Raw genomic sequence first — 57,671 nt, forward strand, 5'->3', positions numbered from 1 at the left:
GGCAGCTTTAAAAAAGCAATTTCAACGATAAGGGAATTAAGGAAAATAAAAAACAAGAATTTCAATCTTGGCGTTGAGACAACAATTTCAAAGCTCAATCTTGGCAAATTAATGGAATCCTATCTTTATCTTAAAAAGCTTGTTCCTTATGTGGGCCACACAATTGCCCTTCCCTCAGCAGGCTATTTCGGGAATTTAAATTCAAATGTTTTCGTAACTAAAGATGATTACCCAAAAATTATAAAATTTCTGAAAGCAATAATAAAATACGGGCCAGAGCATGCCTTCTATTACAATCTGCTGATTGATATAATGAACGGCAAGAGCAGAAAAATGCTCTGCCTTGCCGGTTTTAAAAGCGTTTTTATGGATCAAAACGGGAACTTGTATCCCTGCGCAATATTATCGGGAAATAAAAAATATTTCATAGGAACTGCCCTTGATAAAGATATTTTAAAGAAATGGTTTGAAAACAATGAATTGAGAAAAGGCCTTAAAAAAGAGATGATCTGCAGAAGATGCTCGTTTTCATGCGATCTGATAAACAACATTAAAGAGGAGTTTCTGCAGTTTTCCATGTTTTTGCTGAAAAACCCAAAAGTGGCATTTGGCTTGGCAGGAAAACTGAATAAGTTCAAGGGAAGTTATTTTTAAGTTTATAAAATCATAGGCAGAATGCACACAAATTTATTTGTAGGATGGATGTTGTCTTTCTTCTAGTGTTTCTGGAAGGGAAAGAAGTAGTGATTGCTAATCACTTAAAGCATTTTTTCCCTATCAATTTAGAGTCTTTATCAAAAATGAATTGAACACCTGTAATTTGTTCTTCAACTATATCTCCAGCATCATTGGTTATAAGTTTTTGTATCATTAATTGGTCACAATATAGATTATTAACATTTTCGCCTGCTTTTTTACCTAAATGACAAGAAACACTGTTCTGAAAAAAAGGATTCCCTTGTTTCTCAACAGGCGCTATCGTATACCCTTCTCCTGCCGTAATACCTTTAGTATCTAAAGTAATCATATCATTGCTTTTTACCGGAAAGAATTTTTCAGGTGTATTTACTGTTGGGCACGTTACAGGAGTTGCTTTTTCACAACCAACTAAAACTAAAATGGATATGATGAATAAAGGAAAAATTATCTTTCTCATTTTTTATCGCCTTTTCTTATCACTGCCATAAGACCAGCGATTATTAACAGTATAAATGAGAGTGCATATGCAAAACTTACAGAAATCACTCCACCAATTGCGCTAATAATCATCATCCAACCACCCAATTTAGTTTTGCTTTTTACTAATGCCGCACCAACAATTCCTATTATCGAAAAGAGTATAGCTAGCCAGCCAAGTCCAATAACAGTTGAAGCTCCTTTTCCACCTAACGCATAGCCAATTCCACCGAACATTAATGCAATTAAAGCTCCAAAGAAACCAAATATTCCTCCAATAAGACCAAGTACAAATTCAACTGTTCGTTTTCCCATTTTTTACCCCTCCAAAACATAACATCCTTTTTATAACTACGTCCATATATAAAGTTTTCTATTTTGTTTGATATTTGCTAATAGATTGTTGAATTTGTTTTTTATAGGATATTTGTTTATAAATCGCTATGACTTTGTTTAATTTAGTTTCTTTTGTGAAAAGAGGAAAGAACAGAAAAAAGATTTTTTATGTATTAGATAAACCTATGATGCCCTCAGAATTAATGATGAAGATTTATAACAAAAACAGCAACACCTATTTTAACCTTGTATCGAGAGCTTTATCTGAGTTAAAAGATAAAAATCTCGTTGAAGTTGTAAATCCTACAGATAAAATGGGGAGGATATATCAAAAAACTAAATTAGGCAACAATGTGGCAAAGAAGCTTAAAGAACTCGAATAAGAAACTATCCCCTATTTTTGGAATATGTTGTTTAAAAATAAAAAAAAGAAATAAAAAATTAATCCACAACGTCCTTTAACCCGCCTTCTTCAACAAAGAAGTTGCATTCTGCTTCTGGCAGATTCGGGCTGTCAACAAGCTTTGCCACTCTGCTTCCTTTCTTGCCTTTTCTGAGGTAAACTCTGAAAGTCGAGGCATGGGCAACAATATGCCCGCCGATTGCCTGTGTTGGATCGCCGAAGAACATATCCGGCTTTGCCATCACCTGGTTTGTTACATAGACGCAGATATTGTTTGTATCTGCAATCCTCATCAGGGTATGCATGTGCTTGTTCAGCTTCTGCTGCCTGTCCGCCAGTGTTCCCCTTCCTACGAATTCTGCCCTGAAATGGGCTGTAAGGGAATCAATAACAACAAGCTTTACTTTCAGGCCCTGCTTTTTTATCAGATCTTCAGTTTTTTCAGCAAGAAGCATCTGGTGATCGGAGTTGCAAGCCCGCGCAACTTTTATGTTGTTAAGCACCTGCTCTGGCTCCAATCCCGCGCCTCTTGCAAGCTGAATTATACGTTCAGGCCTGAATGTATTTTCAGTGTCAATAGTTTTTTTACACCCTGCCTTTTCTGCAGCAATTCAGCCCCGGTCTCAAATCCCATGTCCAAAGATGAGCGGGCTGCCTGTATCATCTTCCTTGCTGTTGCTTCTGTAACACCAGCAATTTCAACTAACTCTGCCGGCGATGCAACCGCCACTGACATGAGGTCATTATAGCCGCATGCCTGCAGCTTTTCTGCTGTTGCTGCCCCTACTCCTGGCAGGTCCATTAACGCAATCTCTTTTTTTTCCTTTTTCATTATGATCACCTTTACATTATGTCTTCCAGCTCTACTTCGCTGTAATCCTCAGCTTCAGAATCGCCTTGTTCTTTCAGAACAAGGTATTCGTATGCTTTCTGCGAAACCAGCGCTAACTTTGGCAAATCGCCAACTCTGAAAGAAGACGTGTTCTTCCATGCATTGGTTTTTTTGTCCTTATAGCTTCGCTCTACCTGCACTGTGCGGTACTGGACACTTTCGCCAGTCTTGCCTTTGCCGGTATTTTGCCATATTGTGGCAGAAATAGCTCCTGCTCTTATCTTTTTTTCCGGCTTATTGCCAGAACTTTCTGTACTTGTTTTCATTTTTTCACCCTTTTGCTTTTCGCATTTTATTTCAAACTTCCCTTGATTATGAAGCCAGTTACAGCTTCCAGGAAGCGGGTGTTGCTTTCTCAGCAACAATATAAGAAAAGAACGCTTATTTAAATACCTTTTGACCGCAGGTGTCCACTGTGTCCAGTGGCTAATAGTTGTATGACTGCTATTAAGTCCTAGCGAATGCTTTAAGTGGCAAGGTTTCGTAAGAAGCTAAAGGGTCAATTTCAGGTACTAAATCGGTAATTTAATAAGCATTAGATAATTACTTCATACTGTGACAACTAATCGTGAAATATTTTCAAGAAAATTTGCCAATCTAAACAGAAATCGTGGGTTATTCTTATTTATGTTTGCAATTTTTTCTTCAGCTATCGGATTGATTTCAGATTTTCCTACTGCACTATATGGGTTATTTTCAGGTTTAATATTATTGATCATATCTTTAGTTTATTTCCGCAAATATTTGACATGGAATTTAGGCGCGAAAGGGGAAGAAACCGTTATAGATGAATTAAAAAAGCTAGGTAAAAATTTCCACATAGTTCATGATGTTAGATTACCAAATATAAAAGGTAACATAGACCACATAGTTATAGGTGAAAACGGCATTTTTGTGATTGAAACAAAACATCATAGAGGAGACATAAAATATGAAAATGGTATGTGGACTCAGGAAAAGATAAGTCTGAAAGGTAAATCGTATTTAGGAGATTTTACTGATCCAATAAAACAAGCTAATAGAAATGCCGTTAAACTGAGGCAATTCATTTCTGAACAAGAAATATTCTCTGAAAAATTTAGGCCTTGGATTAATACAATTATAGTTTTTACGAATTCAGAGGTAAATTTGCAAATCGAGAAAGCACCAACAGATATAATTAGAGTAGGAGATTTATGTAGAACTATTCAAAATAAGAAAACTAAAATTAAACTTAGTAAAAATGAGGTTGATGAACTTTTTGATATTTTACAAAAAATTGTGATATCTGAAAGAAAAACATCATCATTCGAGGGTGTTGGAGAGAGTTACTGGCTTAAAAATTATTTAAGTTATGCAAGGTTTGGATTCATCTGGGGCATATTTTACGCAATTATTGTTACATTAGTCGCTCAACAATTCAACTTCATAGATTACTGGATGTTTGGTATTTTATTTAATGGTATCATTCTTTTTATTCTAGGTAAATCATTGATTGATCTATTTATGATAAAAGTAAAAAATGATATCTTAAGATTATCTTTAGTCCATTTTATTAGTTATCTGCCCATATTTTTATTCACTGGCTTTTTCTTTACAACTGTTCCTATTAGTGAATATCCTATAGAAAATATTGCCGAATTGGCAATAAGACTCGGGATAGTTGTCTTGACCGTAGTAATTTATAAGATGCTTGGGTGGAAAATGCCCAGTTAGACATTCCGAACTGATTGCGCATAATGGCGTTAGTTCTCCTTACCTCGAAAGTCCCTTCCAACAACTGAAAGGAGTTGAGAGCTGGGACTTTTAGGAATGCAAGGTTCGAGCCGAAGGCGAGAAAGTCGCCGAGTTAGAATTGAGAAAGATTGTGTTATGATCCTCTAATTTTGCCGTTTCAGGGTGCGTAATGCTGGTTTGCCTCTCACTAACGTTCGAGGGAATATAACCTCAATTATGTGTAATCAATGCTCGACATGACAAACTTATTCTTCTTTGATTTCTAACTTAAATCTATCCTGTGATAAAAACCACAGGAATTCAAAATATAATGCAAGGAAATAGATTACAAAAACAACACCCGAACCAGCGTTAAAAGCCGCTTTTAGCCCATAATCCCACATCATATTCAAATTAACAGCACCAATAGTGGAAATGTATAATAAGAAGTATCTTAACAGAGAGTCTTTCAAAAATAGCTTAACTTCTGCTTTCTTTAGCTCAACATTATTAATGGACACACACTCATCAATTTTGCAAGGATAGATTGGAGGCAAGAATCTTGATAATACCTTTGTGATAACGGTTGAATTTCGCAATACTTTCAAAACATCAAAATGATCTCTCATGATGTATTTTGGTTCGTTAAAAAGACTAATAACAACTTCATCACCATTAACTTTTTCAAGTATTATGATTGGTCTGTTGTCTCTTAAACCAAAGAAACCAATTTCAATATCTGTTCCTACGACATCTACTCTAAAACTATTGATAACGTATGCTTTCTCTGATTCATCGCCGATGTCAGCAATCTTTAGTTTATTGAGAAAATTATTAAAAGCACCTTTAGCAAATATATTAGATTTAAAATTTACGATAATTTTTGACTTAACAGAATATTTTAGTAAATCATACTTCTGAATATTTTTGTAGGAGATTTCCGTCATTTTTTCACAAAGAGGGATTCAACAATCTTATCTCTCTCCTCCTCTTTTAGTTGTGGATTAAGACTATTTTTTAGAATTTTTTTTGCTTCATCAACTGTAATCAGATCGTTTTCTAGTAAAGCGTTAATTATTTCGAACTGCATCTTCAGTGGATCAAAATTATCAATATACACCATAATTGCTCTGAATAATACCCTTTATTTTGGTTTTATAGTATCAACCTTCTTATATCCTTTCTTAATCAAATAATCACCATAATCTTTTCTCGCTGTGTAAGCACATATGCCAAACAATAACCATTGGAGATAAAATAATGGTGAACCAAGCGAGAATATAACCCAAGCCGAAATCAAAACTGCAAAGAAATATACCCACATTCCCTTTGATAAATACCATAAATACCCAAAAAAGAGACAAGGCCAACAGAATCCTTTTTTTATTTGTTTGACCTTTCCAGTATATTTGTTCTTGTATACTGCAATCTCTTTGGGTGTAAAAGGATTAAAGTGGTCCCATCCATGCCATTCCCATTTGTATCTTTCCAAATTAGTGCCTCTTATAAAACTATTTCACTTCTATCTCTTTCTTCAGCCTTTCGATCTCTTCAGAAGGATCAGCATTCGGGAATACAAGCTGCGAGATCAATTCAAGCCTTTCAAACATTGTATTCTTGACAACCCTCCCGACAACCTTGATCTGCTTTCCCTTCAGCTCTGTTTTTACTGCTTCAAACTCAGGGATGTTTTCCCTGTATTTCGCGATCTCTTCCTCATTTTTGCTTAAAAGATTGTTTGCCTGCTTTTTGAAAAACACAACCCTCATGTTGTCCGATCCGTCATCTAAGACTGTATTCAGAACATAGGAGTAAGAAGGCTCAACAATGCCATGCTCCTCGCATACAAAATTATTGGACAGCATCCTTGCCCTTTTCTCGCATTTCGGGCAGACTTCAAAGAACTTCGGGTCAGAAACATCAACTATTGTGCCGAACAGCTCAACATTCGGCTCGCTTTCTTTTAATTCATTTATCTTTTTTCTTTTCGCCTGTATCTTGGCTTCAGTTTCCTTTATTTCGCCTATTGCTTCGCCAGGCGGGCTTATGATAAGCCTGCTCTTGTCATTGATGTGCACTTCCAGCCTGCCAAAATTCTCCCTTACATAGCCGCCCACAATCTTAATTACATCACCCTGCTTTATCTTTTCAAGGTTATTCGCCTGGTCATTCCAGAGCACAATCCTTACGCTGCCTGTTTCATCCCCAATTACAAGCGAAGCAACCTTTCCGCTTCTTTCTCTGGATACGAATTCCCTCAATTCATACACATTTGTAATTTTTCCCACTGTTTCAACATTCCTCATGCCTGCAAGAATATTCTTTATTTTCAATTTTCCGGAAACCTGCTCAAATATCTTGACGCCAAGGTCATTCGCCACAATGTGGGCTGCCCCTTCTCTCGATATAAGGCCAGAAAGATGCTTTAATTTTTCCTTGATCTTGTCTTCAATCTCGTTATCGCTTAAATTTGTCTTTTCCTTTATCTTCTCGATTATAGTCTCTACTGGTATTTTAATCAATTAAGCCACCAGGATTCAGGTTAATCGCATTATTTATAAAGTTTTGTATAATCTGAAATAACTATGGAATTGTTATTGTTTTTGAGTTTTTATCATTTAAATCTGTGATTTTATTCTGTGTTTCATCTTTCGCTATGGCTGCAAAATAATATGTTCCAGCAGCCAGATTTTCAAATGAATAGCTCAACTCTTTTAAAAGTGCAATTGGCGCGTCAGAATTGCCTATTGCAGTTTTAGATGTTGTAAATTTATAAATATAATATCCTTCTAAGTCATTGACAGGAACTGTTCCATCATAATTCTTGTCAACAGCCAGCCAGGATAAAGTTAGTTTTTTAGCTGAATCATCATATGCAGGCGCATTCATCGTTACCCTTCCAGGCGCCAGATCATCTATAACATTTCCCTTAACGACATTTAATTTTTGATTTTCAGAAACCCCGTCGATCTCATTGTCACTGAAATCAACTGCTGTAATTGCAAGATTGTATGTTGCACCATCATCAAGACCGGACAAAATATAAATAAACTTTTCTTCCCATAAGTATAATTTTCTCTTTTCTAATGCTTTGTTATATTTGCCATAGACGCAGGGTTCGCCTTCTTTTGCATAATTGCAGTTTTCTAAATCAATATCGCTGATTTTTTCATATTTGGTTGCATCTATTGGAATTGATTTTACATCATCATTGCTCTCATCCTTTAAAAGATGATTTTTAATTTCAGTCGGAATATTAAATTCTTTTTTAGTGTAATAAACATAATAATTTGCTATATCATTCGCTTTATTTTCATCAATTTTGTCCCATATCAATATCAAAGAATTCTGGGCTTTTGGCTGATCCTGCGCTTTTAAATTTTCAATTGGAGGCGGCGGTGTTGTATCGCCGAAGTCAATGGCAAAATTATAAACGATGTTTTTCTCTTCAGTTTTGTCATTCAATTTGTCATAAACCAGAAATCTCTTCTCATTGTTTGTTACGCAGAAATTTGCCTGCCTTTCTGAAACAGAGCATGAGCTGCCAATCTTGTTTTCTGAAAAGCTTACTAATTTTGATTTTTTATACATTTTTAACATGTCCAAATCAAAGTCATATTTTTTATTCAAAAAAACAACCCCAAGGAATCCTAACTCTCCGCTATACGCTTCGCTCTTTAGCCTTATTGCGGCTTTCCCATCGCCATCATACTTTATTGTGAAATCAATGTATTTTTGCAAATCAAAAACTAATTGTTTATTTGAATCTTCTATTGCAATTGTTGGCCCGATTGCATCTATAGTTTCACTAAGCTTATTCAAGGTAGCTATAATTTTATTGCCGTCATTCGCCATTCTTATTTTAAACTCCTTGTTCTTAGGCCCGTCTTTCATTGTGAATTCGCAGCTGCATCCAGCCATCTCTGATGCAAGGCATCTTTGGTAATAGCTTAAAAACTCAGAGAAAACTCTCTCTTCATCTGTTCCGCAGTCCGCTGACCAGCTCAATGTCTTCGAATTGAACTTTTTAATTTCATTATTCGCGCACGAGTTCAGGTCTTCTTTTGAGCATTTAGCAATCATCTCTTTTGCTTTCTCTTTTATCAGCGCATAATCACTCAGACTATAATCTATAGTCAAATCAAAAGAAGGCTTTACAGCATAGGTTATCTTGTTTTCCATTGCTTTGCACGTTGGCGAATCTTTATTGTAGGTTATTTCTCCATATTTTCCATTCTTCAATGAAGGATATGAAAAATAGTTCAGCGGATTTACATAGTTACCTATCTTCATGCTTTGGGTTGCTGCATCATCAATAACTGCCAGTTGTAAAACTCGGTTATCTGCCTGGCCTATCAGATCATGCGTCTTTATTTCATCGCCTTCTTTCACATTTATTGTTTTAAGATTTCTATATTCGACCTTTATGCTCCATGATGCGCTATTTACAAGAACACTGTCAGCTGTAACCTTCTCAACTTTTCCGGTAAAAACAGCAAAAACATCTGAATCTTTTCTTGAAATTATTTCAACATGATCTACATTTTCCTTTCTTTCTGAATCATAGCCAAAGCATTCGCCAACATACGGCTTATCGTCATTTGTCGGCCATGCAAATCCTTTTGGCTTTCCAGTTGATTCAAGATAGGATCTTGATGTATAAATATTCTGCAATGCAATGCCAATGATTTTCAGTTTTTCATTTTTAAACGCAAACGCATAATTGTTTTCTGGGATAAATACGCCCTTATACTTTGACAAATAAGGGTTTAAATTTTCATTCAGGGATAAAGAAAGATTTGACTTCAGCGATTCCTCATCCGGATAGCATGCTTTGTCCTTGGTTGTCCATAAGTTATAGATGCCATATTCCCCGCAATCAGGCTTATTGCTGTAGCCGCCATTGGCTGCAAGATCGTAAATTGATTGGTACGCTGAAAATTTTGCAGCCATATCAATATACATCAGCGCCTTCTCGCCTTTTTGGTATTCATTGAGCAATGCAAGCTGCCTTTCGCCTATTTCTTGTTTGTCAAGTTTGCTTACTTTTTCCAATATCGCAATAATTGACATCACCAAGATTGCTGTTGCTATGAATACAAGGAACATGTTGAAGAACATTATTGATTTTTTATTTAATCTTTTCATTAGCATCCTCTGGCTCCACTCTCCGTATTTGTTGAAATTTGGTCGCTGAACATAAAATTCACATAGATAGTTTTACCTTCTGGCAAAGGCAGCGCTTGGTTTGGCAGGTTCATTACTTTGGCCACATTGTCTTCAAAATGCTTTGACCTGAATTTCTTATTTTGATTCAGCAAGTTGCCTCCGTAATTCTGCCTGATCTCTGCTTCAGAGTAATCTTTATCAAAAATATAAAGCGCATAGCCTCTTATCTGCTTGCTAACAGCTCTATGGCAGAATTCAAGCGAATTGAATGTTCTTTGCGCGCTATCCAAAAGCAGATCATAATATTCTTTCTTTTTGACATTGTCTTCTTCTATATAATACAACACTATCAAGTCTGCAATGCTTATCTCTTTTCCGTTGAAATCAATTGATGTTCTGAGATATGAATATAATATTGAAGATTCTGAATTGGTATTAATGCCTGCCAGGGTTTTTGCTGCGGTTTTTGCTGCGGCAGTAAACAGCGCAATAAATATTATGAGAATTATAAAATAAGCGATCCACGAGAAAAAGTCAACCAGAGCGCCTGCATACCCTTTTTTGTTTAATTTTTTTATTTTTTTGAACATTGTTTTCATCTTAGCCTTTATGCGTTACAACATCCATTTCAAGTTTTGCAGGTGTAAATTTGCCATTGTCATGCATTAAAACGTACATTGTCTTAAAAGTCCGTGCATAACCGGATGCAAAAGAAATTGGCTGGATGTTATTGTAAGTTTTCTCGTTGTATATCAGAGACTTTATTTCTTTGCCTTTTTCATCGAGCAGCCTGAGTTTCGCTGCTATTACTGCATCGCCTTTTTCGTCATTGTAAAAGATCGCTTTTTCAAGGGCTGCAGAATCAAATTTTTGCAAGTCTATGATGCCCGGATAAGAACGGTCTGTTTCAGGGCTGTTATAAGTTATACCGTCAGGCGAATAAAGAATCCTATTGGCGAATAAAGCAATCCTGAGGTCAGTTGTTTCATTCTTGAGATTGAAGAAAAATGTTATAAGAAACAGGATCGAGAATACAATTGTAACTATGAAAAGTATTCTTTGTATCCAAATCACTGTATTAAAGCTTATTTCAACCATTTTTGTAGTAATTGCTTAATGCTGTTGATATTGCATCGCCAATATAGGCTGCTTTGTCTAATAATCTTGCCTGTGTTTCTTGGTCATTTTCAAACTCTACCAAAACCGAAAGCTTATTTTGGTTAAGTATTGCGTTATTTGATGTTGGAATTATTGACAAGCCATTCGAAGCAGGAAGATTTTTGCTTTTTAAAAGGTGATTTAAAACATAGCACGCCAGTTTTCTTGTTTTTGCATCGTTTTCATTTGGTATAAATGCCTTTATTATGTTTTTTGAATCTTTTTTGGATATTGAATTAAGAATTATTACGGCTTCGGGCTTTGCAGCTGCTATTTGAGCTTCAACTGTATCGCCATAGGCAGGATTTACTGCTTCCTTTATGTCCTTGAATGGGCCCCCTATATTTTTTGCAGCATTTTTCAGCTTATTTGTTATATCTTGGCTTTGATCTGTGCTGTAACCAGGGTCTGTAATAATGATTTTATCATTAACAGCGTCGTTTGTATCAATAGTGGGGCATTTTAAGGCCTCCTGAAATGTTTCCTGCACATTTGATACTCTGACTTCATCATCTGTTTTCGAAAACAAAGCCTGCTGCGAGGGATCAATGTCTGAAAGCGAATGCCCAATATAGTTATCAAGTCCAAAAGGGAATTGCTTGTATTCCTGCCTGTCTTTCTTGCTGGCAACTCTTACAAATGGCCTGTCTGTTGCTATAAACGTCATCACAAAAGGCTCTGGTGTCGCAACCTTGTAAAGTGTATAAGCATTTCCTGGAGCAGATTGTATTGTATCCAGCAATAATGCAGCATCTGTTGCTGTCGCCCTCTTTTCAAATGATGTGTCTTTTGCAAGAACATTTACCTCCCACCTGAGGAAGAGAAGAACAGCAGCAAGGATCACCAACTCTATTATTACGTAGAGCATCAACTGAATAGCCCCTTTTTTGTTCATATCTTAACTTATGATGTGGTTATTTATTAAGTTTTTTGTTAAATCAGGAAAAAAACAAAATTTATAAAGAGAAGCGCTTAATTGCCTTTTATGGCGCACAGAAGATCTTTGACCGCAATTGTAACTGTTCTGGCCGCTGTTCTTTTTTATGGCTGTGGTCAAAATAAATCCGCTAGCACTAATAACCAAGAAGGATCTGTAGAAAATGCTAAACCTAAAAGTAGCATCTTAAATAAATTCGAAATCAACCTTGGCAATTTATCGACGCCAGAAAAAACATTTGGGTCAATGATCAAGGCATCAAGGGGAAAAGATTATGATGTGTTTAAAAAATGTTTTGAACATGACTATTTCAATGGCAATGAAAGTCTGTTCAAAGAAGAAGCTCAACCTATAACAATCGACTCCTATCGTATTGGTTTGCCAATGCCATTATCATCTGGTTCTGAAGAAAAAAAGCCCACCATTATGAATTCTCCTTCTGGTTTTAATTTAAAATTACAGATGGCCCCAGTTTATGCAAGAATCATTGTTACTGAAGATGGAAAAGACTATATGCAAGGGGCTACGTTTAGATTATTCAAGGTAAGCAAAGAATGCTTAGATGCCGCTGCCGAATTAGGAAACAAATACATACTGCTAAAATACAATAAAGTTGGCGACTGGGTGATATATGATGAAACAGAGTCCGTAGATAAGTGGGAATATTCTGCAGAATTAATTAATGAAAAATCTGCCAAATCAGTATCGATACATGACTTGGTAGAGGGGAGAGATCTATCAGGGTTGGAGAGGTTAATAAAAACTAACCCTAAGCTGGTCAATGCGAGAGATAATGGTGGCAAAACGCCATTACATTGGGCAGTATTATATACTCGTGAAGAAATGGTGAAAATGTTGATCGCCAGGGGTGCTGATGTTAATGTAGGTATAGAAGGTATCGGATATACGCCTCTCCTTCTTGCTACAGAGCACGGTAATTCTAATGTAACTAAATTCTTGCTTTCTGTAGGCAGTAACGTTAACGTAAAAAATGAAGAAGGTTGCACACCATTGCATAATGCAGCCAAGAAATGCGACGTAGATGATGTGATACTGTTGTTGAATAGTGGTGCTGTGGTTAACGCTATAGACAAAAAAGGATATACTCCATTACATTATGCTGCTGGTAATGATTATACTTTAAACTCACTAGATGCTGCAAAAGCACTGCTTGCTAAAGGCGCTAATGTCAATGCGAGAGCCAACGATGGCAAAACACCATTAGATCTGTCAAAGAACAATGTAACGATTAGGGGAATGTCGGCATTACTAGAAGAATATAACAAGGAATAATGTGCTGAATATACTACGTTGCCAACCCTTGTAGGCTTTCATCCCTGCAGCCTATCGCAAGACAGCTTTTCAATGTTCTCATAAGGCACAACATAAATATCATATAGGCTCTCAGGCGGCCATTTAAAAAAAGTTCTCACAAAAGAACGTACTTTTTTAGTAGCCACAGCATAAATAACAACGCCGTAATCTCTATTTTGGGATAAGATTGCACCGCCTCGGAAATAATCAAGATGTTGTCCAATACTGAATTCTGTTGTAATGCCAAGTATGCTTTGGAAATTTATTGATTCTATAAAAAACGCATCCCTATCTGTTTCTGGGAGTGAACCTTTCAAGTATGAATGATAAGAAGTATTCGTTAGTTCATTGTTTTTTAAAAAGTCAACAAATTCTCTTTCTGAAATGCCGTCTTCTGTTTCAAAGCTGAATTTAGAGCAAACAAAACACACAGTTGTGAGGTCAACCCAAGCCCCCTTGAACGGATCCATTTTCCCCTCTCCAAATTGGTGCCAGCAGTCGCGCATAAGCTCAGCAATCTGCTTCATTGCATCTTTTTTCTCGGCGTCCTTTGTTGTTCCCTGCAGTTTAAGTTTTCCTGCCTGGTACATATTGCAATCTATGCCTAAGATCTTATCTGATTTGTCAGCAGCAACAACAGAAATCAGGCAAATGTCCTGATCGCCTTGGCGCATGGCAAATCTAACTATCCCGATTGCCAATGCGATGAGTATAACAAATACCACTAGCGCGATGATGATTTTATTTAAATTTTCCATTGCCTTTTTATTCAGTTTTTTCATTTCAAGTGTCTTTTATATGGACTGTGTTGCCTTCTTTCCATACAGCAACATTCTTCACATTGCCGCCATTTGGCCCTTTATCTTTGCGCAAATATCCTGAAATTACAGAGACATTTTGCACAGGTTGCATATTCATATCATATCCTTCTACAACTATGTTGAATTTAAATCGTTTTTTTGTATAAAATAATCCGGGATCATCGCCCTCCTTCAGTATACAGAGGCATTTATCGCAGCAACTTGGAGCTGCAACTCTGGATACCAATTCAAATTTAGCTTCTATATAATAAGGCACATACCTTTTATCTGGCGTTGCCTTTTCAACTGCAGGAGCAAGAATTTGCTCAAATGTGTTTAATGTTGCTAAATCGAGTTTTGGTATAAATGCAGAGTATATGGTAACTATTAGCCAGAATAATAACGCAAGAAAGATTGCTGCAAGAACAAGGCTGATTATTGTTTTTAAACTAAGATCAATGCCTGCTTTTTTGTTTTTAAACATTTTACGAGCTGCAGCAGCAGAGCTTTGTATTTTCAGAGTTAAGCGTGGCTGCTGCTCTTATTGGTTTTTCTGAAGGGCAGCTGTATTTGCCCTTTTCAGCGCTAGATGCATCACCGCAGCCTTCATGACCATCTTTGTCATTTACTCCGCCGCAATCGCTTATTTTGTCATAATTGCATGGCTTACCTTGGGTTATTGCGCCAAGGCACCATGATGCTGCATTCGCCTGCCCTCCTGCTGTGTCTGTCTGTCCCTTAAAGATTGCAGCTATTCTCCCAGTTCCTCCCATAAAGATGAAGATCAGAACAGCAAGAACAACTAATGCAAGAACAGCCCATATAATAGGCCCAAACATAAACTCTGCAGCTTTTTTGTTTTTTATGAGCATTTTTGCACCTTTTTTATCGAGTAAGGATATTCTTAGAAATGCTTGTATTTAAAGTTTTGTAAAAAATAAGTTAAAGAAAAAATTATGATTTAATTATAGGCATGCAGCAATAACCATCTGCTTTTTTATCATTATTGTTGTCTTTTTCACAATCTGTGCCTTTTAGAACAGTAGAGTCTGCGCCGCAATTTGCCGTTTTTCCAGTTGAATCTGGGTTCGTGCATGTTCCGCCTTTATCTGCGCAGCTCTGCACAGCAAGGCTGAATCCGCCCAATCTGCCTGTGAATATTGCAAACAAAACTACCAGAACGATCAACGCCAATGCAGCTACAATTATAACATTAACAGAAATGTCCACTCCTTTTTTGTTCTTCATCATCAACACCTCTTATTTAATATACCTTGATATTTGTGGCAGTAATATTTAAAGGTTTCTATGAGTTTAAGGGTTTTGAAGCTCTGTCATGACACAAGTGATTCCCGGATCAGACCTGGTCTTTGTAAGCAAATAATTGCCATTTGGCAGGTCTTTGTCAGTTGAGCATAATGATGTGGCTGATTTCGTAAGCTCATATTTTGACCAATACAACGAAACTTCAATTCCCGTTAGTTTTATTTTATAACTCTCTGGAAGCCCCAATTTTATGTTTTTAGTTGTTTCTGATCCGCTGTTAAACTCATCGATTTCTTTGATAAACGCTTCGAATTTCTGATCTGCTTCCTCTGCATTTTTGGGGGCTTTGCATTCAACTAATTTTTCCCATTTAGACCGGATATAATCGAGCTGATCCTTTGAAAAAAATTGCGTTCTTGATTCGAATCTGGCTATATGATTGCTAAAACCGCCTGCAGGCAAGACATCCTCCTGATTGCCCGTCGAATAATCTTTAATTAACGTACCTTCTAACGGGCAGCCACTAGATTTGGTTATTGCAAATATTGTTAATTTGTTTTTTTCAGCAACTTTGAAGTCTAATGTAAATAATGCGTCATTTTTTATTATCGCAGGTTCAGCTGCAGCATCTTTTTCTTTAGCGCTAAATCGGCATTTGTCATTCTCATACTTCAACGTAAACTCTACAAGCGATATTTCCACATTTCCGCCATTTTCAGTCAGCTCTATTGCATTTCCTGCAGGCAGCCTGTTTTCCAGAGAAGTCATCTTGCATCTGCATTCTTTAAAAGGGCTGAGCTTGCATTCCCTGTATTCTTTAACAAACGTATTGTAAAAATCATAGTTTGTCAATGGCTCTATCTGCTGGTCTTGGCCCGGAATCTTAAACCCAAGGAATGCTTTGATGCCTGCAAATGCTGTGCTGTTCCATAAGAAAATGACAACAATCACAACTAAAATAACGATGATTGCTCTTATAATCGGGCTGAATTGAAAATCGCCCTTTTTGTTTATCCGCCAAATATCTTTTTTATTCCTTCCCATAGCTCCCATCCTTTTCCCGAAAGCAGGCTGACTATTATCAGCAATGCAAGAAGAATTGCCAACGTAATCAGCAAGCCGCCAAAAGCATTCCATTCAAGCGCTTTCTTGTTTTTCATCTGAATAAGCTGAATCTTGTTTTATTTAAACTTAACTGAAATAGCTTTCAAACGGATCAACTCCTAAGTCAACACACTTTATTGATAACGGCATATAATCATAAGGAACTAGCATGACCATTGGCGTATATCCTGCCAAATGCCCTGCGGCAATTATGCCGCCAATCCCTGCGCCGATGGCAGCAGAACCGCCAACAGTAATCAAAATGACATTCAAACCAGGCACAAACATCGCAAGGGTAGCCGCTGTTACCAGTCCGCCTGCTCCTGCTCCCGCGCCAACTCCTCCGCCAATTCCAAGACCTTTCCAAATCCCCTGCCAGTTAGTTTCTTTAGTGGCGTAAAGCACTGTAGCATATCTGACTTTTGTTGAAATCTTGGTTTTATCTTCCCTGTAATACTTAATGACCTCGTCTGTTGCCGGAGCTCCATAAAAATATTCATAGTATTTTTCGTCTTTGCCAAGAACATTGTGCTCTGTAAGGTAAAGCGCAAATCCATCAATGTCCTCGGAAAACCCTTCAAACGTGTTTATTGAGCAGATAGCGCAGAACTCATATTTATCTACAAAAGGGTTTAATGGCGGCTTTTCATTTGCTCCAAACTTGTCCCAGCATCTTTTCATTGTCTGGGCAAGCTGCTCCCTCACAGCATCTTTGTTCTTGGAGTCTTTTATTGTGATTGGAACTGCTTTGCATTCTTTTAAATCCTTTCCCATGCCTGTTTCTGCAGCGATCTTAACTGCAGTCCTGCATTTCTCGTCTTCGCCAACTCCGCGGGCGCTATTTGCCCATGCAGTAAGCCAGGGAATTCCAAAGAAAGCAAGAACAGCAATGCCAAGTATTAGGCTTACAAGCACAGCATTCCATATATCGCTGGTTTTTCCAATCGCCTTTTTATTTCGCATTAAAGACTCCTCCTAATTTCATGCCAACAATCACAAGAAGCAGTATAAAGAAAATTACCGCAAGTATTATCACAATCAGCTCCTGAGTCATTGATTTTTTTGATTTCATGCTGGTCTTTTTATTATATTGGCTTTCAAAACAAATAAATATTTAAATCTTTGTTAAAATTTAAGTAAATAGGTTTTAAACATGCAATAGTTAAACCAAAATGCTCGAAAAGCTCGTTAGTTCAAAATGGGGGAAACGATTTATTAGTCTAGCTGGCGGCTTATTCATAGGCGCTTCTATTCTATCCAGCCCAATAACTGCATCTGCTGAAGAAGCTGTATTGACAGTACTCTGCCATGGAATTAAAGGCAGCTCTGGTGATATGAATAGGATAGAAGATGTTGTCAAAGACCAATCTTATGTGCTGAATGTTGATTACCCGAGCACAGAAAAAAGAATAAAATTTTTTTCATATGACTTGGATATTGTGATAAGAGATAGGATAAAGCTGCTTGAAAATAAAAATGTCAATGTAAACCGCATTGTTTTTGTTGGCCACAGCATGGGCGGCCTTGTTGGAAGACACTATATAGAATGCGGCAATGCTAGCTTTGCGGATGTTGTTTCGAAAGTCAAGGCAATTGTCATGATTGGAACGCCAAATCATGGGAGCCCATTAGCTGATATTGTGTGCTATCATGCTGCCTTGGCAGGAGAAAGGTATGATGCAATTCCTCCTTCAATAATCGAACAGACAAAAGGCCCGAAATCTGACCTCTTAAAGATGCCTTCATTAACAGAGCCTCTTCACGCCAAGGGCATCAAAGGTTTCTTGGATGTGCTTACAAAACCTACAACGCTAATCAACTTCGTCGATTCTAGCTGGGGAAGAAGAGCAGTTTATGATTTAAACTCAGCTCCAGACGGCTTTATTGAAAGTGAACTGAATAAATTTGGTTTAAAGCCGGGCGTTTATTATTGCGTTGTTAGAGGAAGTGATAATAATTTTGCAACAGGCTTTTTGATTAAAGGCCCTAGTGATGGCGTTGTCCCTGCTGAAAGTGCAGATTTGATTGATAAAGTGAGCAATAAAGAAAATTACAGATTAGAAACTGTGAATGCAAATCATTTGAATATTACTGAAAACAAGGAAGTCATAAGAGTAGTTAAAGAAATTGTTGAGAGGGGAGGATCTAAAACTATTGTACTGCCTCCTTATGCAAAAATACCCCCTATCCCCAGGGGTTGGAGTTCAGAGGCACGTAAAGTTGAAATAATCCATAGCGAAAGAAAAGAGACTATTGATTCATTTGTGCATACGCTTTATAAAAACACAGTCGGGATGGAGTTTGTCCTTATTCCACCTGGACAATTTATCATGAGCAAACTGGATAACAAAGCTGATCGGAGTAGTGTGCAAATAACAAAACCATTTTATGTCGGTAATGTGTATGTAACGAAAGGTCAATACGATGCTGTAACGAATAACAAAAACATTATTGACATCTATGGTGAAAATCCTTTTACCGCAAGCGGACCCGTTGAAGCCACTATAGATGATGCTCTAAATTTTTGCAGCATACTCTCGAAGAAAGAAAAAATAACATATCGTTTACCAATGGAAGCAGAATGGGAATATGTATTTTTCCCAGGACCTGCTACGAAATACTATTTTGAAGTCAATAATAATTATTTTAAAAACAAGGTCAAGACCAGCATCATAACAACGGCTTTATTTGACGAGTCACTAGCCAAAAGGTTAGGCGTAGATATAAATTGGATAAAATCTATACCTGTAGTGGGGTGTGGTAATAATGTGCAAGAGCTATGCCAAGACTCTGCAAAAGGAGGATATGTCACACGATATTTTATCCAGCCAAGCAATACTGACAAACAATCAACAGGGCGCAATGAAATTGATATTAAAAACGCCGCCAATATATTTTTTCGCGTGGTAGTAGAATCAAAGTAGAGTCTGTAAGATTACGCAAAGAAAGATGTCACTGGATTAAGTACAAATAAACTAGTCATCCCCCGCAAATATCCAATCTAAAATATAATAATCCGGATGCCGACTGCAGGGGCTGGCTTGCACTGTACCATGTTGTGCATTCGCCTTCAGTTATATTCAGCATTGTTTCTGTGCATTTTATTTCATTTGACATTCTGTTTGCTGTGCATGCTGTGAACTTAAATGCATTGCGTTTAAATGTTTGTTTTAAGGTTTCATCAAGGATGTCTGTGACAATAAAATTAACATGCTGGCATGAATCTTCTGTTGCTGCTCCTCTCAAACAGCTTATATGCGCGCTTGATTTTGCGCAGTCTGCATAAAGCTCCCAGATCTCATAATTATTGCAGTCTGTTGTTGTTCCAAGCAATGTCGACAGCGTATTTGAAGCAAGCTCTGACTTTATGTATCTTTCCCTTGTTGTTGAAGCCGGCTTTGAAATGATATAAACCAGCGCAAAAAGCAGCACAAACGATATGAGTACAACTACAATGACCAGGCCAAGAACTTCAGTCTGTGATTTTTTATTCAGTCTGGCTGCCATGATTGTATTGTCAAGACTCCGAAATTTTTTCTGTCGTTTACAGCATCATAAATAATGATAGGGATATACGTGAGATAATATGTTGAGTAGTTGGCTGTTTTGTTGTAAAGAACCCACTCGCCATCTGGCAGAGTAAGTGCTGGATAAATCTGGTTGATTTTTATTACGCTAAACCTGAAAAGGTCATAATAGTAGCTGTTATTCAAGTCTGGAGGATTAGGCGCTATTATTTTATTGAATGCCCCGATCTTATACAAATCAAAGCTTATGTAAGTGATATTTTTGTAAGTTTGCTGCAATTCAGGAAGGAACTGTATCAGGTTTGCTATTTCAACTGACTGCTGCCTGAATGCCTCTTTTGTGCTTTCTTTTACTTCGCCAGTATAGAATTTCGCATAAAACACCATGCCGATAAAGACCATTATGATAAATATGAAGATCACCATTATCGTTTCCCCCATTTTCATCAGCTGGGCTTTTGTTTTTTTCATTTTAGTAGATCAGAGGGCAGGAATTTGATTCTGCGTCTAAACTTTGTCGAATTAATGCAGTTGCATCGGCATTTATTGCATTCATTACACTTGTATCTGCTGAACCAAAACCGCCATCTAATTTTGATATCATATCATCCAACGCGGTTGTTGTATAATATGAGCAATGTGTTGCATCTGCACCAATAAGCTCATTTCTGTTCTTGTACAGTTCAGCCATTATCTTGTATTTCCTGAATGCTTTTTCCATGTTGCATTTGTAATTCTCGGCATCTTCAGCGAATACTGCTCCAATCAAAGAAGGCACTTCAAGAAAAGGAAGTGCATTACCCGGTTGTACTCGAAAATATTTTGAATTTGCATCATACTCATAAAATTTTACTTCGTCATCATTTATACTTACTGCAGTAATCTGATTTTTCATTTTATCAAAAAAAGAAGGTGCGTTTGTTATGTCGATCGTGCCTGTAGCAGCATTAAAAAATATAAATTTTATTTCATAATTATTTTTATCCTCCAGTTTATCGTCACTTTCAACTGTGAGCTTGCTGATATCAATTATCTCTTTTGATATTTTTTCAGGCAGCATATCATAAAACTCTTTTGCCTTGTCCTCTGTTGTTGCATCCTTGACTAAAATATACCTCACTTCCGGGCTCGTAATATACAGAAAATTCATAATAAAAAATGGCGATTTCCATTTCATTGTGTAAGTAACCATCTCTCTCCCCTTTATGTAATCCGGCGAAAACAATACTGTTGTTGCCAATGACTCTGAAACTCCTGTTTTTTCTATGTTAAAAGAGGATGTTGCTTCTTCACAGACAAAATTGATTCTTTTATTTGGGGTTCTTATCAGATTTTCCCTGCTTTCCTCTGTGCCGAGCTTTGAGTGCATTATTATTGTCCTCAAATTGTTCCTTACATCTTTCGCCAAGTTAGTTTCTGCAAGCCCTCTCTGCCAGTTGACAATTGCAATAAAGAATAGAAGTATAAGCGAGCCTGCAATTAGCACAAAGATCCAGTTGAACTGAACCTCGATAACAGCTTTTCTGTTAAGATTCCGAGATTTCAACATAGTTGCCCCTGCCTGTTATTCTGAATGTGGCTCTGCCAGAAGAGGCATCTGCGCATAAAAACAAAGGGTTTGCAGAATCTGTAAGATCTGGGTCCGGAATATTGATTTTTCCCGCATAAAATGATTCAACTGATGCCTTGCTTTTAACCAGAAATATATTTTTCTTAACGCCTGAGCTGATGCTGTTTTTTATTATGGAGTTCAAGCTAGCAGAAGGTGATGAACTGCCTATCAGGCCATCATCAACAAAGCATATCTGATTATAACCCGCAGGAAGCTTTAAATCCAGAAGCTCGGAACTGCCTGCCTCTGTTGTTATTGCGCTTATATCCCTCTCCAAGGATGTCTTAAACCTTATAAAGTCCGCCTCTGTCGACTTCACCATTAAATCGCGTATCGCCTTGAATCCAAAAATCATAACTAACGCTATAACTAGCAATGCAAGTATGAAAACAAACACAAGATTTTGAACTTCTGCTTTTGCCATGTTTTTATTCCGCATCAAGATTTGACAGGATTTTCTTTGCTTGGGCTGCTGTTATTAATTTCTGGTCTGCAAGATTCAACAAAAGAGACCTTGCGTCTGATTTTGCGATTTTATCCAGCTTTATCAGCTGCGATAATATTTCTTCTGCAAGTCCTCTTGTGATTTTCTTGGTTTTAAGAAGATTGGAGAATGTTCTGCTGAGGTCTTGCTTGGCTATTTTCCTTGATTCTGCCAATGCAATCAATTTCTTTGCATAATCCCCTTTCAAATTATTCTTTATAACCCCTTTCAATCTTTTAAATGCCTCATCCTTATCTGTTTCTTTCTTTAATGCAGCTGGTTTTTCTTTTGTTTTAATCTCTTTTTTCGGTTTTTCAGCCAATATTCTTAATTTAGCAAAAATATCTCCCTTTACTTCAGGCTTTATTTTTGTTATTCCCGGATTTTCTTCTGCAACGTCTATTTGTTCAACCTGCTTTTCTTCAGTTTTTGCTTCGGTTGGCTTTTCAGCTATTTTTTCAGGAGTATTTTCTTCTTCAAAGGCATTGAAAACCTTTTCCCTTTCTTTTTTCTCTGCTGCCCGCTTTATTTCCATGGATCGATGCGCAGGCCTTTGCATAAATCCCGGTTTTGCTTCCGGTCTTGACAGTGTTATTGGCTGCTGCATTCTTGGCGAATAGTGGGGCTTTTTCTTCTGCAGATAAGGCTTGTAGTAATATTCATAGAATGCATAGCCTCCTCCGCCGAGTGCTGCAATTATCAGAACAGCCAATAATATCGGGAACCAATTGAAGCCCCCTGATTTTTCAGGATTTGGTTCAGTTGTTGAGCCGGTTGTTTTTTCAGTGCACTGGCTATTAAGGCAGTAGTTTGTTGCGCAATCTCTTGAAATTAAGCATGTTTTTCCAACATGGCATTTGGGGCAGTTTGATCCGCCGCAGTCCTTGTCAGTTTCATCATTGTTTTTTACATTGTCGCTGCATGTCTGGTTTATGCATTTTTTATTCGGGCTGCAATAATTTGTTTTGCAGTCACTGTTGGACAGGCAATTTTTATCCGGGCTGCATGGGTCGCACCCTCCGCCGCAGTCTATGTCTGTTTCATCTCCGCTTAATTTAGCATCCTTACAGCTGTCGATGTTTTTTTTGCATATTCCTGACTTGCACTTTAAATTAGTTGCGCAATCGTTGTCTTGTATGCATTTCTTGCCTTCTGGGCAGTCTGAGCAGCTTCCGCCGCAGTCTATGTCTGTTTCATCTCCATTCCTGATATCATCGTTGCATGAAGGATTGGCGCATTTCTTAGTTGAATTTGGGCAATAGCCGCTCAGGCAGTCTGAATTTATCAGGCAATTCTTGCCGCTAATGCAACCCGCGCATTGTTTGCCGCAGTCCACATCTGTTTCTGTGTCGCTTTCAAATAAAAGATCTATGCAATGGCCTGGTAGCTTTGATATATCGACTGTCACGCCATCGCTGGACATAACGTCGCTTGTCCAGTTCGCATAATCAACTGCCTTTACTTTAAATTTGTATGTTCTTAGGTTTGTTAAGTTCAGCTTTGTTCCATTGCTCTGCATCCAGTTTGGCTCATTGTCTTTCGTTAACCAATACCATTGGTCATCTATTGAGCTTGTTGTCCAATTCACAACCACATTCAAATAGCTGTCTTCCAGTAAATATTGATAGTACCATATCCCCGATCCTGCATCAGTGCCGTGCCATTTTGCCTGCAGTCTGTCAGAGAAATATGAGTATTGCGTATTATTAGCTAAATTGCTGGAATCATCAACATAGCTCATATTCGGCTTCTTTGTGTCAACTAAGAAAGTGATTGTTACTGGATCAGACCATAATCCTGCAGCGATGCACTTCGCATAATATGTGTTTGAGCCTTCCTGCTGACCGGGGGTGTGCTTGTGGCGGTAGCCTGTTGTTTCTGAGAATAAATAGATCATTGAAGAGCTGCTAATTCCCCAAAAACATTCTGCATTTTTATTAGTGCCTATATCTATCTTTGTTTGGTTCATATTGCTGTATGCAAGTGTATAAACTGCTATTGTGATTGGAGCGCTAAGGTTGACTGCAAAGTTTATGGCGGATGTTGCTGATGCCCAACCGGCGAGATTCTCGCATGCAACGTAATATGTATAGCTTCTCTCTTCCAGCGGAAGGTAAAATATCTGGCGGTGTATTGTATTGAATTGCTTTTGTGCATAGCTTGAGAAGTTCCCTTCCATCAGGGCATAGTTCTGTGTTGTATTGCTGTATTTGCAGAGTGTTGCCTCGTTTGTCTGAACATTCAATGTGACATTTGGAGGGAATTCCACCACGGGCGATGGGTTTGCATATGCTGTTATTATTTGCGGAGGCGATGAATCAACTCTTATGATGAAGGTCACATTCACCAGGCCTCTGATGGTATCATTGCATCTTACGTAAAAGTTATGGTTGTTTTCGTCTGCTAAGTAGATGTTGTATAATTGATGCGCTGTTGAATTTGAACTATCAAAGCCGGCCATGTTGCTGAATGACTGAACCGATATATCAAGGGTTTGCCTGCATTGCACAGCCTTGTCTGTTAGCAGCGTTATATTGAACCTTTGTGTCGATGAAACATTGTAAGGTGGCTGTATCATTGTTATCACTAATGGAATTGCATCGATTTCGAACAAGGTGCGCGAGGATACTGTGTTGCCAGCATAATCGTGTGCTGTTATTACCAGCGTTTTACTGCCATCTAAAAATTGCTGAGACTTTGTAAAAAGCTTGTTAGATGATGATGAAAATGTTGAAATGTTTAATGACGCCCCATTGACAGTTACGTCATCCAAGAAAACTTTTTCACTGAAGTTGAATATTATTGCCATTGTTGCTTCTAAAGAATAATTGCCATCTTTCGGGCTCTGCAAAGTCACTGTTGGCGGAGTTGTATCAACAACAAATGCTTTTGCAAATACTGTTGGCATTAAAGTTTCAAGATCATCTTTTGCCCTCACTGAAAAAGTATAGCTGCCCTGGCCTAATGCTGCCGTTGGAATAAATGTATATGTTTTACGATCGCCTGATGAATTGGTGCTGAATGTTATGTCTGCTGTTGAGCTGTTTATCTTCGATAATATTATCGTTGCAGGCTCATCAAATATCACAGTTATTGTTGGCAAGGCATTTTTTGTGTAAATAACATCATTTACTTCGGTGCCTTCTGTTATGATTATGTTAAGTATGTGTGGCGGAGTTGGAACTGGTGTAATAAGTACGCTTTGCACGATTCCAAGATTATGGCTAGGATCTTCTGTGTAATATTTTATTATATTGTTGTCTGACGTTGCCGGGTCATTGTCGCTTGTAAGATTGAATAAAAATGTCTGGATTGCGCCATCATAGATAGAAACAGTATAATCATTTACATAAAGCTTTAATTGTGTTGTTGAATTGCTGTAAGGATGGCCTGCCGCGCCGCATTCCGCCTCTCCAGGGCCATAATGGCAAAGATATGTTCTGTAGCTGCCTGGCGCCAAAACACTCCTGCCATAGTCTGATTTGGATGTTTTATCGTAAATCTGAATGTCCAGATATTCGTATGAGTTGTCTGTTGCCTTTACCGGCACAATTGTTGTTGTTGGATTGAAGTAGTCTGCTTCACAGCTGTTGTTGCCATCTGCGCAGTCCTGCGCATTATTGTTGTCTGTGTTTTTATGGCACTTGCCATTTATATATTCGCATACCCCTATCTTGCACGAATCTGCGCCTGATGTTGTAATTCTATTATTTGAATCCAGGGTTATGTGTTGGGTTCCGCATTCTGTTTGCGTATAATTCACGCAGGTCATTGCATTGCAGCTAATAGCTGCTGTGCCATTGACATAACAGGGATAATTTGCTGTTGATAGTGCTGTAGCTTTTCCCAAAGTGCATATGTCAAATATCTCATTGTATGACTGAAGATTTGAGGCTGAGCTTGTTCCCTTAAGATTGCATAACTCGCAATTGCTTCTGTCAAGATCAGCGCATACTCCTATTCCGAGTTCTGCAATTGTCGGTATCCATTTGCAGTTTCCAACGTTGCAGTTGTTGCTGCTGCATGCTGATTCTGACCTGTAATCATAGCAGAGCATGCTTGGGCTGCACTCATAGCAATAGTTTGTAATTGAAGGCGACCTGTCATAGAAGCAGTATTTTGGAGAAACTGCCCCTTCACAAAGGCTTTTACTAAAGAAAATCCCATATGGATTTGCGCTTGCATTTGAGCATGCCCCTGCTTTAAGGCATTGCGCTGTTGCTCCTTCTGCCGCGCATATATCTGCATAAGTTGATGAACAGGATGGATCCGGGCCGACTAGCTTGTTGTTATCATTGCAAGTATATGCTTTGTTGAAGCGGCTGCCATAACTTGTTTTTGCATTTAATAAAAAGGCATTTTCATCTGCGCTGAATCCTTTTTTATCAGTCAAATAAGTTTTAAATTCCAGATAGCTTGAATTATGAAGGCAGAATTTGTCGCTGCTAAGCTTATTCCAGCATTCTACATTGCCTGTTGTAGTGTTTAAGTAGCGCGGATCTGAAGCTCCAGATAAGGAATATTCTGCAACTATCTTGTAAGTGTAGTTTGTGTCCCATAGCACATCGCCGTCAATGTAGAAATTGTTTAGCGTTGTTGCAATCTGCGTGTATGAAGCGCAGTTGCCCGTAATGCATTTTGAAATGATGTATTGGCTGACAGTGCATGATGCGTAAAAGTTCAGCTGCACTCCAAGTTCGCCTTTGGGATATGTTGTTGTTGCATTAGGCGGCTGCTTATATGTTACATCATTGCATGCTCCTGTTGGCGGAGGCGGTGGCGGAGTAGTGGCGCATACATCTGTGCACGTTCTTCCGTTATAGGCTGTGAATGTTGAGGTTGATGTTGTTGGGCATTCTGATTCTATCACATAGCTTGTTCCGCCAGGGCAGCAACATCCCACGTTTGTGCATTTTGATATCGCAGAACAACCTTGTGTGCCGCTGTAATAATTGGCATTGCAGTTTGCATAATCTTGCGGGCCATAGCCAGTTGCAGCAGAATAATAATCAGAGTATGATGCTTCCGGTGTCGGGCAGCAGTTTGCTAATGCTGAGTCTGTGCAGATCCTTGACCCCGCATTTGGATTGTAGCAGCATTGCTGCGCCTGTGGAAATGTGAATGTAGCCAGTAATGTGATGAATGCTGCTGCGAAAATTACGAACACCGCTAGTTTTATTTTTTTATTTTTCATTTTTATGATATCGGGGTCTTTACTTCTTGATAATCTGACAGTTCGCCATCTGTTGCATTAACAATTATTTTTAGGCCATTTATTTTGTCATCATTGGTTATATTGTAAGGGAACGTCAAGGTTGCGTGTAAATTATTTTTATTATAAACAAAATCAACTGCATCTTCATCCGGGTCATCTGCAACGGGCTTAAATAACAACACATCATTTATTTTGATTTCATTGCTTGTATTTGTGATTAAATCGCCCGCATTAAATGATCCCGCAGGATTGCTAATTTTTTGCAATGCAGGCATTCTGTTTTTCCTTGCAAACCTCATAATATAAGGCTCATTCCATATTTTTGACTGTGTATCCATGATATTTATCAGGTCATCTTTGTTGTAATACTCTGCTGTGACAATAACCTGCATTTCGCTGCTGCTCAATGTTCTTGGGTCAAAGCCAATATCTGTCACATCCTTGTTTATTATGTTTTTAACAAAGTCATATATTGTTTTAAGCCTTACTTTCTGATTTGAATTGAATTTGCTGATCTTTACTTTCTGGCCCGCTGCTGTTTTTGTTATTTCTAATGGAAATACAAGATTAACTGAAACATCTTTTTTTCCGATAATAGTTGATGTATTCGGCGCTTCTGCAATAACGCTGAATCCCTGCGGCTGAAAAACGCTGAAATCTGTGCAGTTTCGGATATGGTCATTCACATATGACTCAAGCTGCCTTTGCAATGAATGAGAGCCTTGGCTCTTATACAGTGGCGGGAATCTGTCTTCCCCATAAACTCTGAATAATGGCGGGTTGTTCGGGTAATCCTGCCATGGATAAGCTGGCAGCTCAGCTGATAAAGAAAGTATTGAGATGCTTAACGGCATTATTGCATAAGGCACAATATAACTGCCGTCTTTCAAATAAAATTTGCCTAATTCCGAAGCATCATATTCTTTTATTGTTCCTCCCTGTGATTTGAAAATCACGCCTCCCTGCTTTCCCAATAATTGCAAAGCATCTGCTGAGACTTTATCAAGGCAGAATGTTACATAATTCTGTATCGGCTTTATTTCCTGCAGCTGCTCTTCTGTCAATTCTGTTTCCCCTCCGGATTCTTTTTTTGCAGCATAGCTTATAACATAAAAAACCAACCCGAAGATGATTAAGATGACTATTCCGATTATCATGAAAACCGTTATCTGCGATTTTTTGCTTTTAATGTTATTTAGTCTCATTTTTATTTTTTATATTTTCAATGATTTCATCAACCAAATGCTCTGGCCAGCCTAGTTTTATAAGGCCTTTTTCAATGTGCTCTGCAGTATAGCCTTTTCTGATTGCATCTTCTATGTAATTTTTCAGCTCTTCGTTTTTACCGAGCTGCTTTTTCTCTTCCAGCTTTTTGAAAAACTTGTTTCTCATTCTTTCAATGAAAAATATGATCAATGCTATCGCCATTATTACAGCGGCTATTATGATCGAATAAAGGCCTATTCCTGCAAATTGCTTTTCTTTTGAAGGGCAGTCTTGAGGGCATGATAATGGACTTTCATCCTGTCCGCATATGTTGTTGCCGCACTTCTTTGCATACCTGCCAACATCAATATCAAGCGCCCTTATGCCGGTTTGATCAAATATTTCAATTCTCTTTCCATTCTCAAAGTATGGTGTTCTAACAGTTGTTTTATTGCCGAACATTGAAAACTTGAATGAATCCAGTATTTGGTTGTCAAAAGATGTTATTTCCAGCCTATAGCCATTTTCAGGCTCTACCCTTGCAGGAGCCTTGCCGCCTATTACATAGACGTGATCCAGAACAAGCGCATTGCCTTTCAGCTCAAGCGATATTTCATAATGCTTGACTTGGCTCTGAGGCATTGCAGCTTGGACTAGGAATGTGTTTAATAGAAAAAATACAAAAACCGAGTAAAGTGTTTTATTTCTGGTCATTTTTTTATTTCATGGTTTGTTTTGCAAATATTATTAATGCATGAGCAATTATTTACAATAAACAATTGCTCTTCTTTCAAAGGTCCAGCCATTAATGTCAGGACAACACCCGCAATTTCCACTATAGCGCCAAACAGTGTATAGATTAGCAGGGTCATCCTTGGCTAGCCCATCTGGGCTAGGAGAACCATAATACCACGTGTCATCATCACAAAACCTAGGTCCTACGTAATACCAGTCCTTATAAAAATACCCGCCACGGCCTCCACCTAAGTGCGTATAATGGGCTACTGCATCTACTGCGCCATCATAAGTTCTTCCAACCACGTCACATAATCTTGCATAATTGCCATTAATTATCACATCCGCCTCCCATTCAACTGATGTTGGTAGAGTGCCTGAGAAAAAAAGCGGTATTCGGCCGCCTCCCAGCTCTTTAGCATCTATCGCCTTTTGTAATGTTTTCTGCATGCCGCTGATATTAACCATCACTTCCCCTGAGCTGTGTCCGAATGTTTCCGGTGATTCTGTATTAAACGCTATGACTAGCCCAAGGCCAACTACAGCCAAAACAAAAGCCATTAAAATATACAAATGTTTCTTTGCTATGTTCAGTTTTATTTCCATTTTAGCTCACCCTTTTTAGTTTTTAGTTTATCTTATGTTTATTCATTATTTTAATTTTGATTTAATTTCTTGCTCACTTGGAAGCTTGATTTTATATTCGGCAACAAAAATTTCCTTTTTTAAACCACCCAATGCATAATGCACTGTTTCATCATCTTTAGTTTTGCAGATTATTAAGCCAATCGGCAAACGCTGGCCATTCTTCAATTTATTCTCCTTATACCAGTTAAGATAAGAGTACATCTGGCTCACATGAGAATGCTTAAACTCCTCAGTTTTTATTTCTACCAAAATATAGCACAATAATCCGGCATGGAACAACTCTAAATCAATTTTATCATAATTGCCTGCGATCAGTATTGGAACCTCTCTTCTGCCAATAAAGAAATCTGAGCCTAGTTCTTGGAGTAATTTTTCAAATTTATTCAATAGGGCATCTTTAAACTCCGTTTCTTTAGAATTTTCATCTAAGCTTAAAAAATTAAAATGATAGACCTCTTTGAAAATTTGTTCGGGTTCAATGGTTTTTAGAGGAAGCCTCTTTTTAATGGCTAATGTGCCTTTTTGGGAGGCCTTTTGGTATAGCTTCTTTTTGATTTCCTGATGAACAATTCTGACACTCCAGCCATTTTGAATTATTTGTTGCCCATAAAAATCTCTTTCCTCTTTTTTTGCAAGCTTAATTAATTCAACAATGTGGGACCAGCTTAATTGTGCAGACACTGTCTGCACAATTGGATATGTTCTGTAGAATTGGACTATCTCAAACATTAATCTCCTAGAAAAGCCTAAATCGTGCGCTAAGTTATCTAAGAGGTATTGCCCATAATCTGCCCTTTCTTTATGCTGCAATTCTTCCCTTACTATTCTCTCTCCTATCTGCCAGTATGTTTGCACCCTTACATTATCTACTGCCTTATAGGCCTGTGCTTTGGCCTTGTCAAGCAAAAATCGTATATCTTTAAGTACCTGATCATATTCTTCAATTTTTGATAAATCGGTTTTTTTCATGTTTTATTTATTGCTTGGTTTCGCTTAATTGCTCATTTGTCCTTAAACAAGCTACATCTATGAAATTAAATGTCTGGTTTCCAGCAAACAAGCTTACGGGCTGGCAGTTTCTGGATTGCTGAATTATTGAAATAATGCTGTTCTGCAACCCTATATTATAGCCGCTTTGCTGTGCAGCAAAAATCTGTCTGTTATACCACGAATTCCATAACAATCCTGCAATTATAACTATTAAGATTGCTATAATGATGTAAAGGATTTTTGTTTTTTCCATCTTTTTCGCCCCTTTGGTTTCAATTTTGTTTTTCATTTTATTTGCAGCATATCTTCAGGCTGTAATAATCGCATTTTGCAACATGAGTGTTGTAAACAGGCGATGCTGTTGCCTGCGCTAAGGAGGCGATGCATGTCTCGTCAGCGTTGCATGCGCCGTCCCTATTCGCGCATTGTGTTGTGCTTGGCGAAACGCAGATATTTGTTGAATATCCTGCTATTGTTGTTGAAGGCTCTGCTGCATGCGCATTTGAAGCTGCATTAAGCTTCAATATGGTTGTTCCGCAGCTGTTGCTTGTGAACTTGCTGCTTGGGCAGCAGACTTTGTATGCTGCATCGCATGACTGCGATGCATGTGAATTAGTTTCTGCATTCATTGAAAATATGCAAGTCTGCTCTGCTGTGCATGATGCTGAAACTGCGCATTCTGCTGCACCTTCTTCTATTGAAAAGGGAGTAGATGCTGTATCTGTCAAAACAGGCGTGTTTGAAGTTGCTGTTATTTCTGCTGTATGATCGCCTGAAGGTGCATTTGCCGAATCCCACTCCGTCATATATTCGTTTCTGCCTTGGCTTGTAAGCACAAGGTCATCTGCCAATCCTGGGCTGTGTATGTCTGCAGCCACGTTCACGCCGGATTGTGTATTATCAACAACTGTTGCTGTAATTTCGAACATTGTTCCTGATGATGATGTGATTGGAGTAATGCTGATATCTGAAATTTCAAGCTGGTTATTTGAAGGAGTTATTGTGATTATAACTTTATCTGGCTGGCTGTGAAGCTCGCCATCATAGACTGTTAATTGAAACTCATAAGTTCCTTGTTGCGTTGCTGTGAATGATGGCTTTTGAGCAGTTGTTGATGATAAGGTTACAGATGTGCCTGAGATTTGCGCCCAACCATAAGTTAGTTGAGCTCCTTCTGGATCAGAACTGCCAGAGCCATCTAATTGTGTTATTGTGCTAACAGCAGATGTTCTATCTAGCCCGGCATTTGCTATTGGAGGGGCATTTGCTGTAGAAACTACTACTGTAACAACATCTATCGCGGTTTTTCCACTACTATCAGTTATAGTCAAAACTGAGTTGTAAGTTCCTGCTGAAGCATATATGTGAGTTGGATTTTGCTCATTGCTCTTTGTTCCATCGCCAAAGTCCCAGGAATAAGAAGCCACTGGGTTCGCCGATATTGCAAATCCCTTGAAGTCAACTGTGAATGGCTCTTGTCCATTAACTGTTTTTGTCGGGATTGTTATTTTGATTAAAAGCAGCAGCATGATTACTGCAAAAACAATTTTCAGGCTGTTTATTATCTTTTTATTTTCCATTTCAACCAGTATCCGCTATTGCGTATAGCATGTCAATTGATCCGCCTGTTCCGGCAATCCTTAATTTTGAAGTGAAGTCCCGCCATAGGTTGAATACTGCATCAGTTACTTTGTCTGCAAATGGCTTTGCTGCAATGTAAAATTTGTTATTATCTTTATAGCATATGTACTTATTTGTTTTGTTAACATAATCATCGCATATATTTGTGCCAAATCCGGTGTAATTTATCACAAGGTATTTTGTTGAAACTCCGGTAGCATCGAGGATGTTTTCTTCTATTAATGCGAAAATTGACTTGTCAGTTGTTTTTAGCATATACAAATGGCTGAAATCTTTTGTTTGGTTGATAAATGAGTAGTCAAATGATACCAGATTGCCTCCAAAGTCAAATGACGGCAATATAATGCTATTAATGAGTTGATGCAGCGCCAGTATTGGGTTTCCTAATAAGATAAGCGATAATGTTTTAAGATATGCCTGAGTAAGTGTTGTCGGCATTGAAAACGCCGCATTGCTGTAAATTAATGTTTTTGATGCATTATTGTACCATATTTTATTGCTGGCGTCGCATGAATGGAATTGGCCGTCATTTGTGGCTGTACAGCCTGATAAACTCAGCACATCAAGGAATTTATAATTTGGAGCATTCAGTTCCTGATTCACTGTTAAGCCAAATAATATGTTATTGTTGTAATTCAAAATACAAACCTGATTTGCGCATGGCTGGTTTACCTGGCTGCCAAAAGTGCATTTATTTGAAATATAATCCTGCGCATTCTTTGTTCCAGATATTATGTAATTGTAATAATTCAGGACATTTGCGTAATTATCGCAGAATAAAGCATATTCGGAGCTTCCCGCTAAATTAATCATTGTTAATGCCAGCTGCTTTGTTCTTGTTGTCCAGTTTCCATTTTCGCAGTAATGATCCAAGACATATTGTGTATTGTTTATGCACTGCGGCTGTGTGGATGTGAAATAAGCGTCTGGGTTGTTGTTGCTTGCATAACTCCCAGATGGGTTTACAAGGCATTGCTGCTTCTCGGGGCAGTATCCTGCTTCATTGTTCCATGTCTTTTTCTGATAATCATCCTTCCATTCTCCGCTTAAGCATCGTTTGTTTTCATATGCCTGAGCAAGAGGATTTCCTGCTTGGTCATCAACACATGATGTTCCGTTCCAGCACTGTGAATCCTGGCAGCAACCTGCTGAACTGTATGATGTTGCAAGCGCGGATAGTCCTGAAGGCGATGCTGAAGTGTGATTTTTCATTTGGCCATTATTGTCCAGCCATTCGCTTGAGTAATCGCAGTAAAATCTTCCCCTGTTTGTGCAGTAACCGTCATTAATTATTAAGTTGCCGGTATGCTGCGTATCTTGCTTTGTTTGCAAACCAGCAGGAATATTGCAGCCATAGAACTGGCCGTTGAGTGTCATTATGTTCTCGCCGCCTTTTAGAGAGACATCATCAAAGTATGCTGTCTGGCCTGATGCTGCTGAAAGGAATAGCTTAATGTAATAGGTTTGTTGTGTCGGTGTATAGGTTGAATTGTACAACGCCCATCCTGTGGCTTGCGTGACAGAATTTTGCAGAGCATCGCTTACAAAATTTTTAGAGGCATCATATTGCTTTATTTTTGCGTTTATATTGCCGCTGTAGTAATATATCGATCTATATTCCACGTCTCCACTTACAGGTATGAAGTCGCTTTCTATTGATGCCCCGCTTATTAGTTTGGCTGCTGTTGAGCGAGTTGCGCCGCCATTGAAGGCTTCGATTTCTCCTGTTCTTAACCAATATTTCAGGTTATCAGCATCTACCCACTCTGTGAGGCCGCTGTTTTTAAACAACTCGTTTGAGGACAGAATCGTATTGTTTGTTATCTCTCTTTCATCCCAGCAATTTGTGTTCGGGTTAGGATTCATCACATCGTTATAATCTTCATGGGGATCTTCTCCGCAGCATAAGCTTCCCGTGTAGCTGAATCCTGCTGATTCGCAGCTTCCAGAAGAGTCATCAAGATTATTTGACCATATTTTTTTATCTCCTGTATCTATGCAATAATAAGTTGTTTGATCTATCCTTACAGAATCTCCTGTTTTGTTTCTTACTCCTTCAGAAGTGCCTCTGCAGATTGGTGCTCCGGTTCCATCAGAGTATGCTTGATCATTTCCTTTGCATTCATAAATGTTATAAGCGCCAGAAGCATTGTTAGAGCATATAAACCCATGCGACTGTGTGGTTGTAGATGGTGTTTTGGATACATCAATGTTAGTAAACCCAGGGCAAGCTGTCCAAACTCCATCTTTTGAAACATACATTGTATTTGAAACGTTAATAACATCGCCCCTGCAGTCATCTGCCTTGAGCCATTGCCATGTGCTGTTTGCGCATATTATGCTGTTGTCTGATGTTCTATAACCCATATCGCCAGAATCATCGCCGCAGCATGCTGATGCTGTGCTGGACCAAGCTCTGAGTGATGGGTTAGCAGCTTCTCCGCCAATTGGACAATTTAAACAAGAGCCTTCATTCAAATCGGGATTGTCTGTTGCATCATCGCCGCAGCATTGATTTTTTGTTGTGTCCCAATAAAAGCCCTGAGATGCGCAACTGGCTGAGCAATTACCCGCCTCTTGCGGGCATTCTGACCAATCACTCCATGTATAGTTTCCTAGGCAATTTCTAGTTTGATTCCCGCAGGAAGTTGATGGGCATGCTTTGGTATCTATTACATCTGGCGTGGTGCACCCTATATTAGCGCACGTTATTCTACATGCCTCTTCGCCATAATTTGCAGCTGGACCTTCAAAAGGATGACAACCATTGGGGTCTATTTCATCGCAGCCATGATTTGATCCAGAACCAATATCTTCACAGGATAACCTTGTATCGTCTGCATCATTGCAAAATACATCAGAGCCAGAATCTATCGTGTAAGTCACGTACTCCGCAGAAACAAACTTATTAATGATTAATAAAAACATTACGATTATCACCACCCTTATTATTGTTTTATTTTTCATTTCATTGGTCCACTAATAATTAAAATTTTTCAACAAACACGCGTCTCCTTTTTTAATCAAAAAAATATCAGCACGATCAATCAAGTTGTCTGGCTTTGCTTCTTTTCTGACTGCATTTTCATAATTCTTGCCTAATTTTGTAAAATCGACTGCCCCATTGCAATACATGTTGATTTTTGCATTAAATTCATCTTTGGCAATAACAGTTACATTGATTATTCTAAAACTTATGTTGCCTTCGCAAACCGTTCTTAAAATGCCGAATGCTAACTCTTTAAAATCTTTGATCTTATTAGAATCATCGGGGTTAAAATAGATCTCTCTGAAGCCATCATCGCTCCAAACATCGGCAATATTCTCCAATTTGTTTATGCAGTCTGAAAAATCCTTTTCATCAGCCATAATTGAGCTTTCGGGTTTTTTTTGTATGTTTTGGCTGCTGATTATTAAAATAATGGCAAGCAGGATTGTTGTCACAGCAATCGCGCCTACGAAAGGGATTTTTTTAATGTTTGAAGGTCTTCCTGCTATTTTACCAGATCCTGTTTTATTTAGTGCTTCTTTAACATCTTCCATCTTGTACCCTGTTTTCAATAAAGCAGTTTTAATTTGGTCCAAAGAGAATCCTCTGGTCAGCTGCTTTTTTATGTAATTCGCAAGTTTGTCATCAGCCATTTTATACTTTTTTGCCCTTTTCCTCTTTCTTCAGCTTTTCTTCTATTGCTTCATGGATGAATTGGATAAGCGTCTTGTTCTGTAGAACAGAGTTTAGCTTGGCCTTTTTGTGCAGCTCGCCATCAATCTCTATATTTATCCTTGTCATTTGAAATAACTTATTTAACTTAGTTTACTTATTTTAAATAATTAAGTTACTGATAAACGATAATCTGGAAGTTCTTGTATTTAAATATTGCGGAAATCAACTGAGAAGTTCAAAAAAAGACTTTAAATCGTGCCATCCCCTCATCTCGTAAGGAGATGCAGCAAAAGAAGCAATCATTGTGCTGACCTTGTACTTCCTGCACAGCTCAATGTTCTGCATCATCCTTCCAATAATCTGCGCCCTAAGCATTCCTTCTGACCTGAGGATTGAAGTAAATGAAAACCCTATTGTCTTGCCTTTTTCTTTCGCTATTGCGCACAATATGTGGTTTAAGCCTGAATCCCTGTGGTGAATGAAATCCCTTCTGCCAGTCTCTTCAAATGCGAACACAATGTCTGCTTTTGTTTTTTCAAGAACATATCTGTTGTCCTCTGCTGCCTTGACTAAGATCGTTGCGCCATCTTCTTTTTTTACTCTTTTGGAATGCTGTATCAGCGCAATATTCAGCTTTATTTTTGTATTTTTCTGTAATTCTTCTAAATTAGCAGCATCTTTTTGATTTTTATAAGTAAAATACAGCTCATCATAATCCAGCTTTTCAGCTATCTCGATAAATTCTTTTTCATTGTTTGATGGAAAAACAAAATCGATTTTCATTTTTATTCCTTGATTTTTGACAGCAAATTGCACGTCTGGCATATTGTTCCCTTAGCAGGTTCTCCGCAATTATTGCAGTAATTTATTGCTTTATTTATTTTATTGTTTTTTGTATTTTTAATGTCTCTTAAAAAATATAAAACAATGTTTTCCTTTATTTTCGGATTTTTTTCTTCAGATTCATTCAACAAGCCCCTTATAAAATTACGATAAGCATCATGGCAGCATGGGCATTTCCCGTAATCGACATCAAAGTCCAGTATTTTTGAATATTTAACTATATCTTTTTCTGCTGTTAAGTAGAGTGGTTTAATCCTGGGGATGAACTTTTTATCCTTAACAACGCCTGAAATCGGACCAAGCCTTGAATTTAGATCTAATCTATTCCTCAAAAAATTCATCAAGATCGCCTGGGCTTCATCATCCAGATTATGGCCTGTAACTATCTTGTCAGCTTTCAATTTTCTTGCATATTTATTGATCAGGTAGCGCCTTAGAACACCGCAGATTGTGCAAGATTTGAGATCAAGTCCTTTTGAATTTAAAACTGATCTTATGTAGCACAGAGAATAGCCGAATTTCTCCCTGAAGGATATGACATGCAGCTCGATATTTATCTTTTTGCAGAAGCCCCTTATTTTCTCCAGGTTCTGCTTCGTATATTTTCCGATCAATACATCTACGGTTATCGCTTCAACATTATAGCCCAGTTTTTTTAGCAAATAAAGGATGGCTGTTGAATCCTTGCCTCCGGATACTGCTACAAAGATCTCCTCTTTTTTATTCAGCAGATTGAATTTTTTTATTGTTTTTTTTATTTTATTCTCAAAATTTTTAATAAAGTTTTTTTCTTTATTGTTTTTCATATTGTGAGTTAAAAATGCATTTTTCTTTATAAAAGTATTTAAAAAATGAAATATGAACTGCAAAACAATAAAACTTAAATAATAGCTCAACTTTTATCTGCTTATGGGCCATATTTTGCATATTTCGATGAGATGGGTTCTTAATAGATGTGGCTCTTTTATGTATACAGCCACTACAACAGGTTGTTAAGAGCCCGATTAAATCCGGGTTCTTGCAGCTTTTTTTGGGCGTTAAAATTCCATTCTTTTTCTGCAAACCTGGAACAAGAGGTGAAAATGTGAAACCGCAAATAAGCGAAGGTTGTATTTTATGCAGTGAGCAGATAACCCAGCCAGTTTGCTTCAATTGCCTGGCCAAGGAGATGGCATGCTGGTTAGATGAAAGAAACAAGGCATTAGTGCCATTGCTGATCAGCAGATCCAATATATTTAAAGTTTACAATCACAAAGCAGCAAGATGCATTATTTGCGGCGGAAATATGAATGTATGCGCGCATTGCTTCAGCAGGGAGATTCATGAATGGCTGAGTGAAGGCTATCCGGATATTGCTGAAGAATTCAAAGAATATTTTAATTTTGATCTGAGAAATGAATGTTGCCGCTAGCTTTTTCTTTTCCTTTTCTCATAATCCTTTATTGCATTCAAAAGAGCTTCCTCGCCAAGAAGGCTGCAGTGATATTTTATCTTAGGAAGCCCTTTCAGCGCATCTGCGATTCTTTTATTGGTGATTTTTTTGGCTTCTTCTATTGTCTTGCCTTTTGCAAGATCGGCGAGCATATCAGAGACAGCTAGAGCTGCTGTGCAACCCAAAGTTTTGAACTTTATATCCTTAATTATTTCCTGGCCTTTTTTATTTTTTTCTACTTTGATGTAAAGCATTAGAATATCCCCGCAGGTGGGATTGCCTACTTTTCCGATTCCGTCTGCATTTTTAATTTCACCCACATTCTTCGGATGCAGGAAATGTTTCATGACTTCCTTCGAATATTCAAACATCTTATCCTCTCCAGAAAGGGCTTGCCTTTCTTAATTCTTCAACTGCTTTTGGCAAAACTTCCAAAACATGTTCAATCTCTTTTTCTGTGTTGTCTTTTCCCAAAGTCAATCTTAATGACCCGTGGGCATCCTCTTGCCTTAAGCCAAGAGCCAGCAAAACATGGCTTGGCTTCAGCGATTTCGAAGAGCATGCGCTTCCGGTGGATGCAGCAACTCCCTTATCATCCAGTTTCATGACAATGCCCTCCCCTTCAACATATTTGAAAATAAAGTTCGCATTGTTGCTCAGCCTTTTTGCAGGATGACCATTCAGGAATGTTTCGGGGATTTTTAAAACTCCTTTGATTAGCTCATCCCTCAGCGTCCTGATTTTTTTGTTATTTTTCTCAAAATCCTTCTGCGCAATCTCAACAGCCTTTGCGAATCCAACGATGCCTGCAATGTTTTCTGTGCCGGATCTTAATCCGAACTCGTGGCCTCCGCCGTGCAGGAAAGTCCCTATTTTTTTCTTATGGTCTTTTTTAACATACAATGCCCCCACGCCTTTAGGCCCGTATATCTTATGTGCGCTCAATGACATCATATCAATATTTTGCTTTTTTACATCAATTCTTTCCTTGCAATAGCTCTGGACAGCATCCGTATGAAACAACACATTTTTTTCTCTGCAGATTTTCCCTATTTTTCCGATGTCCTGCACTGTGCCGATTTCATTGTTCGCGTGCATTATCGTAACAAGCAAAGTTTTTTCATTTATTGAGTCTTTTAACTGGTCAAAATTTATAAGGCCGTATTTGTCAACATCGAGGTAAGTTACTTTCGCCCCAGTTTTTTCAAGAAATTTACATGTGTTTATAACAGCATCATGCTCTATTTTGCTCGTTATTATGTGGTTTTTCTCTCTGTTAGTAAAAAACAGCTCTTTGATTGCTATGTTGTCGCTTTCTGTTCCTCCTGATGTAAAAATAATTTCTTCAGGCAGCGCATTTATTGACTTTGCTATTGTTTCCCTGCTTTTCTCCAGAGCTTGTTTCGCTTCTCTCCCGAAAGAATGCAGTGAATTTGCATTTCCGTATTTCTCGCTAAAATACGGCAGCATGGCTGCTAAAACTTCCTTTGCTACAGGCGTTGTAGCTGCATGGTCTAAATATGTTCTTTTCATTTTTTCTTTATGCAAACCTTGCCGCAATATTCGCTTGCATGCTTTTCAACTAGCTCAAGCAGCGGAAGCATTGTTTTTTTATTTAGCGAGTATATCTTGTTTTTTCCCTTTCTTACTGATTCTACAAAATGGCACTCTATTAATTTTCTTAAGTTGTGGCTTACTTTGCTTTGCTCTTCTTTTATTGCGCCGCATATCTCATTAACGCTAAGGTCCTTGATCCTCAATGCTTCAAGTATTCTCCACCTTGTTTTATTTGAGAATGCATCAAAAAACAAAGCGTATGAACTGCATTTCATATGAAATGTACATCATATGTTATATATAAAGGTTGTGGATTTAAACAACCCAAGCAATAAAGAATCAGAATATTCCGGCATAGTGTGTCTTCCGCTTTTTGATTCCCTTATTTATGTAAACTAAACCTGCTTTATCGGATCATATCAATACTTCTAACAGCATCATCAAAAAGGATACTATCCGTCTTAACATATAACGTTACTGGTTTGTTGCCCCTCCCTTCTCTTTTGGCAGCTAAAAAACTGATAACATTGTTTTCAAGGCTTTTATCTCTATCACATATAGGTAAAAGAGTTAAATGTGTTAATCCGGTTTCTTTTGCAACCTGCGGTATTCTAATAAACAAATTCTGAAAAATGCTAGGTTCCTTCTCTTCCCCAGCATCATAGCTATACCCTTGGCTCATCATACAATCAATTGCAGCCTCAGAAGTAAAATTATATTTCTCTTGAAGATAGTTAAAAAGATCTTCAAATTTTTGTCTATCCTTTCCTACAGCTTCCGTTCTTTTTATAATATCCTCACTCATATCACGCAACTTTTGAGCTTCTCCGTTCCTTTCTAAAATAGCTTTTAATTCACCATTAAACCTAAGCCCGCTACCATGCAATATTCCAGCAGTTATCCCCTCTTTTGCCATTATGCTCGTTCTACTCTCTCCATAAACACTACCAGAACTATGGAAATTATCAAAAATGTTCACAATCTCGCCCTTCATCATCCTATTAGTATAATCACCTGTCTTTCTTATTATTTCAATTAATTGATTTTTATTGCTGAATTTATTGTCATAAAAACCGAATATTATTTGATAATCATCTTTAAGGTAAGTCTCTCCATAAATTATTCCTTTCGTTATCTCGGTTTTCATTTTTTAATCCCCCTTAAGTTCCAGACTGTCTGGAGTGGTTTATTCTAAACCAATTCCTTTTTTAAATATAATTACTCAATACTTTATAAACATTGTTGCCATATGATGTATCTATTACATCCTATGTTTTCCACCAGAAACCAAGGGGGTTTATGAACTGTAATATAGCCATTTAAAAACAAAAGTATTTATAAACTAGTGCCATTTATAAACTTTATAAACAATATTAACGTAATGGGGGTGTTTTTATGGCTAAAAAAGCTAAAAAGATCGAAAAAAAGGTAGAAAGAGACATAAAAGTGGTGAATATAGTGGTTTCTACATCTTTAGAGCACGATATTCCGCTTGAAAAGATGGCTGCAACACTTGCCAATACGGAATACAATCCTGAGCAGTTTCCTGGGCTTGTAATAAGGATAAAAGACCCTAAAACCTCTGCTTTGATCTTTAGCTCTGGAAAAGTTGTTTGCACCGGCGCAAGAAGCATGGATAAGGTAGATGAAAGCATTAAAAAGATAATAAAAAGCCTTGAAAAAATCAATATCAAGATAACAATCCAGCCAAAAGTGAATATACAAAACATTGTTGCTTCCGGCAGCGTTGGTATGGATCTTAACTTAAATGTGCTTGCAATGAAGCTGGACAACACTGAGTATGAGCCAGAGCAATTTCCAGGATTGGTTTACAAGCTGGCTGCTGCAAAGGCAACATTTTTGCTTTTCAGCAATGGAAAGGTTGTTTGCACAGGAACCAAAAGCGAGGAAGAAGTTCACAACGCTCTTGACAAATTAATAGCAACGCTAAAGAAAGTCATGAAAAAATAATTTGAAATGGAAGCAAGCGAACAGATAAGAAGATTTGGTGAATTTTTTGATTTGATTTATGGGGCGGCAATAGTTGAAAACCTAAGAAAAGGCAATAAATTCTTGATTGTTGACTTTGCAGAGCTGATAAAATTTGATCCAGAGCTTGCAGAGCAGCTTTTGGAAGAGCCCGATGAAGTGGTAAGGGCTGCTGAGCTTGCTATTGAAGAGTCGGGTCGTGAAGGTGATCTGAAAAAATTCAAGGTGCGTTTCAGAAATCTGCCTAAAACCCAGCAGATCATGATCAGAAACATAAGAAGCAACCACATAGGAAAACTGTTTTGGACAGAGGGCATTGTGAGGCAGAAATCTGATGTAAGGCCCCAGGCAGTTGTTGCGAAATTTGAATGCCCCGCTTGCGGAAATACTATTTCGGTTCCACAGCTCGATAAAAAATTTCGCGAGCCAAGCAGGTGCGGCTGCGGAAAAAAAGGAAGATTTAAGCTGTTAAGCAAGGAGCTTGTTGATGTGCAGGGTATTGTTTTGGAAGAAGCACCGGAAGATTTGGAAGGTGGGGACCAGCCAAAAAGGATGCAGATTTTTCTGCAGTGTGATTTGGTCAGCCCTTTAAGCGAGAAGAGAACAAGCCCCGGAAGCAAAATACGCATTGGCGGCATTATAAAAGAAGTGCCCATAACATTGCAGACAGGCGGCCAATCCACAAGGTTTGATTTGCTGATTGAAGCCAATTGCATTGAAGGTGTAGAAGAGAATTTCTCCGACATCACAATAAGCCATGAAGAATTAAAGGCAATCAAAGAACTTGCAGAAGACCCAAAAATCTATGCAAGGCTTATAAACTCGATTGCGCCAAGCATATATGGTCATGATAGAATAAAAGAGGCCCTTATTCTGCAGTTAATGGGAGGATTAAAGAAGGAAAGAAAAGACGGCGTATCAATAAGAGGCGATATCCACATTTTACTTATTGGAGATCCTGGGAGCGGAAAAAGCCAATTGCTCAAGAGGGTTTCAAAAATCTCTCCTAAAGGAAGGTATGTCAGCGGCAAGGGAGTCAGCGGAGCCGGTTTGACCGCAACTGTTGTGAAAGACGAATTCCTGCGCGGCTGGAGCCTTGAAGCTGGCGCGCTTGTTTTGGCAAATAAGGGATTGTGTGTTACTGGCGATACAGCTATTCTACTCGCCAACGGAAGTGTTATTCCGATGAAACAAGTTTATGAAGAGCACCTTAAAGGAAAAGAGGTCTGTGTTCAATCCTTGGATGCAAAAACATTCAAAATATGCGAACAAAAAGTTTTAGGTGTTTCGCGCAGAATTGCAGAGAAACTTTTTGAAATTAAGTTTGACACTGGAGATAAACTGCATATAACGCCAGAGCACCCTCTTCCTGTTTGGGACAACGGCCTTCGTTGGGTGCCTTGCGGAAGATTAAAATCCGGTGCTTCAGTGGTTTTGCCTACGGAATTTATTTCAAAAAAAGATGTTAAAAATATCCTTCTTCTTGAACTTTGCGGCATGATTGCAACAGATGGGCATTTAACAAAGAAAAAATATGGCATAAGCTTTTATTCAACTAAAGAGTGGATGATTGAAAGAATAAAATATCTTGTTAACGCCTGTTTTGGAAAAGAGATGCATGTTCATAAAAATAACCGCGGGTCTCTGCATGCGCATATAGGTTCTAAAGAGATTCATGAGAAAATAAAAAATTTTGGGATACCTGTTGGCAAGAAAAATGGTTTGACAGATAATGTTCTGTTAAATCTTTCACATGATGACATCAAGGCATTCATTATCGGTGCGGTAAATGGAGATGGATCAATTTCAAATAGAAAAGGCGGCGGAATCGTTTCTCTAATAACGCAGAATTTCCAAACCGCTGAAACTTACAGAAAACTATTGCGCAAGATTGGCCTGATTGGCAGAATAAGAAAAATAAATTCAAGGGGCGGTGGAATAGTAAAAGAAGGCACATACACCATATTCCATGTTTGCATTACCGGCAGAGAAAATATTGCGAGGTTATGGGACTCGCGCCTTGAGCCAGCAAAACTTGCTGCGCTGAATAAGATTCTTAAACGCAGATCCATGGACGGAAGAATTCCTCATGTTAATGATCTGATTGAGAGTGTAAGAGTTGAACTAAAACACGGTCAAAAACAAGCATTGTATATGAACAGCATAAAACAAAGTCAGCTTGATGGCGGATATGGTGTTAGAAGAGGAACTTTGCAAAGAGCATTGGGGGCATTGGCTGCTTTGCTGATATTGCCTGCAAATTCTTTGCAAACGTTGAAAAATGTGGCGCAGGATAGCGTACACATAGGCAAAATAACAGGCATAAGTGATATTCCTCCTGCAGAAGTATTTAACCTGCAAACCGATGCAAAAGAAGGCCCCAATTATATTGCAAATTTTATACCTGTTCATAACTGTATGATCGACGAGCTCGACAAGATGTCTACGGAAGACAGAAGCGCGATGCACGAGGCATTGGAGCAGCAATCAGTGAGCATCTCAAAAGCAAATATACAGGCAACATTAAGGGCTGAAACAACTGTTTTGGCTGCTGCTAATCCTAAATTCGGAAGGTTTGACCCTTATGGCGAGCCTATTTCCAAACAAATCAATTTGCCCACTACATTGATCAACAGGTTTGATTTGATTTTTGCAATAAAGGATCTTCCGCATCCTGACAGAGATGAAAAAATGGCGAAGTTCATTCTAGGGATGCATCAAAATCCTGATGTTGAGAATGTTGAATTGGATACAAAACTTTTGAGAAAATATATTGCTTATGCTAGGCAGAATGTGCATCCTAAGCTTTCTGATGGCGCAAGCGATGAAATACAAAGCTACTATCTCAAGATGAGGGCTTCCGGCACTGTTGAAGGTGAGATGAAATCAATACCGATATCCGCAAGGCAGCTGGAAGCGTTAGTCAGGCTATCTGAAGCTTCAGCAAAAGTAAGGCTGAGCGATGCAGTAACAAAAAAGGATGCGAAAAGGGCGATTGACATACTGCATTATTGCCTGAGCGAGATTGCGCTTGATAAAGAAACCGGCCAGATCGACATCGATAGAATCTCCACAGGCATTCCAAGTTCAGAGAGAAGCAAAATAACAATAATAAAAGAACTAATAGACAGGTTAAGTGAAAGGTCAAAGCAGATTGCTGTTCAGGATTTGGTTGACATGGCTAAAGAGAAGAATATTGATGAAAGTGATGTGGATGAAGTCATTGAAAGGCTGAAACGTTCTGGCGACATCTTCGAACCTAAGCCTAGTTTAATCCAAAAGATTTAGCATGGCAAATGAAATAAAAAGGTTGGTGGCATACAAGGCAAAAATTTCTAGTTTGATCAATGGAAAATACTTCAAGGAAGAGGGCTGGGCATCTAATTATGTCCTTGCAGAAGATGGCAGGAAACTATCAAGAGTTAATATCATAGGGATTGTTGTTGCAAAAAATCTTGACCAGAATGCAAATCAAGGTGAAATCTTGGTTGATGATGGCTCTGCAAAGATCGGCCTGAGAAGTTTTGAAAAGAGCGAAGCTTTGGAAAATGCAAAGATTGGCGATATTATATTGGTTATTGGGCGGCCAAGGGAGTTTGGAAATGAAAAATACATCCTTGCTGAAATATTGAAAACATTGAATAACAAGGATTGGCTGGAATTAAGAAGGTTAGAATTGGGCATCGAAGAAAAATCAAAAGAAATTTCAGATGATGATGTTGAGGAGATTATCGCGGATGTTATTGAAAACGTGCCTGGCGATTCTCAAACACAGGTGATCAGCATTATAAAGAAGCTTGACAAAGGCAATGGAGCAGACTATGATGAAGTTGTTCTTAATTCAAAAAACAGCTCTTGTGAGGAGATCATAACTCGCCTCTTGAAGCAAGGCGACATCTTTGAAATAAGAGCCGGCAAGCTGAAAGTTCTAGAATAGTTTTGGCGTCAGATAAATCTCAATGAAGGCTGCTAGAATTAGAAATCCTACTGCAAGCAGCAGCAGGTCTGACACATCCATAAGTATGCTGAAAAACTTCTTTGTCTGAAAATGGCGCCTTATGACTGCTACAGATATTATCCCGCCAGCCAGAGCGCCGTATATGTATGCTATTATTTCAGGCAGTCCATGTATAAAATACCGAAGCAAGCCCAAGGAAATTATTTGAAAATATGCGAATGCATTTGCAGATCCTAATGTTAATGCATAATGCGCAACATTCGTTCTTATGAAATTTCCTATTGCAGTTGCTATTACTGAAGCATTCCATGTTAAGATGAATATTGCCCCGGAGCCATAAATAAACGAGAATAATATGCAAAAAGCCAGCACTTTCAGGTTATTCATAAGTATTTTTGAGAATAAAGTAATTTGTGCAACAGCATTTCCTGCTATCTGGTTATTGACGCTGGTTATTGTCTGCGCTTGTTTTTGAAATAAGAACGCCACTGTAGAAGATGGCAGGACAGTATACCAAAAAACGAATGCAACAGTCATTCCTAAAAAAAGAAACAAAAAAATCAATATTGCCTTTGAATGCTGCTTTAGGCGCTGTTTTTCATTCGCCAAATCAATATCTTTGAATTCCTCCAGTTTCAGAGTATTGTAAATTATCGGCAATGCTGCCATCACCGCAAAAAATACCATGACCATGCTTGCTTCTTTTTCAAAAATCCACAATGAAAGAAATATTGCCGCAGATGTATAAACTAAGCCAACAAAAAACATCTCCCAGGGCTGCTTTTCTGCCTTCATTGGGAATATTATTGATTCCAGTACCATGAACTGTTTAACTAATCGGAATTATTTAAATATCTTTTGATTGAAAAAGGGCAAATAAACATTACATTTAAAAAAAGGACTAGATTTCTCTTGTTTCATGGACTATGAAGAACTGCTTGACAAGGCCAGGAAAGAAATGCCTAGCGCTGTATTCGAGAAGGAACGATTTGAACTGCCCAAGGTTGTCGGCCATATACAGGGCAATAGGACTGTAATCGGCAATTTTTATCAGATTGCAGACATATTGAGAAGGGATGCTGCGCATCTGGTAAAATACATTCTGAAAGAGCTGGCTACTCCCGGTGAACTGACTAAAACAGCTTTGATAATAGGCACAAAGATCAGTGCTTCTAGGATCAATGAAAAAATCAGGCAGTATGCTTACGAGTATGTCTTGTGCGGTGAATGCGGAAAACCAGACACGCAGATCATCAAAGAAGGCAATGTTCCGTTCCTGAAATGCACTGCCTGCGGCGCAAAGCACGCTTTAAAAGGAAGAGTATGATATGATAACAAAGCAGCATAAGGCCAAAGACGGCAGATTAATCTTAAGTTTGTGCGATTCTGGTCTTATCGGACATGTATTCGAAGAAGGGGATCTGCAGCTCGATCTTGCATCTGATTTTTACAAAGGTGAAGAGCTTGACGAAAGTAAAATTTGCATCTTGATTAGAAAAGCCAACACACTCATCTTTATTGGTAATGATGCTGTCAAGTTCGGATTGGATCATAACTTGGTCCTTGAAAAAAACGTTAGGCGCATATGCAATGTGCCTTATGCAGAAACGATAATAGCGTGATCAGCCAAACCATTTTCCTAATCCTGTTTGCTTGTCTTTCTGCTTTCCAAACACGCCCTCTATCATCCTTTTTGTAAGCTCCAATGTTTGTTTTAGATATGGAGGGAGGTTGTATTTTTCAGCTAATGAAAGTGTTGGCTCCAGATACTTTACAACGCTCCCTTCAGATACCGTGAATATTATTTTACCGCCGCATTTTGTGCACTTGCCTATTAATGGCGGCCTTCTGAATTTTTCATTGCACTTTACACACCTAAATTGCTGTGTTGAAAATTTTCTAAGGTTGCCCCTTATGTCCCTTAGCAAATGCTTTTCTATAACAAGACGTGCAACGTCTACAGCATTAACTGCCCTTATCCTTTCAGCCAGGTCCATTTGGCCCTTAAGCTTTTCCTCCATTGAAGGGAGTGTTTTATATGCGGAGCACATCACTCCCGAATTTATGCTCGAAACATCATGCGTAAAGCCTAAGCCTTCGTACTGCGCTGCTGTTCCAAGCCGCTTGCCTAATTTCTCTATTTCCACTTCCCAGGGATATTTGTATTTTGATGCTGCATCATAAAGCTCTAAAGGATATTTCCGGGCAACATCCATTCCATGCACCATGTCATCAACTTCGCCAGGTATAAGCTTGGTTGTCAAAACAAGCGGGCTGTCCATCGTCCTGCCGCCGCGCTTATCTGGCAAAAACTGTCTTGAGAAATTAAGCAAAGCATCCATCAGCAGCATTATGCAGCATTCATCGCCATCGCAGTCGCGGCGCAAAGCTGCATGCCAAAGCGGATGCGCATAGCATCCCTGGGTTTCTGAGAATCCTATTACGCGGCCAATCATCCCTGCCGAAATATGCGGCGCGAGCCCGATAACAATGCTGCCGATCAAATCTTCCTTGTTTTTAAAATTATAAAAAGGCTGCTGGCCATACATTACAGCTAAAAGCTCATCAACAAAATTTGCCATTCTCATCAAAACAATGTCTGCGGTTTCATCAAGCGCTTCCTGCCCCGAAGGAAGGATAATGTCCTGAGGCCTGAGCTCAATTATCTGGTTTCCTGATTCCAATTCTTTTCCAAAAATATCTTTTTCATACCCAAGCTCTTTCAGCTTCTTCAGCGATGTTTTGATCTCTCTCTGCTTAAAATGAGTTATTGGCAATTCAGTCATGTCATACCTTATCGTGCCGTCCTTGTTTACATAAACATCGTGCTTTGCCCTGATGATTCCTTTCAGTATGTTCTCAGGAATATGATCTTTATTTGACGTTCCTCTGACGCCTTTGATGAGATCAGGCGTGGTCTTTGTTTTCAGCTTGTTGTTCAAAACAGCATCAAAAAGCTCGTTTATGTTTACATCCTGTGTTTTGAATGTTGATGCGGGGCCGTGTTTCTTGCATACTTGCTCTTCTATGTTTCCGCATATTCTGCAGAAAAATTTTTTCTTCGTTTTTTTGTCGCACGTCTCGCAGACCGACAGAACTGTCTCTTTGTTGCAATGGCCGCAATAATAGATTGGAAGATCCGCCCTTACCTTTCCGATTTCTGACGCTGACTGGAACGACCGCAATCTCCCGCCTTCTTCCCCGACGGGAAATAACACCTGCGGGCTGCCAGTGAGCTTCCTCATTTTTGATTTTTCAGGCCTGCCCATTCTTGCGCCAATGAATGTTCCTGCCTTATCCCTCAGATTTATACTGGATATTGAGTTTATTATCTCTAAAGGGTTTTTTTCTTTATTTTTTTTTGTGAATTCCTCTAATTCTGAAATTTTATCATTTGAAGTTATGTTTAAGCTGGCTAAGATGGATTCTGCTTCTTCTTTTTCAATAACAACAAATTCTTCATTAACTGATAGGTGTGGCGCGCCAACCAGCTCGAGTATCCTTTTCGCATCTTCCTTGAAAGGCAGAACTATCTTTATTATTTTTTCTTCCTTAATAATGCTGGCTTTCTTGAACCATTCTAAAAATAGAAGAAATTGGTCTGTTGATATCGCAGTCCAATAATAACTGAAGCTGGGGTGAAGGGGGATGTTTAATTTTCTTGATATGTTTATCGCATCTGATGCTGAAATTTTTTCCGAAGGGTTTTTTAATATCTTGGCCAATATTGCTGATGGCACTTCTGCAAGATCGGATAGTTTTTCAACATCCAGCGAGCCGAATAAATCTACAGTTGCTTTTTCAAGCTCTTGCGCATACCATTCCTCGCAATATCCTGCAGGAACAAGTGCATGCCCATTCTCAGAAAAATCTCCATAATTTATCAATATATCACCTAAAAAAAGTATCTCTCCTATGTTTCCTAAATTGTCTTTTGCTTCCTCTTCAGTATTTATTTTTATAACGTTGCCGTTGGTTAATTTCACTATCGGCCCGTCTATTGCATCGCAGCTGGTTACTGCAGTTGCTTTTCCTGGCCGCTCTATTTTCAGTTGCGTGCCTACGGCCACATATTTGTTCAGAATGCGCATCGTTGCAGGATGAATTGCCGCTGCGCTGAACCCGGATGTTCTTGATCGCCCATAACGCAGACGAAATCCTCCTGCTGCTGAAGGGTGGGACAGCACAGGCCTGCCGGCAACTAAATCCGCGATATATGTGTAATTCGGAGTGACTTTTAATGTCTTTTCCTTCTCCTCTGTTCCTGCTTTCTTCTTCTTTTGCAGCTCCAAAAATTTTTCTAGGAATGACCAGTCTATGCCGAACTCTTTTTGGAATTTTTGCAGTTTCTTCCATAATTTTGGGGCTTTTAACGTCAGCATAGACACAACAAGGCAGACGCCGCTGCGAATTTTGTTTGTCGAGATTCTGTCCAGGTCTTTATAATTGCTGACTTCGATTTTTTCTGTGGGGTCGCCATCAACTTCGACTGTAAGATTTTTCACCAAAAGGGCAATTTCCTCTTTGCTCGGCTTATATTGGAGGTTTGTTACAAATTCGTGATAGTCGTAGAGCTCAGTTATTGTCCTGTTTATTTCTTTTTCATCCGGGTCATACACATCATAACCCATTTTTTTTCTTACATAATCTGCTATCACAACGGAAACTGATGCTCCTGTTCCCCCTGCCCCTCTTACTGGCCCAGCGTAACTAACCGCAAGATAATCCTTGCCATCTCTTCTCTTTTTTATTTTTAATTCCACAAAACCCTCTAAAGGAGCGGAAACTATGCCGAGGGTGTGGTATGCGAACCCCACTCTTATCCCGGTCTCCATTGCCTCTTTCCTATCGCCGAATTTACAGAATTTTTCCTGCGCAACTTCTTCTGCTATTTTTAATGCAACCTCCCATGCAAGAGCGCCATGCTCTCTTTCCAGCTCCCGTATCCGTTTTATCATTCCGGAACCCAGAAGCTTTGGAGTAACTGCGGATATGAGGCCTTCTACACGCTCAGCCATATCATGAGCCAAGGGAATGTCTACTTTTTCTTCAGGGTCATATCCTTTTTTCCTCGCTTCATTGGCCACCTTATAGGCTGCGCTTAATTGATTCTCTATTGCCTCAAAGTATTCCTGCATTTCTTTGCTTTCTGATTCCTTAGTCATCTTAACCAAATCTCAATATCTTGATTTTTCTTGTTTGCAAATTTACTATAGGAACCCTTGCCGGCTCCGGGTGGTGCCCCACCTTTTCCTGAAATGATGTTTTTGACTGCCAGCAAGAGCCGCAGATCATAGTTATATTTTTGTAAGCTGCCACGCAGGTTTTATGAATATGGCCTGTGGCGAAAAAATCAGGTATCATCTCAATCACAAGGGAATCTTTATTTGCATCGGGCATGTAGAGTGTTGACGTGTGCGTTGGCGCAAGATGCCTTCTTCTTAATAGGAAGGACATTATAAGGTCTGCCCTGTCATAGCCTCCGTTTCTCCTTATTGAATCAACATGGGCAACATAATAATCGAAAGAATAACCATGATAAAGCAGCACATCAAATCCTGAAAAGTCTTTTGTCTCGTGTATCCTTACAACAGAGGGGTTTGATACCATAGTTACATTTGGCAATTGCCAAATTGCTCCTGCGAAATCCTTGTAAAGCTGCGGCTGCGGTTCAGCAATGCGCATTGCATCATGATTCCCCGGGCAAATAATAATTTGGATGTTTTTGGGGATTTGCTGAAGCAATTCTGCGCATTTATTGTACTGAGCATAAATGTCCTTGATTTCAAGTTCAGAATCTTGCTCCGGATAAACGCCTACGCCATCAACAAGATCGCCGATAATGAAGAGATATTTTATTTTTCTGGCTATCTCTTGCTGCGCTTCGTCGCCAAGGCCTCCATTGATCCAGTTTAGGAACTTGTTGAATTCTTCAGGAAGAAACTGTTTTGAGCCAACATGCAGATCTGATAAAAAGATGGCATATGCCTCATCTGGAGATTTTTTAAGTTCTCTTGTGAGGGGCACCTCCGGCCAAATGATATCGTCTGCAAACACTATTCTGTTGCCATTGACGCCAACTATGCCAATAATCTCATCCAGAACAATATTTAGCGCTTCAGCATATAATTCTGGCTTGTTTTTATTCACAAGCACTTTTATTTCACCTGTCGGGTCTTCAACAGCAAGCACGAGGTTTTTGTTTTTTGTCTGCGCTATTTCTTTAACTATGCCTATCAATGATATCTCGCTTCTGTCTTTTTTTGACACTATCTTGCTAATAGAAGTGAGGTTTTTGATCTCTTGTCTGTTTCGAAGTATTTTTTCAAGCGCTTTGTGCCTCGCATTAAAAAATGATGCAAAATCCTGTGCTTCTCTTTGTTTTAGGTCATCAACATACGAAAAGAGCACCTTAACGCCGTTGTTTGGGGGTGCGATTTCTTCCTCTCTTTTTTCTTTTGACAAAAACTCCAGGAATTGCCCGTATATTTTTGCATTTTCGTTTTTTTCAAATTTAGTTGCTGCTTTTTCGAATTCCTTCCAGTTGAGCTCTATGCCTTTGTTTTCATCCAGTATTTTGGTTATGTCTCTGTTCAGAATAAGAATTTCTTCAAAAAATTCTTTATTTTTTAGGTTTTCATGGAACTTGTTCAGGTCTATGTCCTTTATCGCCCCGAATATATCTGGGTTTAACAGAATGCCTTTATCGTAAAAAAATCTGACAATTCTCTTTTTATTTTCCAGTTCGTTATCCATTTTAGGCAAGAAGAGCTATTCTTGGGTATCAAGATAAGTCTAACTCTTCCTCTAATATCTTTCTTATTTTTGGCTGTGTTGTTGGGGGTATTGAGAGGGATATTTCTCTTGTCCTCCCATAACGGCCCTTTGATATTATCTTTGTACTTATAACGCCAAGCATATCCAATTCAGCTATAATATCTGACATCCTTCTTTGCGTTAATGGCCTCAACCCAATCTTTGAGCACATTTTTTTATAAAGGTCATAAACTTCTCCTGTAAAAACAAGCTCCTTCCTATTTGAGCAGACAGCAACTATTGAATAAAGCGAGAGTTGGAATTGCTTGGGCTGTGTTTTCACGATATCAATTACCCTGTCATGGTCTATCTTGTCTTGCGCTTCATCAATGTGCTCGATTTTTAATATTGTTTCGTCTTTTCTCTCAGCTATTTCGCCAGCCACCCTCAGCAACTCAACTGCCCTTCTTGCATCTCCGTGCTCTCCTGCAGCGTATGCAGCGCATTTTTCAATTACTCCTATCCCTATTGCTCCCTGCCTGAATGCCTTTTTTGCCCTCTCTCTCAATATATCCTGCAGCTGCAGCGCATTATATGATGGGAAAAATATTTCCTCCTCGCTTAAAGAGCTTTTGATCCTGGGGTCAAGGTTGTCTGTAAAAAGCAGGTCATTGGATATGCCGATAAGTGAAATCTGGGATTTTTTAAGCTCTGTGTTTATTCTGGTTAGATTATACAGGATTTCGTCCCCTGCTTTTTTAACTAACTGGTCTATTTCATCCAAAACAAGCAGCAGCATCTGATCTTTTTGTTCCATTATGTTAAAAAATATTTTATAAATTTCATCTGTCGGCAATCCCGTAGATGGCACTTCTTTGCCTAAAGCTCTGATCAGCTGGGCAACAAGTCTGTATTCTGTATCGGCCACTTTTTTCAGCTTGCAGTTGATGAAAACGGGGGTTATTGGTATTTTTTCCCGGTTAGCTATGCTTGATAAGTGGTTGATTATATTTATTGTTGAAAGTGTTTTTCCGCTTCCGGTTTTTCCATACAAAAAAAGATTTGATGGTTTTTCTAATTTAAGCGCCGGAGCAAGGATTTCTGCCATCTGGCTTATCTGTTCTTCTCTGTGCTGTACTGTGTCTGGCGCATATGTCGGCTGCAAAAAACTTTTTTGAGAAAAAATTTTAGATTCTTTTTTCAAAAATCTTTCAAAAAAAATATTTATGTTGTTGTTGCTCTTTTTTGCCATTTTACGTATTTCCAAAAGAAGTGTAGCTTTAAATATTTTTTCATAATTAAAAATACACACCCCCTTATTTCTATTGGAAACTATAGTTTTATTTTTTAGTTTTTTATTGTTATTTTATTATTTACTATATTGAAAATAAATATAAATATAATATAAAAACAAAAAAACATAAAAACAAACTCCATAAGAAATAAAGGGGTCCCACCAAACATTTCATTACTATATGATAGTCAAAAATAGAAACATTTAAATATATGTGTTGCTTTCTAAAGGAAATAAGGTGATGGGGAGTTGAAAAATGATAGTTCAAAAAAGTTTTTTGAATAAGTTGAAGGATTTTGGTTTGAATAGTTATGAAGCTAAGTTATGGACGGCGTTGCTTTCTCGCGGCGTTTCTACTGCTGGCGAGTTAAGCGATATTGCCGGCGTTCCAAGAAGCAGAAGCTACGATGTTCTTGAAAGTTTAGAGAAAAAAGGATTTATAATTATGAAGGTGGGGAAACCAATCAAATACCTCGCTGTAAAGCCGGAAGAAGTCGTTGATCGCGTTAAAAAAAGAATAAGGGAAGATGCAGTTAAGGAAGAGGAAATTCTCGAGGAGATCAAAAAAACAAACACACTTAGTGAATTGAATCTATTGCACAAGCAGGGCATTGAGCTTGTCGATCCGACTGATTTAAGCGGCAGTATAAGAGGCAGAGACAATATCTACAACCACCTCGATTTTATGATAAAGGGCGCTGAAAAATCCGTTGTTTTGGTGACAAGTGCAGATGGCCTTGTTAGAAAATCAAAAGAGCTGAGAAAAACACTGGAAAAAGCAAAAGAAAGGGGAGTTAAGATAAAGATAGCTGCGCCTTTGGGCAAAGAAGCGCAGGAAGCTTATAAAAATTTAAAAGGAATCGCAGAGCTTAAGCACATAAACGATCCGCAGGCAAGATTTGCTATTGTCGACGGCAAGAGCCTTTTGTTTATGTTGATGGATGACAAAAATGTCCACCCAAGCTACGATGTTGCTGTTTGGGTTGCAACACCTTATTTTGCATCTGCATTTGAAAGCTTCTTCAACAATAGCTGGCAGAAACTGGATGCGGCTGAAAAGGCGCTTAACAAATAATTTTAGAGATAAATATGCGCGCCTTCACAGGCAGATATTGCTTATTTGCTTAAGAGGACTGATGAGCATAACACAAACAGCATTTGATCTGACAAATTATCTGGCAGGAAAGAATCCTAAAAATCTAAGCAGTGAAGACATCAGTGGGCTGCGAATTCAATTAAGTCAGTTAGAAGAAACATGCATTGGATCTGACAAACCACTCAGAGAAAATTTAAAAGGACAAATAGTTCTGGTGGATTACCCGCAATTAAACCTTAGCTTTTTAGAAATGTCGCAAGAAACAGAATTTGATGGAAAAAAAGCACGCATACCGAAATTCGGAGTTTACGAGATTGACGTTTCAACTATGCAAGTATATGATGCACAACTATATATCGGTCGCAATCATCTTCCCAAATGTTTTGGTGGCGGGTGGGAATGCAGTTTAAACGACACAAATGAAATACCCGGTTCTTTTTTCGTGTATATTATAAGAAGCATTTTTGGCCCTTTTGATGAAGCAAGACTGGGCATCGAATCATCAGGAGAATATTGGTGGGTGGGAGGGATAGTTCCTGAAAAAGAATTTAAAACAAAATATGGCAAGGGGCTGCGCGGCAAAACAATAAAGAGCGGATTTTATGGAAGCATTCCAACAGAAACGCAAGAAAAGATAAGCGAAGCTGAGAAAACCAACTATTTTGACGGGTTTTTTATTATTGCAGAAACAAGCCCAGAAGATTGGACCGATGAGCCCGCATCAGAAAACAAAAACACAGCCGCATCTAAGAACGCAATAGCTGTTGGAACTCAGGGTGAAAATGCATTTTATTTAGATAAGTTTAACCCGGATCTTAAAACATCATAGGATTTCTCAGCATTACCTGATGCAACGAAACTTAGCTAATACATGCCCTCCATGGTTGAAGGGATTCGGCGCTTTCAAACGCCGCGCATAAACCACAATCTTTTTATATTTACTTCTGTTTCTCCAATAAATGGAAGATCAAAAAACCAACGGCGAAGTCAAAAAGATAGATTCTATCATATATGGATATACAACCAACACAAATGCGCTTGAGGATGAAAATAAATTATTGAAAGAAACAGTTTCAAAGTTTAAGGAAGAGCTGGAAACATTCAAGAAAATTCCTTTTTTGGTTGCTGAAGTAAAGGATATGGTAGAGAAGAATGCTATAATAAGGCTGCAGAACGGCAACGAGTTCTTTGTCAACATTTCAAGAGAATGCGGTGAAATTTTTCCTGGCGATTCTGTTCTTATGGAGCAGAAGAATCTCACAATATTGAAGAAAGTTCCGGTTTCAAAGGTTTTTAATGTTGAAAAATTTGTCATAATTGAGAAGCCCACCATCACATGGAAAGATGTTGGCGGCTTAGAAGCTCAGGCAAGAGAGATACAGGAAGTGATTGAATTGCCTCTTAAAAATCCTGAACTGTTCAAGAAAGTAGGGATACAGCCGCCCAAAGGGATGTTGTTTTACGGACCGCCTGGAACAGGCAAGACATTATTGGCGAAGGCAGTTGCATCTTCAACAAATTCAACTTTTATAGAAGTTGTCGGGTCTGAGTTAGTCCAGAAATTCATCGGAGAAGGAGCAAAGCTGGTTAAGGAGATTTTTCAGTTAGCCCGGGAAAAAGCGCCATCTGTGATTTTTATAGATGAGCTTGATGCGCTGGCTGCAACAAGGATCGATATCGGAACATCCGGCGAGAGAGAAGTGCAAAGAACATTTATGCAGCTTCTTTCCGAAATAGATGGCTTTAAGCCTCTGGGCAATGTTAAAGTTATAGGGTGCACAAACAGGAAAGATATTTTAGACCCTGCGATTACAAGGCCCGGAAGGCTTGACAGATTGATCAAAATCCCGATTCCAAATAAAGAAGCAAGGACTGAGATCTTTAAAATACATACGAGAGAAATGACACTTGACAAAGGAATAGATGTCGGCTTGATTGTTAAAGGCATGGATGGATTTTCAGGGGCAGAAATAAAGGCATCCTGCACAGAAGCAGGGTATTTTGCAATAAGGGACAAAAGAACAAAGGTTGTTAAAGAAGATTTTGCAAAGGCGGTCGCAAAAGTGAAGGCAGAAGAGAAGCTCGAAGGCGAAGATTATATGAAGATGTTCGGGTAGAAAATTTGTAAAATGTTGGAATTTTCCATCCAGTCTGTGACTGGTGGCGCATTTCGTGTACTTGCATCAGGAAAATTCCGAGCATGCTCAAAAACCACCCGATGCGACATATTACGGTCACATTCCACCGATCTTTGATTGGTGGTTTTTGAAATTTTATTTTTGTTTTTTTATGATTTCTTGTAAAGTGTGACTGGCTTCTGAAATAATCCTTGGCTCCTCCATCTTATTTGGGAGTTTGACTATTATGCAATCAGGTAGTTTGCCTTTTAAAATGAAAATAATACTTCTATTAGAACCCATAAATAAAATATGTTTTTTTCTAAATTCTAAAACCGTGATGGGTGCTGGAAAAAGATTCTGATATTTTTGTTTCATTGCCATTTTTGCATCTTCCACATTGCATTCTTCAATAGCGGCGACATAGATTTCTGATGGATGAAGTTCTTCTCTGATTATAAAAACATCACTTGGTTTAAGACCATACATCTTAAGAACAGTATAAACTGATTTTTTAACCCTTTCTTTGTCAATTTTTACATCTTTCAATAAATCATCCAGTTGTTCTTCATTCATACATCTCACCAAATTAATGATTAATTGGCGCGTACTCTCAAGTTACATCCGTCAGCCATCTCCTTTCGGTAAGCTTGGGTG

Annotated in this window: 57 protein-coding genes and 1 pseudogene; 14 read left to right on the plus strand and 44 right to left on the minus strand. The window is 38.5% G+C overall.

Annotated elements, in window-relative coordinates:
* The coding region (locus HYU07_00075; protein MBI2128611.1) for a radical SAM protein at nucleotides 1-654 on the plus strand (654 nt) is incomplete at its 5' end.
* A gap of 100 nt (nucleotides 655-754) precedes the next feature.
* Here the strand turns inward: HYU07_00075 and HYU07_00080 are convergent.
* Together HYU07_00080 and HYU07_00085 are read right to left on the minus strand one after the other, a co-directional pair.
* The gene (locus tag HYU07_00080) at nucleotides 755-1,156 is read right to left on the minus strand and encodes a hypothetical protein (GenBank protein MBI2128612.1); all 402 of its coding nucleotides are present in this window, start codon (nucleotides 1,154-1,156) and stop codon (nucleotides 755-757) included.
* Nucleotides 1,153-1,491 carry a DUF4064 domain-containing protein gene (locus tag HYU07_00085; protein MBI2128613.1) on the minus strand — a complete coding sequence of 113 codons (339 nt, stop codon included), beginning with the start codon at nucleotides 1,489-1,491 and terminating at the stop codon, nucleotides 1,153-1,155. The genes HYU07_00080 and HYU07_00085 overlap by 4 nt, the downstream gene beginning before the upstream one ends.
* A 155-nt stretch (nucleotides 1,492-1,646) precedes the next feature.
* Between HYU07_00085 and HYU07_00090 the strand changes: the two genes are divergently transcribed.
* The gene (locus HYU07_00090; protein MBI2128614.1) at nucleotides 1,647-1,895 is read left to right on the plus strand and encodes an ArsR family transcriptional regulator; all 249 of its coding nucleotides are present in this window, start codon (nucleotides 1,647-1,649) and stop codon (nucleotides 1,893-1,895) included.
* A gap of 58 nt (nucleotides 1,896-1,953) precedes the next feature.
* On the opposite strand, the pseudogene radA reads toward HYU07_00090, so the two are convergent.
* A pseudogene (gene radA / locus HYU07_00095) lies at nucleotides 1,954-2,747 on the minus strand (DNA repair and recombination protein RadA).
* Between the two features lie 11 nt (nucleotides 2,748-2,758).
* Nucleotides 2,759-3,073 (minus strand): hypothetical protein, encoded by a 315-nt coding sequence (locus HYU07_00100; GenBank protein MBI2128615.1) that lies wholly within the window; start codon nucleotides 3,071-3,073, stop codon nucleotides 2,759-2,761.
* Nucleotides 3,074-3,362: 289 nt separating this feature from the next.
* Between HYU07_00100 and HYU07_00105 the strand changes: the two genes are divergently transcribed.
* Complete coding sequence (locus tag HYU07_00105; protein ID MBI2128616.1) at nucleotides 3,363-4,502, plus strand: NERD domain-containing protein; 1,140 nt, start codon at nucleotides 3,363-3,365, stop codon at nucleotides 4,500-4,502.
* A gap of 266 nt (nucleotides 4,503-4,768) precedes the next feature.
* Here the strand turns inward: HYU07_00105 and HYU07_00110 are convergent, their stop codons facing one another.
* The 8 genes from HYU07_00110 to HYU07_00145 all read right to left on the minus strand — a co-directional run bounded on the left by HYU07_00110 (nucleotide 4,769) and on the right by HYU07_00145 (nucleotide 11,724).
* On the minus strand, nucleotides 4,769-5,449 hold the full coding sequence (locus HYU07_00110; protein MBI2128617.1) for a hypothetical protein: 681 nt from the start codon (nucleotides 5,447-5,449) through the stop codon (nucleotides 4,769-4,771).
* A complete protein-coding gene (locus HYU07_00115; GenBank protein MBI2128618.1) occupies nucleotides 5,446-5,625 on the minus strand; it encodes a hypothetical protein in 180 nt (59 codons plus the stop codon). The genes HYU07_00110 and HYU07_00115 overlap by 4 nt, the downstream gene beginning before the upstream one ends.
* A gap of 21 nt (nucleotides 5,626-5,646) precedes the next feature.
* Complete coding sequence (locus tag HYU07_00120; protein ID MBI2128619.1) at nucleotides 5,647-5,994, minus strand: hypothetical protein; 348 nt, start codon at nucleotides 5,992-5,994, stop codon at nucleotides 5,647-5,649.
* Between the two features lie 19 nt (nucleotides 5,995-6,013).
* Nucleotides 6,014-7,024, minus strand: a complete 1,011-nt coding sequence (locus tag HYU07_00125; GenBank protein ID MBI2128620.1) for a hypothetical protein — start codon at nucleotides 7,022-7,024, stop codon at nucleotides 6,014-6,016.
* A 61-nt stretch (nucleotides 7,025-7,085) separates the two neighbouring features.
* Nucleotides 7,086-9,650 (minus strand): hypothetical protein, encoded by a 2,565-nt coding sequence (locus HYU07_00130; GenBank protein ID MBI2128621.1) that lies wholly within the window; start codon nucleotides 9,648-9,650, stop codon nucleotides 7,086-7,088.
* On the minus strand, nucleotides 9,650-10,270 hold the full coding sequence (locus HYU07_00135; protein ID MBI2128622.1) for a hypothetical protein: 621 nt from the start codon (nucleotides 10,268-10,270) through the stop codon (nucleotides 9,650-9,652). The genes HYU07_00130 and HYU07_00135 overlap by 1 nt, the downstream gene beginning before the upstream one ends.
* A 1-nt stretch (nucleotide 10,271) precedes the next feature.
* Entirely contained in the window at nucleotides 10,272-10,769 is a 498-nt protein-coding gene (locus HYU07_00140; GenBank protein ID MBI2128623.1) for a hypothetical protein, read from the minus strand.
* Complete coding sequence (locus tag HYU07_00145; protein MBI2128624.1) at nucleotides 10,762-11,724, minus strand: hypothetical protein; 963 nt, start codon at nucleotides 11,722-11,724, stop codon at nucleotides 10,762-10,764. The genes HYU07_00140 and HYU07_00145 overlap by 8 nt, the downstream gene beginning before the upstream one ends.
* A 90-nt stretch (nucleotides 11,725-11,814) precedes the next feature.
* Here HYU07_00145 and HYU07_00150 point away from each other — a divergent pair, with 90 nt between their 5' ends.
* Nucleotides 11,815-13,059 (plus strand): ankyrin repeat domain-containing protein, encoded by a 1,245-nt coding sequence (locus HYU07_00150; protein MBI2128625.1) that lies wholly within the window; start codon nucleotides 11,815-11,817, stop codon nucleotides 13,057-13,059.
* Between the two features lie 38 nt (nucleotides 13,060-13,097).
* Here HYU07_00150 and HYU07_00155 read toward each other — a convergent pair whose 3' ends face one another.
* From HYU07_00155 to HYU07_00185, 7 genes are all read right to left on the minus strand, one after another.
* On the minus strand, nucleotides 13,098-13,862 hold the full coding sequence (locus tag HYU07_00155; GenBank protein MBI2128626.1) for a hypothetical protein: 765 nt from the start codon (nucleotides 13,860-13,862) through the stop codon (nucleotides 13,098-13,100).
* A gap of 1 nt (nucleotide 13,863) precedes the next feature.
* Nucleotides 13,864-14,364: a hypothetical protein gene (locus tag HYU07_00160; GenBank protein ID MBI2128627.1), complete on the minus strand. Its 501-nt coding sequence runs from the start codon at nucleotides 14,362-14,364 to the stop codon at nucleotides 13,864-13,866.
* Nucleotide 14,365: 1 nt separating this feature from the next.
* Nucleotides 14,366-14,752: a hypothetical protein gene (locus HYU07_00165; protein ID MBI2128628.1), complete on the minus strand. Its 387-nt coding sequence runs from the start codon at nucleotides 14,750-14,752 to the stop codon at nucleotides 14,366-14,368.
* 82 nt (nucleotides 14,753-14,834) lie between these two features.
* Nucleotides 14,835-15,131, minus strand: coding sequence for a hypothetical protein (locus HYU07_00170; protein MBI2128629.1), 297 nt, complete (start codon nucleotides 15,129-15,131; stop codon nucleotides 14,835-14,837).
* Nucleotides 15,132-15,194: 63 nt separating this feature from the next.
* Nucleotides 15,195-16,190: a hypothetical protein gene (locus HYU07_00175; protein ID MBI2128630.1), complete on the minus strand. Its 996-nt coding sequence runs from the start codon at nucleotides 16,188-16,190 to the stop codon at nucleotides 15,195-15,197.
* Nucleotides 16,157-16,306 carry a hypothetical protein gene (locus HYU07_00180; protein MBI2128631.1) on the minus strand — a complete coding sequence of 50 codons (150 nt, stop codon included), beginning with the start codon at nucleotides 16,304-16,306 and terminating at the stop codon, nucleotides 16,157-16,159. Before HYU07_00180 ends, HYU07_00175 begins: the two co-directional genes overlap by 34 nt.
* A gap of 31 nt (nucleotides 16,307-16,337) precedes the next feature.
* Complete coding sequence (locus HYU07_00185; protein ID MBI2128632.1) at nucleotides 16,338-17,213, minus strand: hypothetical protein; 876 nt, start codon at nucleotides 17,211-17,213, stop codon at nucleotides 16,338-16,340.
* 209 nt (nucleotides 17,214-17,422) lie between these two features.
* Between HYU07_00185 and HYU07_00190 the strand changes: the two genes are divergently transcribed.
* Nucleotides 17,423-19,174 carry an SUMF1/EgtB/PvdO family nonheme iron enzyme gene (locus tag HYU07_00190; protein MBI2128633.1) on the plus strand — a complete coding sequence of 584 codons (1,752 nt, stop codon included), beginning with the start codon at nucleotides 17,423-17,425 and terminating at the stop codon, nucleotides 19,172-19,174.
* A 55-nt stretch (nucleotides 19,175-19,229) separates the two neighbouring features.
* Here HYU07_00190 and HYU07_00195 read toward each other — a convergent pair whose 3' ends face one another.
* From HYU07_00195 to HYU07_00270, 16 genes are all read right to left on the minus strand, one after another.
* The gene (locus tag HYU07_00195; protein MBI2128634.1) at nucleotides 19,230-19,757 is read right to left on the minus strand and encodes a hypothetical protein; all 528 of its coding nucleotides are present in this window, start codon (nucleotides 19,755-19,757) and stop codon (nucleotides 19,230-19,232) included.
* Nucleotides 19,742-20,248, minus strand: coding sequence for a hypothetical protein (locus tag HYU07_00200; GenBank protein MBI2128635.1), 507 nt, complete (start codon nucleotides 20,246-20,248; stop codon nucleotides 19,742-19,744). The genes HYU07_00195 and HYU07_00200 overlap by 16 nt, the downstream gene beginning before the upstream one ends.
* 1 nt (nucleotide 20,249) lies before the next feature.
* Nucleotides 20,250-21,326, minus strand: coding sequence for a hypothetical protein (locus HYU07_00205; GenBank protein ID MBI2128636.1), 1,077 nt, complete (start codon nucleotides 21,324-21,326; stop codon nucleotides 20,250-20,252).
* Nucleotides 21,304-21,813 (minus strand): hypothetical protein, encoded by a 510-nt coding sequence (locus tag HYU07_00210; GenBank protein MBI2128637.1) that lies wholly within the window; start codon nucleotides 21,811-21,813, stop codon nucleotides 21,304-21,306. Before HYU07_00210 ends, HYU07_00205 begins: the two co-directional genes overlap by 23 nt.
* Nucleotides 21,814-21,817: 4 nt before the next feature.
* Nucleotides 21,818-27,067, minus strand: a complete 5,250-nt coding sequence (locus HYU07_00215; protein ID MBI2128638.1) for a hypothetical protein — start codon at nucleotides 27,065-27,067, stop codon at nucleotides 21,818-21,820.
* A 2-nt stretch (nucleotides 27,068-27,069) separates the two neighbouring features.
* The gene (locus HYU07_00220) at nucleotides 27,070-28,293 is read right to left on the minus strand and encodes a hypothetical protein (GenBank protein MBI2128639.1); all 1,224 of its coding nucleotides are present in this window, start codon (nucleotides 28,291-28,293) and stop codon (nucleotides 27,070-27,072) included.
* Entirely contained in the window at nucleotides 28,280-29,008 is a 729-nt protein-coding gene (locus tag HYU07_00225; GenBank protein MBI2128640.1) for a hypothetical protein, read from the minus strand. Before HYU07_00225 ends, HYU07_00220 begins: the two co-directional genes overlap by 14 nt.
* A 48-nt stretch (nucleotides 29,009-29,056) precedes the next feature.
* Nucleotides 29,057-29,635, minus strand: a complete 579-nt coding sequence (locus tag HYU07_00230) for a hypothetical protein (GenBank protein MBI2128641.1) — start codon at nucleotides 29,633-29,635, stop codon at nucleotides 29,057-29,059.
* A 45-nt stretch (nucleotides 29,636-29,680) separates the two neighbouring features.
* Nucleotides 29,681-30,646: a DUF1016 domain-containing protein gene (locus tag HYU07_00235; GenBank protein ID MBI2128642.1), complete on the minus strand. Its 966-nt coding sequence runs from the start codon at nucleotides 30,644-30,646 to the stop codon at nucleotides 29,681-29,683.
* Between the two features lie 7 nt (nucleotides 30,647-30,653).
* Complete coding sequence (locus tag HYU07_00240; protein MBI2128643.1) at nucleotides 30,654-30,920, minus strand: hypothetical protein; 267 nt, start codon at nucleotides 30,918-30,920, stop codon at nucleotides 30,654-30,656.
* Between the two features lie 37 nt (nucleotides 30,921-30,957).
* On the minus strand, nucleotides 30,958-32,247 hold the full coding sequence (locus HYU07_00245) for a PKD domain-containing protein (GenBank protein ID MBI2128644.1): 1,290 nt from the start codon (nucleotides 32,245-32,247) through the stop codon (nucleotides 30,958-30,960).
* 1 nt (nucleotide 32,248) lies between these two features.
* Nucleotides 32,249-35,275 (minus strand): hypothetical protein, encoded by a 3,027-nt coding sequence (locus tag HYU07_00250; protein MBI2128645.1) that lies wholly within the window; start codon nucleotides 35,273-35,275, stop codon nucleotides 32,249-32,251.
* Between the two features lie 12 nt (nucleotides 35,276-35,287).
* Nucleotides 35,288-35,950 (minus strand): hypothetical protein, encoded by a 663-nt coding sequence (locus HYU07_00255; protein ID MBI2128646.1) that lies wholly within the window; start codon nucleotides 35,948-35,950, stop codon nucleotides 35,288-35,290.
* Nucleotide 35,951: 1 nt separating this feature from the next.
* Complete coding sequence (locus tag HYU07_00260) at nucleotides 35,952-36,098, minus strand: hypothetical protein (protein MBI2128647.1); 147 nt, start codon at nucleotides 36,096-36,098, stop codon at nucleotides 35,952-35,954.
* Nucleotides 36,099-36,194: 96 nt separating this feature from the next.
* The gene (locus tag HYU07_00265) at nucleotides 36,195-36,755 is read right to left on the minus strand and encodes a hypothetical protein (GenBank protein ID MBI2128648.1); all 561 of its coding nucleotides are present in this window, start codon (nucleotides 36,753-36,755) and stop codon (nucleotides 36,195-36,197) included.
* A gap of 2 nt (nucleotides 36,756-36,757) precedes the next feature.
* Nucleotides 36,758-37,621 carry a TIGR00269 family protein gene (locus tag HYU07_00270; protein MBI2128649.1) on the minus strand — a complete coding sequence of 288 codons (864 nt, stop codon included), beginning with the start codon at nucleotides 37,619-37,621 and terminating at the stop codon, nucleotides 36,758-36,760.
* Nucleotides 37,622-37,899: 278 nt separating this feature from the next.
* On the opposite strand from HYU07_00270, the gene HYU07_00275 reads away from it, so the two are divergent.
* Nucleotides 37,900-38,226, plus strand: a complete 327-nt coding sequence (locus tag HYU07_00275) for a hypothetical protein (GenBank protein ID MBI2128650.1) — start codon at nucleotides 37,900-37,902, stop codon at nucleotides 38,224-38,226.
* Here HYU07_00275 and HYU07_00280 read toward each other — a convergent pair.
* The 4 genes from HYU07_00280 to HYU07_00295 form a co-directional block, all read right to left on the minus strand.
* Nucleotides 38,223-38,618: an iron-sulfur cluster assembly scaffold protein gene (locus HYU07_00280; GenBank protein MBI2128651.1), complete on the minus strand. Its 396-nt coding sequence runs from the start codon at nucleotides 38,616-38,618 to the stop codon at nucleotides 38,223-38,225. The genes HYU07_00275 and HYU07_00280 overlap by 4 nt on opposite strands.
* A 1-nt stretch (nucleotide 38,619) precedes the next feature.
* The gene (gene nifS, locus HYU07_00285) at nucleotides 38,620-39,780 is read right to left on the minus strand and encodes a cysteine desulfurase NifS (GenBank protein ID MBI2128652.1); all 1,161 of its coding nucleotides are present in this window, start codon (nucleotides 39,778-39,780) and stop codon (nucleotides 38,620-38,622) included.
* Entirely contained in the window at nucleotides 39,777-40,079 is a 303-nt protein-coding gene (locus HYU07_00290) for a winged helix-turn-helix transcriptional regulator (GenBank protein MBI2128653.1), read from the minus strand. Before HYU07_00290 ends, nifS begins: the two co-directional genes overlap by 4 nt.
* Before the next feature lie 131 nt (nucleotides 40,080-40,210).
* Entirely contained in the window at nucleotides 40,211-40,951 is a 741-nt protein-coding gene (locus tag HYU07_00295; protein ID MBI2128654.1) for a hypothetical protein, read from the minus strand.
* Nucleotides 40,952-41,199: 248 nt separating this feature from the next.
* Between HYU07_00295 and HYU07_00300 the strand changes: the two genes are divergently transcribed.
* Genes HYU07_00300 through HYU07_00310 form a run of 3 tightly spaced genes read left to right on the plus strand, consistent with a single transcriptional unit; the run spans nucleotide 41,200 to nucleotide 45,730 of the window.
* On the plus strand, nucleotides 41,200-41,775 hold the full coding sequence (locus HYU07_00300) for a TATA-box-binding protein (protein ID MBI2128655.1): 576 nt from the start codon (nucleotides 41,200-41,202) through the stop codon (nucleotides 41,773-41,775).
* Between the two features lie 6 nt (nucleotides 41,776-41,781).
* Nucleotides 41,782-45,081 (plus strand): hypothetical protein, encoded by a 3,300-nt coding sequence (locus HYU07_00305; GenBank protein ID MBI2128656.1) that lies wholly within the window; start codon nucleotides 41,782-41,784, stop codon nucleotides 45,079-45,081.
* Nucleotide 45,082: 1 nt separating this feature from the next.
* Nucleotides 45,083-45,730, plus strand: a complete 648-nt coding sequence (locus HYU07_00310) for a hypothetical protein (GenBank protein MBI2128657.1) — start codon at nucleotides 45,083-45,085, stop codon at nucleotides 45,728-45,730.
* Here HYU07_00310 and HYU07_00315 read toward each other — a convergent pair.
* Nucleotides 45,722-46,573 (minus strand): stage II sporulation protein M, encoded by an 852-nt coding sequence (locus HYU07_00315; GenBank protein MBI2128658.1) that lies wholly within the window; start codon nucleotides 46,571-46,573, stop codon nucleotides 45,722-45,724. The genes HYU07_00310 and HYU07_00315 overlap by 9 nt on opposite strands.
* 97 nt (nucleotides 46,574-46,670) lie before the next feature.
* Between HYU07_00315 and HYU07_00320 the strand changes: the two genes are divergently transcribed.
* Entirely contained in the window at nucleotides 46,671-47,078 is a 408-nt protein-coding gene (locus tag HYU07_00320; protein ID MBI2128659.1) for a translation initiation factor IF-2 subunit beta, read from the plus strand.
* 1 nt (nucleotide 47,079) lies between these two features.
* Nucleotides 47,080-47,373, plus strand: a complete 294-nt coding sequence (locus HYU07_00325) for a DUF424 family protein (protein MBI2128660.1) — start codon at nucleotides 47,080-47,082, stop codon at nucleotides 47,371-47,373.
* Here HYU07_00325 and HYU07_00330 read toward each other — a convergent pair whose 3' ends face one another.
* The 3 genes from HYU07_00330 to HYU07_00340 are packed head-to-tail and all read right to left on the minus strand — an operon-like array spanning nucleotide 47,374 to nucleotide 53,759.
* On the minus strand, nucleotides 47,374-50,916 hold the full coding sequence (locus tag HYU07_00330) for a DNA polymerase II large subunit (protein ID MBI2128661.1): 3,543 nt from the start codon (nucleotides 50,914-50,916) through the stop codon (nucleotides 47,374-47,376). It lies immediately after the preceding gene.
* A 1-nt stretch (nucleotide 50,917) separates the two neighbouring features.
* A complete protein-coding gene (locus HYU07_00335) occupies nucleotides 50,918-52,507 on the minus strand; it encodes a DNA-directed DNA polymerase II small subunit (protein MBI2128662.1) in 1,590 nt (529 codons plus the stop codon).
* Nucleotides 52,508-52,535: 28 nt separating this feature from the next.
* On the minus strand, nucleotides 52,536-53,759 hold the full coding sequence (locus tag HYU07_00340; protein ID MBI2128663.1) for an ORC1-type DNA replication protein: 1,224 nt from the start codon (nucleotides 53,757-53,759) through the stop codon (nucleotides 52,536-52,538).
* A gap of 298 nt (nucleotides 53,760-54,057) precedes the next feature.
* On the opposite strand from HYU07_00340, the gene HYU07_00345 reads away from it, so the two are divergent.
* The 3 genes from HYU07_00345 (at nucleotide 54,058) to HYU07_00355 (ending at nucleotide 57,014) form a co-directional block, all read left to right on the plus strand.
* On the plus strand, nucleotides 54,058-54,876 hold the full coding sequence (locus tag HYU07_00345) for a hypothetical protein (protein ID MBI2128664.1): 819 nt from the start codon (nucleotides 54,058-54,060) through the stop codon (nucleotides 54,874-54,876).
* Nucleotides 54,877-54,937: 61 nt separating this feature from the next.
* Nucleotides 54,938-55,726, plus strand: coding sequence for a hypothetical protein (locus tag HYU07_00350; protein MBI2128665.1), 789 nt, complete (start codon nucleotides 54,938-54,940; stop codon nucleotides 55,724-55,726).
* Between the two features lie 130 nt (nucleotides 55,727-55,856).
* Nucleotides 55,857-57,014, plus strand: coding sequence for an AAA family ATPase (locus HYU07_00355; protein ID MBI2128666.1), 1,158 nt, complete (start codon nucleotides 55,857-55,859; stop codon nucleotides 57,012-57,014).
* Between the two features lie 156 nt (nucleotides 57,015-57,170).
* Here HYU07_00355 and HYU07_00360 read toward each other — a convergent pair whose 3' ends face one another.
* Nucleotides 57,171-57,590 (minus strand): hypothetical protein, encoded by a 420-nt coding sequence (locus HYU07_00360; GenBank protein MBI2128667.1) that lies wholly within the window; start codon nucleotides 57,588-57,590, stop codon nucleotides 57,171-57,173.
* Between the last annotated feature and the right edge of the window lie 81 nt (nucleotides 57,591-57,671).

The organism is Candidatus Woesearchaeota archaeon, assembly GCA_016180285.1.
In the GTDB taxonomy this organism is placed as follows: domain Archaea; phylum Nanobdellota; class Nanobdellia; order Woesearchaeales; family JACPBO01; genus JACPBO01.

Excerpts from the sequence above, each read along its gene's own strand:
- HYU07_00080 (MBI2128612.1), bottom strand. The coding sequence starts at position 1,156 with ATGAGAAAGATAATTTTTCCTTTATTCATCATATCCATTTTAGTTTTA.
- HYU07_00085 (MBI2128613.1), bottom strand. The coding sequence starts at position 1,491 with ATGGGAAAACGAACAGTTGAATTTGTACTTGGTCTTATTGGAGGAATA.
- HYU07_00100 (MBI2128615.1), bottom strand. The coding sequence starts at position 3,073 with ATGAAAACAAGTACAGAAAGTTCTGGCAATAAGCCGGAAAAAAAGATA.
- HYU07_00110 (MBI2128617.1), bottom strand. The coding sequence starts at position 5,449 with ATGACGGAAATCTCCTACAAAAATATTCAGAAGTATGATTTACTAAAA.
- HYU07_00115 (MBI2128618.1), bottom strand. The coding sequence starts at position 5,625 with ATGGTGTATATTGATAATTTTGATCCACTGAAGATGCAGTTCGAAATA.
- HYU07_00130 (MBI2128621.1), bottom strand. The coding sequence starts at position 9,650 with ATGAAAAGATTAAATAAAAAATCAATAATGTTCTTCAACATGTTCCTT.
- HYU07_00135 (MBI2128622.1), bottom strand. The coding sequence starts at position 10,270 with ATGAAAACAATGTTCAAAAAAATAAAAAAATTAAACAAAAAAGGGTAT.
- HYU07_00140 (MBI2128623.1), bottom strand. The coding sequence starts at position 10,769 with ATGGTTGAAATAAGCTTTAATACAGTGATTTGGATACAAAGAATACTT.
- HYU07_00145 (MBI2128624.1), bottom strand. The coding sequence starts at position 11,724 with ATGAACAAAAAAGGGGCTATTCAGTTGATGCTCTACGTAATAATAGAG.
- HYU07_00150 (MBI2128625.1), top strand. The coding sequence starts at position 11,815 with ATGGCGCACAGAAGATCTTTGACCGCAATTGTAACTGTTCTGGCCGCT.
- HYU07_00155 (MBI2128626.1), bottom strand. The coding sequence starts at position 13,862 with ATGAAAAAACTGAATAAAAAGGCAATGGAAAATTTAAATAAAATCATC.
- HYU07_00160 (MBI2128627.1), bottom strand. The coding sequence starts at position 14,364 with ATGTTTAAAAACAAAAAAGCAGGCATTGATCTTAGTTTAAAAACAATA.
- HYU07_00165 (MBI2128628.1), bottom strand. The coding sequence starts at position 14,752 with ATGCTCATAAAAAACAAAAAAGCTGCAGAGTTTATGTTTGGGCCTATT.
- HYU07_00170 (MBI2128629.1), bottom strand. The coding sequence starts at position 15,131 with ATGATGAAGAACAAAAAAGGAGTGGACATTTCTGTTAATGTTATAATT.
- HYU07_00175 (MBI2128630.1), bottom strand. The coding sequence starts at position 16,190 with ATGGGAAGGAATAAAAAAGATATTTGGCGGATAAACAAAAAGGGCGAT.
- HYU07_00180 (MBI2128631.1), bottom strand. The coding sequence starts at position 16,306 with ATGAAAAACAAGAAAGCGCTTGAATGGAATGCTTTTGGCGGCTTGCTG.
- HYU07_00185 (MBI2128632.1), bottom strand. The coding sequence starts at position 17,213 with ATGCGAAATAAAAAGGCGATTGGAAAAACCAGCGATATATGGAATGCT.
- HYU07_00190 (MBI2128633.1), top strand. The coding sequence starts at position 17,423 with ATGCTCGAAAAGCTCGTTAGTTCAAAATGGGGGAAACGATTTATTAGT.
- HYU07_00195 (MBI2128634.1), bottom strand. The coding sequence starts at position 19,757 with ATGGCAGCCAGACTGAATAAAAAATCACAGACTGAAGTTCTTGGCCTG.
- HYU07_00200 (MBI2128635.1), bottom strand. The coding sequence starts at position 20,248 with ATGAAAAAAACAAAAGCCCAGCTGATGAAAATGGGGGAAACGATAATG.
- HYU07_00205 (MBI2128636.1), bottom strand. The coding sequence starts at position 21,326 with ATGTTGAAATCTCGGAATCTTAACAGAAAAGCTGTTATCGAGGTTCAG.
- HYU07_00210 (MBI2128637.1), bottom strand. The coding sequence starts at position 21,813 with ATGGCAAAAGCAGAAGTTCAAAATCTTGTGTTTGTTTTCATACTTGCA.
- HYU07_00215 (MBI2128638.1), bottom strand. The coding sequence starts at position 27,067 with ATGAAAAATAAAAAAATAAAACTAGCGGTGTTCGTAATTTTCGCAGCA.
- HYU07_00220 (MBI2128639.1), bottom strand. The coding sequence starts at position 28,293 with ATGAGACTAAATAACATTAAAAGCAAAAAATCGCAGATAACGGTTTTC.
- HYU07_00225 (MBI2128640.1), bottom strand. The coding sequence starts at position 29,008 with ATGACCAGAAATAAAACACTTTACTCGGTTTTTGTATTTTTTCTATTA.
- HYU07_00230 (MBI2128641.1), bottom strand. The coding sequence starts at position 29,635 with ATGGAAATAAAACTGAACATAGCAAAGAAACATTTGTATATTTTAATG.
- HYU07_00235 (MBI2128642.1), bottom strand. The coding sequence starts at position 30,646 with ATGAAAAAAACCGATTTATCAAAAATTGAAGAATATGATCAGGTACTT.
- HYU07_00240 (MBI2128643.1), bottom strand. The coding sequence starts at position 30,920 with ATGGAAAAAACAAAAATCCTTTACATCATTATAGCAATCTTAATAGTT.
- HYU07_00245 (MBI2128644.1), bottom strand. The coding sequence starts at position 32,247 with ATGGAAAATAAAAAGATAATAAACAGCCTGAAAATTGTTTTTGCAGTA.
- HYU07_00250 (MBI2128645.1), bottom strand. The coding sequence starts at position 35,275 with ATGAAAAATAAAACAATAATAAGGGTGGTGATAATCGTAATGTTTTTA.
- HYU07_00255 (MBI2128646.1), bottom strand. The coding sequence starts at position 35,950 with ATGGCTGATGACAAACTTGCGAATTACATAAAAAAGCAGCTGACCAGA.
- HYU07_00260 (MBI2128647.1), bottom strand. The coding sequence starts at position 36,098 with ATGACAAGGATAAATATAGAGATTGATGGCGAGCTGCACAAAAAGGCC.
- HYU07_00265 (MBI2128648.1), bottom strand. The coding sequence starts at position 36,755 with ATGAAAATCGATTTTGTTTTTCCATCAAACAATGAAAAAGAATTTATC.
- HYU07_00270 (MBI2128649.1), bottom strand. The coding sequence starts at position 37,621 with ATGAAAAACAATAAAGAAAAAAACTTTATTAAAAATTTTGAGAATAAA.
- HYU07_00280 (MBI2128651.1), bottom strand. The coding sequence starts at position 38,618 with ATGTTTGAATATTCGAAGGAAGTCATGAAACATTTCCTGCATCCGAAG.
- nifS (MBI2128652.1), bottom strand. The coding sequence starts at position 39,780 with ATGAAAAGAACATATTTAGACCATGCAGCTACAACGCCTGTAGCAAAG.
- HYU07_00290 (MBI2128653.1), bottom strand. The coding sequence starts at position 40,079 with ATGAAATGCAGTTCATACGCTTTGTTTTTTGATGCATTCTCAAATAAA.
- HYU07_00295 (MBI2128654.1), bottom strand. The coding sequence starts at position 40,951 with ATGAAAACCGAGATAACGAAAGGAATAATTTATGGAGAGACTTACCTT.
- HYU07_00300 (MBI2128655.1), top strand. The coding sequence starts at position 41,200 with ATGGCTAAAAAAGCTAAAAAGATCGAAAAAAAGGTAGAAAGAGACATA.
- HYU07_00305 (MBI2128656.1), top strand. The coding sequence starts at position 41,782 with ATGGAAGCAAGCGAACAGATAAGAAGATTTGGTGAATTTTTTGATTTG.
- HYU07_00310 (MBI2128657.1), top strand. The coding sequence starts at position 45,083 with ATGGCAAATGAAATAAAAAGGTTGGTGGCATACAAGGCAAAAATTTCT.
- HYU07_00315 (MBI2128658.1), bottom strand. The coding sequence starts at position 46,573 with ATGGTACTGGAATCAATAATATTCCCAATGAAGGCAGAAAAGCAGCCC.
- HYU07_00320 (MBI2128659.1), top strand. The coding sequence starts at position 46,671 with ATGGACTATGAAGAACTGCTTGACAAGGCCAGGAAAGAAATGCCTAGC.
- HYU07_00325 (MBI2128660.1), top strand. The coding sequence starts at position 47,080 with ATGATAACAAAGCAGCATAAGGCCAAAGACGGCAGATTAATCTTAAGT.
- HYU07_00330 (MBI2128661.1), bottom strand. The coding sequence starts at position 50,916 with ATGACTAAGGAATCAGAAAGCAAAGAAATGCAGGAATACTTTGAGGCA.
- HYU07_00335 (MBI2128662.1), bottom strand. The coding sequence starts at position 52,507 with ATGGATAACGAACTGGAAAATAAAAAGAGAATTGTCAGATTTTTTTAC.
- HYU07_00340 (MBI2128663.1), bottom strand. The coding sequence starts at position 53,759 with ATGGCAAAAAAGAGCAACAACAACATAAATATTTTTTTTGAAAGATTT.
- HYU07_00345 (MBI2128664.1), top strand. The coding sequence starts at position 54,058 with ATGATAGTTCAAAAAAGTTTTTTGAATAAGTTGAAGGATTTTGGTTTG.
- HYU07_00350 (MBI2128665.1), top strand. The coding sequence starts at position 54,938 with ATGAGCATAACACAAACAGCATTTGATCTGACAAATTATCTGGCAGGA.
- HYU07_00355 (MBI2128666.1), top strand. The coding sequence starts at position 55,857 with ATGGAAGATCAAAAAACCAACGGCGAAGTCAAAAAGATAGATTCTATC.
- HYU07_00360 (MBI2128667.1), bottom strand. The coding sequence starts at position 57,590 with ATGAATGAAGAACAACTGGATGATTTATTGAAAGATGTAAAAATTGAC.